Source organism: Metabacillus sp. GQ13 (assembly GCF_059758525.1).
Map to the genome: position 1 here is coordinate 1 of NZ_JCAXET010000015.1, position 57,671 is coordinate 57,671.

The 57,671-nt window shown below is 34.4% G+C and carries 48 protein-coding genes and 2 pseudogenes; 16 read left to right on the forward strand and 34 right to left on the reverse strand.

The features are described from left to right. Nucleotides 1–760: 760 nt before the first annotated feature. Together AC6CHR_RS18000 and AC6CHR_RS18005 are read right to left on the reverse strand one after the other, a co-directional pair. Complete coding sequence (locus tag AC6CHR_RS18000; RefSeq protein WP_498250395.1) at nt 761–1,672, reverse strand: DMT family transporter; 912 nt, start codon at nt 1,670–1,672, stop codon at nt 761–763. 193 nt (nt 1,673–1,865) lie between these two features. Continuing rightward, nucleotides 1,866–2,984 carry an NAD(P)/FAD-dependent oxidoreductase gene (locus AC6CHR_RS18005; protein WP_498250396.1) on the reverse strand — a complete coding sequence of 373 codons (1,119 nt, stop codon included), beginning with the start codon at nt 2,982–2,984 and terminating at the stop codon, nt 1,866–1,868. Between the two features lie 278 nt (nt 2,985–3,262). On the opposite strand from AC6CHR_RS18005, the gene AC6CHR_RS18010 reads away from it, so the two are divergent. Further along, the gene (locus tag AC6CHR_RS18010) at nt 3,263–5,551 is read left to right on the forward strand and encodes a sensor domain-containing protein (RefSeq protein WP_498250397.1); all 2,289 of its coding nucleotides are present in this window, start codon (nt 3,263–3,265) and stop codon (nt 5,549–5,551) included. Between the two features lie 96 nt (nt 5,552–5,647). Here AC6CHR_RS18010 and AC6CHR_RS18015 read toward each other — a convergent pair whose 3' ends face one another. The 3 genes from AC6CHR_RS18015 to AC6CHR_RS18025 all read right to left on the reverse strand — a co-directional run bounded on the left by AC6CHR_RS18015 (nt 5,648) and on the right by AC6CHR_RS18025 (nt 9,480). Continuing rightward, entirely contained in the window at nt 5,648–7,246 is a 1,599-nt protein-coding gene (locus tag AC6CHR_RS18015) for a PAS domain S-box protein (RefSeq protein WP_498250398.1), read from the reverse strand. An 816-nt stretch (nt 7,247–8,062) separates the two neighbouring features. Beyond that, nucleotides 8,063–9,049 carry a ketoacyl-ACP synthase III gene (locus AC6CHR_RS18020; protein WP_498250399.1) on the reverse strand — a complete coding sequence of 329 codons (987 nt, stop codon included), beginning with the start codon at nt 9,047–9,049 and terminating at the stop codon, nt 8,063–8,065. Between the two features lie 86 nt (nt 9,050–9,135). Then, nucleotides 9,136–9,480 carry a hypothetical protein gene (locus tag AC6CHR_RS18025; protein ID WP_498250400.1) on the reverse strand — a complete coding sequence of 115 codons (345 nt, stop codon included), beginning with the start codon at nt 9,478–9,480 and terminating at the stop codon, nt 9,136–9,138. 460 nt (nt 9,481–9,940) lie between these two features. Between AC6CHR_RS18025 and AC6CHR_RS18030 the strand changes: the two genes are divergently transcribed. The 3 genes from AC6CHR_RS18030 (at nt 9,941) to AC6CHR_RS18040 (ending at nt 13,049) form a co-directional block, all read left to right on the forward strand. Beyond that, nucleotides 9,941–11,455 carry a glycine betaine uptake BCCT transporter gene (locus AC6CHR_RS18030; protein WP_498250401.1) on the forward strand — a complete coding sequence of 505 codons (1,515 nt, stop codon included), beginning with the start codon at nt 9,941–9,943 and terminating at the stop codon, nt 11,453–11,455. A gap of 452 nt (nt 11,456–11,907) precedes the next feature. Continuing rightward, the gene (locus tag AC6CHR_RS18035; RefSeq protein ID WP_498250402.1) at nt 11,908–12,387 is read left to right on the forward strand and encodes a glutathione peroxidase; all 480 of its coding nucleotides are present in this window, start codon (nt 11,908–11,910) and stop codon (nt 12,385–12,387) included. Nucleotides 12,388–12,614: 227 nt separating this feature from the next. Continuing rightward, nucleotides 12,615–13,049, forward strand: a complete 435-nt coding sequence (locus AC6CHR_RS18040; protein WP_498250403.1) for a MarR family winged helix-turn-helix transcriptional regulator — start codon at nt 12,615–12,617, stop codon at nt 13,047–13,049. Between the two features lie 96 nt (nt 13,050–13,145). On the opposite strand, the gene AC6CHR_RS18045 is transcribed toward AC6CHR_RS18040, so the two are convergent. From AC6CHR_RS18045 to AC6CHR_RS18055, 3 genes are all read right to left on the reverse strand, one after another. Continuing rightward, entirely contained in the window at nt 13,146–14,003 is an 858-nt protein-coding gene (locus tag AC6CHR_RS18045) for a Cof-type HAD-IIB family hydrolase (RefSeq protein WP_498250404.1), read from the reverse strand. Nucleotides 14,004–14,359: 356 nt separating this feature from the next. Then, on the reverse strand, nt 14,360–16,741 hold the full coding sequence (locus tag AC6CHR_RS18050; RefSeq protein WP_498250405.1) for a polyprenyl synthetase family protein: 2,382 nt from the start codon (nt 16,739–16,741) through the stop codon (nt 14,360–14,362). A 443-nt stretch (nt 16,742–17,184) separates the two neighbouring features. After that, the gene (locus AC6CHR_RS18055; protein ID WP_498250406.1) at nt 17,185–18,276 is read right to left on the reverse strand and encodes a GGDEF domain-containing protein; all 1,092 of its coding nucleotides are present in this window, start codon (nt 18,274–18,276) and stop codon (nt 17,185–17,187) included. 945 nt (nt 18,277–19,221) lie between these two features. Here AC6CHR_RS18055 and AC6CHR_RS18060 point away from each other — a divergent pair. Continuing rightward, nucleotides 19,222–20,226 (forward strand): DUF3231 family protein, encoded by a 1,005-nt coding sequence (locus tag AC6CHR_RS18060; RefSeq protein ID WP_498250407.1) that lies wholly within the window; start codon nt 19,222–19,224, stop codon nt 20,224–20,226. 851 nt (nt 20,227–21,077) lie between these two features. Next, nucleotides 21,078–22,319 (forward strand): DUF5068 domain-containing protein, encoded by a 1,242-nt coding sequence (locus AC6CHR_RS18065; protein ID WP_498250408.1) that lies wholly within the window; start codon nt 21,078–21,080, stop codon nt 22,317–22,319. Between the two features lie 287 nt (nt 22,320–22,606). Here AC6CHR_RS18065 and AC6CHR_RS18070 read toward each other — a convergent pair whose 3' ends face one another. From AC6CHR_RS18070 to AC6CHR_RS18100, 7 genes and pseudogenes are all read right to left on the reverse strand, one after another. Beyond that, nucleotides 22,607–23,140 carry a GNAT family N-acetyltransferase gene (locus AC6CHR_RS18070; protein ID WP_214713356.1) on the reverse strand — a complete coding sequence of 178 codons (534 nt, stop codon included), beginning with the start codon at nt 23,138–23,140 and terminating at the stop codon, nt 22,607–22,609. A gap of 196 nt (nt 23,141–23,336) precedes the next feature. Next, a complete protein-coding gene (locus AC6CHR_RS18075; RefSeq protein ID WP_498250409.1) occupies nt 23,337–23,480 on the reverse strand; it encodes a hypothetical protein in 144 nt (47 codons plus the stop codon). A 422-nt stretch (nt 23,481–23,902) separates the two neighbouring features. Beyond that, nucleotides 23,903–24,208, reverse strand: a complete 306-nt coding sequence (locus AC6CHR_RS18080) for a group II intron maturase-specific domain-containing protein (protein WP_498250497.1) — start codon at nt 24,206–24,208, stop codon at nt 23,903–23,905. A 9-nt stretch (nt 24,209–24,217) separates the two neighbouring features. Then, nucleotides 24,218–24,937: pseudogene (ltrA, locus tag AC6CHR_RS18085) on the reverse strand (group II intron reverse transcriptase/maturase); the annotation flags it as partial. A gap of 958 nt (nt 24,938–25,895) precedes the next feature. Continuing rightward, nucleotides 25,896–27,230, reverse strand: a complete 1,335-nt coding sequence (locus AC6CHR_RS18090; RefSeq protein ID WP_498250410.1) for an FtsW/RodA/SpoVE family cell cycle protein — start codon at nt 27,228–27,230, stop codon at nt 25,896–25,898. Further along, the gene (locus AC6CHR_RS18095) at nt 27,227–27,649 is read right to left on the reverse strand and encodes a PadR family transcriptional regulator (protein ID WP_498250411.1); all 423 of its coding nucleotides are present in this window, start codon (nt 27,647–27,649) and stop codon (nt 27,227–27,229) included. Before AC6CHR_RS18095 ends, AC6CHR_RS18090 begins: the two co-directional genes overlap by 4 nt. Nucleotides 27,650–27,652: 3 nt before the next feature. Next, on the reverse strand, nt 27,653–28,204 hold the full coding sequence (locus AC6CHR_RS18100; RefSeq protein WP_498250412.1) for a sigma-70 family RNA polymerase sigma factor: 552 nt from the start codon (nt 28,202–28,204) through the stop codon (nt 27,653–27,655). A 564-nt stretch (nt 28,205–28,768) separates the two neighbouring features. Between AC6CHR_RS18100 and AC6CHR_RS18105 the strand changes: the two genes are divergently transcribed. Continuing rightward, nucleotides 28,769–29,902 (forward strand): Shedu immune nuclease family protein, encoded by a 1,134-nt coding sequence (locus AC6CHR_RS18105; RefSeq protein WP_498250413.1) that lies wholly within the window; start codon nt 28,769–28,771, stop codon nt 29,900–29,902. A gap of 454 nt (nt 29,903–30,356) precedes the next feature. Here AC6CHR_RS18105 and AC6CHR_RS18110 read toward each other — a convergent pair whose 3' ends face one another. Together AC6CHR_RS18110 and AC6CHR_RS18115 are read right to left on the reverse strand one after the other, a co-directional pair. After that, nucleotides 30,357–30,938, reverse strand: coding sequence for a GNAT family N-acetyltransferase (locus AC6CHR_RS18110; RefSeq protein WP_498250414.1), 582 nt, complete (start codon nt 30,936–30,938; stop codon nt 30,357–30,359). A gap of 436 nt (nt 30,939–31,374) precedes the next feature. Beyond that, nucleotides 31,375–32,226 (reverse strand): helix-turn-helix transcriptional regulator, encoded by an 852-nt coding sequence (locus AC6CHR_RS18115; RefSeq protein WP_498250415.1) that lies wholly within the window; start codon nt 32,224–32,226, stop codon nt 31,375–31,377. 124 nt (nt 32,227–32,350) lie between these two features. Here AC6CHR_RS18115 and fabF point away from each other — a divergent pair, with 124 nt between their 5' ends. Together fabF and AC6CHR_RS18125 are read left to right on the forward strand one after the other, a co-directional pair. After that, nucleotides 32,351–33,586 carry a beta-ketoacyl-ACP synthase II gene (gene fabF / locus AC6CHR_RS18120; RefSeq protein ID WP_498250416.1) on the forward strand — a complete coding sequence of 412 codons (1,236 nt, stop codon included), beginning with the start codon at nt 32,351–32,353 and terminating at the stop codon, nt 33,584–33,586. Nucleotides 33,587–33,811: 225 nt separating this feature from the next. Beyond that, nucleotides 33,812–35,062 carry a glutamate-5-semialdehyde dehydrogenase gene (locus tag AC6CHR_RS18125; RefSeq protein ID WP_498250417.1) on the forward strand — a complete coding sequence of 417 codons (1,251 nt, stop codon included), beginning with the start codon at nt 33,812–33,814 and terminating at the stop codon, nt 35,060–35,062. A gap of 360 nt (nt 35,063–35,422) precedes the next feature. Here the strand turns inward: AC6CHR_RS18125 and AC6CHR_RS18130 are convergent, their stop codons facing one another. Further along, entirely contained in the window at nt 35,423–35,959 is a 537-nt protein-coding gene (locus AC6CHR_RS18130; RefSeq protein WP_498250418.1) for a sugar O-acetyltransferase, read from the reverse strand. Between the two features lie 210 nt (nt 35,960–36,169). Then, complete coding sequence (locus AC6CHR_RS18135; RefSeq protein ID WP_498250419.1) at nt 36,170–36,508, reverse strand: winged helix-turn-helix transcriptional regulator; 339 nt, start codon at nt 36,506–36,508, stop codon at nt 36,170–36,172. Between the two features lie 105 nt (nt 36,509–36,613). Between AC6CHR_RS18135 and AC6CHR_RS18140 the strand changes: the two genes are divergently transcribed. After that, complete coding sequence (locus AC6CHR_RS18140; protein ID WP_498250420.1) at nt 36,614–36,997, forward strand: RidA family protein; 384 nt, start codon at nt 36,614–36,616, stop codon at nt 36,995–36,997. Nucleotides 36,998–38,398: 1,401 nt separating this feature from the next. Here AC6CHR_RS18140 and AC6CHR_RS18145 read toward each other — a convergent pair. Further along, a complete protein-coding gene (locus AC6CHR_RS18145; protein WP_498250421.1) occupies nt 38,399–38,929 on the reverse strand; it encodes a PadR family transcriptional regulator in 531 nt (176 codons plus the stop codon). Nucleotides 38,930–39,329: 400 nt separating this feature from the next. Here AC6CHR_RS18145 and AC6CHR_RS18150 point away from each other — a divergent pair, with 400 nt between their 5' ends. The 3 genes and pseudogenes from AC6CHR_RS18150 to AC6CHR_RS18160 all read left to right on the forward strand — a co-directional run. Beyond that, nucleotides 39,330–40,088 (forward strand): alpha/beta fold hydrolase, encoded by a 759-nt coding sequence (locus AC6CHR_RS18150; protein WP_498250422.1) that lies wholly within the window; start codon nt 39,330–39,332, stop codon nt 40,086–40,088. Beyond that, nucleotides 40,085–40,975: a COX15/CtaA family protein gene (locus tag AC6CHR_RS18155; RefSeq protein WP_498250423.1), complete on the forward strand. Its 891-nt coding sequence runs from the start codon at nt 40,085–40,087 to the stop codon at nt 40,973–40,975. Before AC6CHR_RS18150 ends, AC6CHR_RS18155 begins: the two co-directional genes overlap by 4 nt. Nucleotides 40,976–41,018: 43 nt before the next feature. Continuing rightward, nucleotides 41,019–41,159: pseudogene (locus AC6CHR_RS18160) on the forward strand (tyrosine-type recombinase/integrase); the annotation flags it as partial. A gap of 822 nt (nt 41,160–41,981) precedes the next feature. Here AC6CHR_RS18160 and AC6CHR_RS18165 read toward each other — a convergent pair. The 3 genes from AC6CHR_RS18165 to AC6CHR_RS18175 all read right to left on the reverse strand — a co-directional run bounded on the left by AC6CHR_RS18165 (nt 41,982) and on the right by AC6CHR_RS18175 (nt 44,589). Next, nucleotides 41,982–43,073, reverse strand: coding sequence for an ABC transporter permease (locus tag AC6CHR_RS18165; RefSeq protein ID WP_498250424.1), 1,092 nt, complete (start codon nt 43,071–43,073; stop codon nt 41,982–41,984). Then, nucleotides 43,070–43,996 (reverse strand): ABC transporter ATP-binding protein, encoded by a 927-nt coding sequence (locus AC6CHR_RS18170; RefSeq protein WP_498250425.1) that lies wholly within the window; start codon nt 43,994–43,996, stop codon nt 43,070–43,072. The genes AC6CHR_RS18165 and AC6CHR_RS18170 overlap by 4 nt, the downstream gene beginning before the upstream one ends. Nucleotides 43,997–44,154: 158 nt before the next feature. Then, entirely contained in the window at nt 44,155–44,589 is a 435-nt protein-coding gene (locus tag AC6CHR_RS18175) for a DUF6526 family protein (protein ID WP_498250426.1), read from the reverse strand. A gap of 566 nt (nt 44,590–45,155) precedes the next feature. Between AC6CHR_RS18175 and AC6CHR_RS18180 the strand changes: the two genes are divergently transcribed. Continuing rightward, the gene (locus AC6CHR_RS18180; protein WP_498250427.1) at nt 45,156–45,341 is read left to right on the forward strand and encodes a hypothetical protein; all 186 of its coding nucleotides are present in this window, start codon (nt 45,156–45,158) and stop codon (nt 45,339–45,341) included. Nucleotides 45,342–45,486: 145 nt separating this feature from the next. On the opposite strand, the gene AC6CHR_RS18185 is transcribed toward AC6CHR_RS18180, so the two are convergent. Beyond that, entirely contained in the window at nt 45,487–46,839 is a 1,353-nt protein-coding gene (locus AC6CHR_RS18185) for a glycosyltransferase family 2 protein (RefSeq protein WP_498250428.1), read from the reverse strand. 387 nt (nt 46,840–47,226) lie between these two features. Here AC6CHR_RS18185 and AC6CHR_RS18190 point away from each other — a divergent pair, with 387 nt between their 5' ends. Further along, nucleotides 47,227–47,298 (forward strand): DUF6877 family protein, encoded by a 72-nt coding sequence (locus AC6CHR_RS18190; RefSeq protein ID WP_498250498.1) that lies wholly within the window; start codon nt 47,227–47,229, stop codon nt 47,296–47,298. 35 nt (nt 47,299–47,333) lie between these two features. On the opposite strand, the gene AC6CHR_RS18195 is transcribed toward AC6CHR_RS18190, so the two are convergent. The 6 genes from AC6CHR_RS18195 to AC6CHR_RS18220 form a co-directional block, all read right to left on the reverse strand. Beyond that, nucleotides 47,334–47,696 carry a DUF1801 domain-containing protein gene (locus AC6CHR_RS18195; protein ID WP_498250429.1) on the reverse strand — a complete coding sequence of 121 codons (363 nt, stop codon included), beginning with the start codon at nt 47,694–47,696 and terminating at the stop codon, nt 47,334–47,336. 189 nt (nt 47,697–47,885) lie between these two features. Further along, the gene (locus AC6CHR_RS18200; RefSeq protein WP_498250430.1) at nt 47,886–49,283 is read right to left on the reverse strand and encodes a right-handed parallel beta-helix repeat-containing protein; all 1,398 of its coding nucleotides are present in this window, start codon (nt 49,281–49,283) and stop codon (nt 47,886–47,888) included. 152 nt (nt 49,284–49,435) lie between these two features. Continuing rightward, nucleotides 49,436–49,774: a YrdB family protein gene (locus AC6CHR_RS18205; RefSeq protein WP_498250431.1), complete on the reverse strand. Its 339-nt coding sequence runs from the start codon at nt 49,772–49,774 to the stop codon at nt 49,436–49,438. 114 nt (nt 49,775–49,888) lie between these two features. Further along, nucleotides 49,889–50,995 (reverse strand): D-TA family PLP-dependent enzyme, encoded by a 1,107-nt coding sequence (locus AC6CHR_RS18210; RefSeq protein WP_498250432.1) that lies wholly within the window; start codon nt 50,993–50,995, stop codon nt 49,889–49,891. Nucleotides 50,996–51,313: 318 nt separating this feature from the next. Next, a complete protein-coding gene (locus AC6CHR_RS18215) occupies nt 51,314–51,844 on the reverse strand; it encodes a DinB family protein (RefSeq protein WP_498250433.1) in 531 nt (176 codons plus the stop codon). A 109-nt stretch (nt 51,845–51,953) separates the two neighbouring features. Then, nucleotides 51,954–52,484: a GrpB family protein gene (locus AC6CHR_RS18220; RefSeq protein WP_498250434.1), complete on the reverse strand. Its 531-nt coding sequence runs from the start codon at nt 52,482–52,484 to the stop codon at nt 51,954–51,956. A gap of 388 nt (nt 52,485–52,872) precedes the next feature. Here AC6CHR_RS18220 and AC6CHR_RS18225 point away from each other — a divergent pair, with 388 nt between their 5' ends. Then, a complete protein-coding gene (locus AC6CHR_RS18225) occupies nt 52,873–53,310 on the forward strand; it encodes a cell wall hydrolase (RefSeq protein ID WP_498250435.1) in 438 nt (145 codons plus the stop codon). 297 nt (nt 53,311–53,607) lie between these two features. Here AC6CHR_RS18225 and AC6CHR_RS18230 read toward each other — a convergent pair whose 3' ends face one another. From AC6CHR_RS18230 to AC6CHR_RS18245, 4 genes are all read right to left on the reverse strand, one after another. Beyond that, the gene (locus AC6CHR_RS18230; protein ID WP_498250436.1) at nt 53,608–54,234 is read right to left on the reverse strand and encodes a YesL family protein; all 627 of its coding nucleotides are present in this window, start codon (nt 54,232–54,234) and stop codon (nt 53,608–53,610) included. Nucleotides 54,235–54,260: 26 nt separating this feature from the next. Beyond that, nucleotides 54,261–55,136 carry a carbohydrate ABC transporter permease gene (locus AC6CHR_RS18235; protein WP_498250437.1) on the reverse strand — a complete coding sequence of 292 codons (876 nt, stop codon included), beginning with the start codon at nt 55,134–55,136 and terminating at the stop codon, nt 54,261–54,263. Nucleotides 55,137–55,149: 13 nt separating this feature from the next. Then, the gene (locus AC6CHR_RS18240; RefSeq protein ID WP_498250438.1) at nt 55,150–56,049 is read right to left on the reverse strand and encodes a carbohydrate ABC transporter permease; all 900 of its coding nucleotides are present in this window, start codon (nt 56,047–56,049) and stop codon (nt 55,150–55,152) included. Between the two features lie 143 nt (nt 56,050–56,192). Then, nucleotides 56,193–57,464 carry an ABC transporter substrate-binding protein gene (locus tag AC6CHR_RS18245; RefSeq protein ID WP_498250439.1) on the reverse strand — a complete coding sequence of 424 codons (1,272 nt, stop codon included), beginning with the start codon at nt 57,462–57,464 and terminating at the stop codon, nt 56,193–56,195. Nucleotides 57,465–57,671: the final 207 nt, after the last annotated feature.

The following is a 57,671-nucleotide window of genomic DNA, read 5'->3' on the forward strand; positions in this document are numbered from 1 at the left end:
GTTCAATGTACTTGGTGTGAAATGAGTTTTACTCATTTCGTTGATTACATTGTCTGTTTTTTTGAAAATGGATTCCTTTAATAGGTAAAAATCCTAGTGCCGCTTGTACAGTGAACTTGATTTTGAAATAAGTTAACTCATTTCGTGGATTACATTGTCTGTTTTTTTGAAAATGGATTCCTTTAATAGGTAAAAATCCTAGTGCCGATTTTTACTTGTTTGATTCAACGTACTTGGTTTTGAAATGAGTTTTAATAAGTAAATACAATTTTCACCGTTAATATTAAAAATGTTAGGATCCCTACGTCTGAGTTTTTCATTTTGACAACCCCTTTATTTTTGATACTTTAACAATACAACACTTTAAAGTGGCTGTAAGGTATCTGGTGAGGTTATCTAACGTTCTTTTTCAAACATTTTACATTCGTGTTATAAACACTGACATAGGTACTTATTATCCATTGCTTTCCTTAATTGATTTCAACGAGTATAAACATCTGGGTATTGGTAATACTAAAGTTATAAATATAATAGATTGTGAGGTTATTATAATGAGAAATGTATTGCCTGCGACATGTTTAGTGTTTTTTACTCTTGTTGGATTTAGTGTGTATTTCCTTTACCAACTTAGCCTTTTTACTGTAAAAGTTATGGTTTATTCACTATAAAAACTGACTAATTCTTTCATTTTCAAACGTTATCAATCTAAGATCTATGGGGTGAGGCAGCGCATGTTCACTGCCCCCTCTATCTTTTGATCTCAGCCGGTCAATTCAATAGAATTTTGTTTTCTTTCCATCGCAATCCAAGCTAAACCTAAAATAATAATAAGACCACCGATTATTTGCGTAAGTAGAATTTGCTCATTGAAAAAGAAAACACCGGTAACTGCTGCGGAAGCTGGTACAAAGTATCTGTAAAAATTAGCTTTTGCTGCACCGACTTTATTCATTGATATATTCCAAATAACAAAGGCTGCGACCGTACAGAGGATGACGTTATATGCAATTGCTGCCCAAACCCCGATTGTCATATCAATCCATTGTATACTTTGCCAGCCCCCTAGTGTGATAGGGAATAAAAAGAGCGTGCCAAAAAGGATATACCAAGTTGAAACGCGTAGAGCTGAATACTTTTTCATTAATGGCATACAAGATAAGTTAAACAATGCTCCAATTAAACTGATTGAAAGAGCCAACATATTTCCCACCATATATTGAGAACTAAAATCAAAGCCTTCCTTACCACCTACAATAATCAACACCACTCCTACCAAGGCAACAAATCCACCAATAGCTAATCTCTTCGTCATCTTTTCTTTAGTGAAAAGCGGGGCAAAAAGCGCTGCGAAAATTGGCCATGGTGCTACGTTAAGTAAGGAAGCGTTTGCCAGTGTTGTATATTTTATTGAATACATGACGAGTATTTCTAGCACGGTTACGCCAAATAATCCGATAATCGCTAGCTTAATAAGATCGCGTTTATCTACCTTTACGCTTCCCTCCGTAAATTTCAGTATTGCAAATAAAATCGGTAAAGCTAGTCCAAATCTCAGAAACACAAAAACCTCTGGAGCGAACACTTCCATTGCAAAGCGAGAAATACCAAAATTCACACCCCAAATGATGGCAACAAGGATCAGGCCTAAATAATACGTTTGAATCGATTTCACATTCTTCCATCCTATTCCTCTAAACTAGCTGTAATTGACCTTACATTGTACGATCATGCTTTTCATTCAATAGTCTACAGTTTTTTATCTACAATCCTTTTTGTAACATATTCACAAACAGATTAAGAGTGGTTTTAAAGACTTGCGAATTTCCACTTCGAAATTCAATAATCTAAAACAATATGCTTGACGATTAACATTCAATCGCCCCCGCTACGTCATAGGAACTTAAATCAATTTCAGTCTCTTGTCCAAGCGCAAGCTTTGCGAGCTCCGAGCCGACATATGGCCCACTTGTTAATCCAGAGGCACCTAATCCGTTAGCAAGAAATACACCGTCATAATGAGGCAATGCTCCAATAATAGGAAGAAAACCGGGGGTAAACGGTCTGAAGCCTACTCTTGTTTCAACAAATGTACTATTCACTAAACCTGGTGCAACTCCAAGTGCTTTTTCAAGGATTTCTAGTATTCCTCCTGCCGTTACTCTGTAATCAAAGTCTACTTGATCTTCATGTGTTGCTCCAATAACAATCCTGCCGTTTTCAAAAGTGAGAATATATTGATCATTTGAGGGCATGACTACAGGCCATTCACCTGTATCCATATCTGAGATATCTAGGTGGATAATTTGTGCCTTTTGTGCTGTTACAACTAATTTAATACCTAGCGGCTCTACTAATTCACTTGACCAGGCCCCTCCAGTCATAATCACTTGATCGGCAAGTATTCTACGGTCCTTGATCTTAATGCCTGTGACCCGGTTACCTGTATGTATAAGGCTTGCATCTCCATTAAGATAGGTGGCACCATTTTTTATAGCAGCACTAACTAAGGCATTTCGGAGAGCTCTACCATTTACACGAGCCCCACCACTTACATGTATTGAACTATATTCATCAGATAGTAAAGGAAATAGTTTCTTTGTTTCCGTTGGCGATAATCTGGTAATTTCCCCTATCTCTGGAGCCTCTTCACGTCTTTTTATTGCTCGCTTGGCCATTTTCTCTAATTTATCCTCATCTGTATGTAAACTGATGACACCTACACGCTTATAGCCTGTTTCTATTTCACCCTCTTCTTCTAATTGTTGAATCAATGTCGGATAATACCTTGCCCCACCCTTCACTAACTGATACCAAGCCTTATTTCGTCGTTGTGAAAGCCATGGGCATACGATTCCTGCCGCAGCATCTGTTGCCTGTCCCTGATCATGACGATCAACTAATGTAACATTGACACCTGCTTTAGCTAGATGGTAAGCCGTTGAAGCCCCAAGTATCCCTGCTCCAATTACGATATATGTTTGCATTCGAAACACCCTTCAATTTTCGTATAGTAATATACTTTCATTTTACATAAGTAAAACAGTATGTCCATCGCTTTCATAGATATGTATACACAAGTTTGTTTTTAACTTTGGCTTATTTAGCAAAAGTTCCCCCACTACATGTCTACTCCGCTATCTATTACTATTGACTTATTTATGGTAAAATGACAACACTATATAATGTTCTATAATTATCTAAGTTCTTGTAATGCATATAAAAACGATTTTAGTAACTATGTCTAAGGGATTGAACGTTTAAAATGATAGATAAAAACAATAAAATAGCGAATAATGCCCCATTTAGAGATTGGGTCTTGCCCCTTATTCTCATTCCACTTATCTTTTTAATTGAGACTATGAATATAAGTAACCTTCTTCAAGCAGCAACTATTATCATATTACTTATAATCGGCACAATAATAAACGGACTTACACTCACGAAGAGACAACACCATAATGAAAGATCCCTCCCCCTCCAACTAGAATCAGAGTCTATAAATAAATGCGACCAATATCACTCAATACTTGAATCAATTCCTGATCTTGTTATTATTCATCAAGCTGGAAAGATTAAATTCGTAAACTCCTCAGGTGCGAATGGGCTTGGATCTAATAACCCTGATACCTATATTGGAAAACCCATAATTGACTATATCCATCCTGACAGCCGAAAACAAGTTTCAGAGAGGATTCATACACTTAAGGAATTTAGCAAGTTGAACTCGAATGGACTTAAAGTAATAAATGGGAATGGAGATTTGATCGACATTGAATCAACATCCACAACTATTCATTATAATAATCAACAGGCTGTTTTAACCATTGTTAAAAATATCTCTACAAACAAAAAGGCAGAGTTAGAACGAATGAATAATGAAGTAAAGTATCGGACGTTATTTGAATATGCAAACGATGCGATCTACCTTTTTAAACTTGATACAAATGGAATGCCTCTAAAGTTCATTGAATTAAATCAAGTTGCTTGTATACGATTTGAATATAGTAAAGAAGAGCTCTTAAAATTGACCCCTTTGGATATAACATCAGAAGTCCGATACGAAAAAGTCTATGAAACACAGCAAAAACTTCTCGACCAAGGTCATATTACTTTTGAAGGTGAATATATCAGTAAATCTGGTAAGAAAATACCTAGTGAAATAAATGTTCGAATCCTAACTTTAAATGGTGAAAAACTTGCATTAGCGATATCGAGGGATATAAGCGAAAGAAAGAGAGCAGAAGAGAAGATCAAGCATTTAGCTTATTATGATCGTTTAACGAATATAGCAAACCGTAGCTACTTTCGTATACTTTTATCTCAGACCACCGATGATGCTCTCGCAAAAGATCACCATAAGGCAATACTATTAATTGATTTAGACCGTTTTAAAGTCTTAAATGATATATATGGACATCATATCGGTGACCTCTTGTTAATAGAAGTTTCTAAAAGACTATCAAACCTTATAACAAATAAAGATCTTGTTGCGAGGCAAGGCAGTGATGAGTTTATTATTCTGCTTCACACCAGTGAACAACGACTGGTTAATCATTTGTCTGAAAAAATTTCAGAGGGGCTATCTCAGCCTTTCCTGATTGAAGAATATCAGATATTTATCACAGCAAGTATCGGGATTAGCATCTATCCTTTCGATGGGAAGGATGCGGAAACGTTAATTAAAAATGCTACTATAGCTATGCGTGTTGCTAAAGAAACAAACGAGTATACCTACAAATACTTTTCACTTGCTATGAACCAAAAAATGCAGAGAAAGATGTTGATTGAAACTGAATTAAGAAACGTATTGGAGCGTAATGAACTTCAATTGTATTATCAACCTAAAATCAATATCCATACTAAACAATTAGTTGGCGTAGAAGCTTTACTTCGTTGGAATTCAATCAAATTCGGAATGGTTTCTCCTGCTGAATTTATACCTATTGCAGAGGAATCTGGTTTGATTACTCCTATAGGAGAATGGGTACTGAAAACTGCTTGTAAACAATGTAAGACATGGCATGATACAGGGTATCCGGCCATTATTATGTCTATTAATCTATCGGCTCGCCAATTTCAACAAAATAAATTGATTCAATTCATATCAGAGACATTAAACGAAACAAAATTAGATCCAAAATACGTCAATTTAGAAATTACTGAAACCATGGCAATGATGAATATCGAAGAATCTATTATGAAGTTAAATAGTATAAAAAAACTAGGTGTTAGTATCTCATTAGACGATTTCGGCACAGGTTATTCATCGTTAAGTTACTTAAATAAATTTCCAGTTGATATTTTAAAAATTGATCAGTCATTTATCCGCAATATTACATATGATGATCAAAGTGCAGCAATTGTAAAAGCCATTATATCGGTATCTAAAAGTCTTAACCTAACAGTAATCGCTGAAGGTGTTGAAACGATAGAAGAACTTAACTTCCTGAGGTCAAACAATTGTGATGAAGTACAAGGATATTACTGCAGTCCCCCATTAACGCCATTAGAATTGGAAGAGATTTTAAGAGGGAAACCTTTTAACATCTAACTATACAGTCTGAGCTAAAAATGCTTTGACTTCTCATTAGAGAAATTAAAGCATTTTTAAATAGGCTCTTTTTTATAGGTTATTGTTTTGATCCACTTATAATGTACGATCTCCATCTGTTATTTCTTGTTTAGTAGAAAATCGAATAACGAAGGTGGTTCCTTCATTCCCTGTTTCAATAGCAATCTCTGCATTGTTACGTTCAGCCACACTATAACAAATCGCTAACCCTAGTCCAGTTCCATTCTCTTTTGTAGTAAAAAAGGGAGTACCTAATTTCCCCATTATATCTGGGCTTATTCCCTTACCCTGATCTTTTATTTCTAATATGACTGCTTGTTTGTCTGTAAACGTTCTCAATATGAGGTTTCCGTAGTTCCCCATTGCATCTAGGCCATTAAGTGCGATATTTAAGATCAGCTGACGTATTTCTTTTTGGTCTAAATATATATCAGGACATAAATTCAAATCAAGCTTTATACTCTTACTTGACCTTATTGCCTCTGCTTGTAATAGTGGATATATTGTCTCAATAATTGTATTTAAATTTTGCTTAATCTTAACACTCACTTTATTTTTAGCTAAATTAAGAAATTCGGTAATAATTGAATTCGCTCTATTTAACTCTTCTATCATCAATTCTACGATTTCGAGTGGTAACTGTTTTTTATCATTCCTTGTTAATTGCAAAAATCCATGAACCGTTGTCATCGGGTTTCGAATCTCATGAGCAATACCTGCTGCCATTTCTCCAATCAAGTTTAGTCGATCTAACCTGTACATCTCTTTTTCTAGGTTAACTCTTTCCGTTATATCGTTTAATACAACAAGTATACAAGGCTCACTATCAATGTCGATCTTTTCAGTAGAGAGTAAACCAACACGGTCTTGACCGTTTTTAGTTTTATATGTAATCTTTCTATTGTGAAACTTTTCATTAAGATTAAGGTGACTACCATCCGTTTCATCAACAAATTTCTCTAAATTAATTTTTCTATTTTCTAGATCTGCGAAGCTGTATCCAGTAAAGGTAACCCAGCTTGTATTAACATCTAAAATGGTCGATTCTTTCAAGGAAAGAATTGCCATTAAACAAGGGCTCGATTCAAAAATTTTCCGAAATCTCTCCTGAGAAAGAAAGAGATGTTGAGCTATTCTATTTTTTTCCTCAATTTCATTTTGAAGCTTTTCATTTGCTCGTAATAACTCCAATGTTCTTTCTTCAACAATATACTCCATACAATTTAACTTTTGCTTTTTGTCTTCCTCTAATTGTTTTCTTTCTGTTACATCGCGAATTGTACAAACAAAAATCTGCTGACCTTCGACTGTCGTTTTTCCCATTTGAATATCAGCAGGAAAGTAACTCTCTTCTTTATGTAATGCGACAGATTCAATCACTTTTCCCACCATTAGTTTCATAGAAGTTAGAAAAGTTTCATCTGAATTCTCTTTGTCAATTTTCTGAAAGAGGATCACAATATGACGTCCAATTAATTCTTCAGGTTCATAGCCAAATATTGCTTTTACAGCTGGATTCACCGATAAAATACATCCTTGGTCATCAAAGATTACAACGGTATCGATTAATGTTTCACCAATAATCTTTGCTAGTGCCTCAGACTTCCGATAATTTATAGTTGTTCTACTTAATTTGTCATTTTCTATGTTAAGTTGAACTCCATTCCAATTCACAACAATTCCTACTTTCTGCTAACTTCTCTTTAAGGTTACAAACTTAAACGGATTAAATACAATCATTTACTAACTTATTTTACAAAGTTTATTAAGTTTTACAGTTTCATAGATAATTTTACCCTCTTATTATGTAAAATAACTGTTCGATTTTTTAGGTTAATTAATTATCCAAATATCTACAATATCAAGCTTTAACGACTATTAATAAACTAATTTTATCTAAATTAATATTATTTTGAGAAAGAAATAGACAAAAGAGTACGTAGATATTTTTATGTTGGCTGTTTTCGCAAGGATTGTTGTTTTTCGTAATAAGTAAATCTTTAGGAATTCAGCCTATCTTCGTGCTCTTTTCGTTAAATTACTCTGATATCCCATTGGAGATCGCTTCAATTTACACAATAAAAATCCAAAACCCGATTTTTATTAGTACTAGAGCAACAAACTTTTAGAAAAGAGCCTTATGAATGAAACTCAAATGATCTCTTTTTGACTCACAATAGCAAGTCTGCTCCTTTTTATTAACATTTTTTAATCTATTATAGCACTTTAGTATGTAAATTTAGAGGGGAACATGCAAACTTCCCGTAGCTTCTTTTAGACAAATTCCTTGTAAATCGGACAAATTCAACCAATTAATTTAGTATTTTACTTTAAATATGAATGAGGTTATGTATTTGATTGGGAAAATCACACCGTGATAAATTGCATAAAAAAATGTTAGGTACCCATCAATTATGAACCAATGGGTACCTAACACGAAACTAACTAAATAATAAGCTATTAATTAAACTTTCCTCTCAAAATAGAAAGCTAATATTTAACTAACATCGCAATAAGTTGATAGCCTGCTCCTATCGTCCAAAATACTACATAATCTCCACGACAGATTCGGTCAGTTTCAATCCCTTCATACATCGCAATAAATGGGCTGCTCGTGCCAGTATATCCAAAACGATCACCTACATAAATAATCTGTTGATCATCTAAATTAAATTGCTCTTGAACTTTTTTAATATTACTTAAGGCAAACTGTGATAAACAGTAGGCTTTGATGTCTTTTGGTGTCAAATTGTTTCTCTCTAGTAATGTATCAAGCATTTCATATGTTGGAGCTAAAGCTATATCACCATTAAATGGAAGCCACTCTATGTATTTATTATCTGAGTTACCACGAAGGACATTCGATAATCCTTTCTCTGGAAAATTAATCTTTTCCCTATTTACGGAATCTGTAAAATAAATAGAATCAATAAAACCTGTTTCTTCTTCCGTTCTCTCTAAAATAACAGCTGCTGCTGCATCACCATAATTAGCGAATGTGATTGCATCTGCTGGATTACTAATTAATGTATTATAATCTGACCCTACAACTAATGCTGTCTTTACATGTTGATTTGACTTCATGTAATGGGAAGCTTGTTCAACTGCGACTGTCATCCCAGCGCAATTAGCATTAGAATCCATGATAATCGTATGCTGGTTTGCTTGAATTGCATCATGTATATACATTGCGTTAGCAGGAAAAGTAGTTTCAGGTACTTGGGTTGAGAATACGATCATATCTATCTCCTGACCAGACATCTTCGCCTTTTTAAGAACACGTTTACTTGCTTCGATGCCCATTGTTAAGCCATTCTCTTTATCATCATTTATAACATAACGGTCCTTTCTTCCCATATGTGTGAGGAATTTTTTTATATCCTCTCCCTGTTCCTCAAAATGTTTATAGTAGAAGTCATTATTGACAGCATGTTGCGGATGATACATTTCTACCTGTTTAATTTTTATGTTTGTCATGTTTCTAGATTGCTCCTTCTTCAGTTACACTTAATTCATGCATGATAAAAACAAGACTACATGAGTAGTCTTGTTTTGGCTTATTCCTAGATTTCAACAACTACTGCGTTATTTAATCCACTATTTTTAGCAATACGATTTAATTGCATTTTTAAAACTGGGTTTTTTTTAATTGTAAAAATCACCTTATTGAACCCTGATTCTTGATACATTTTATAAGAATTTTCTAGCGATGGTACCATTTCCTGTTTCAAAATATCCATTGTTGTACAGTCCACATCCAAGTTATATGTAGAAGCATCAATTTTACGGACAGTATTTTGATAGTCCGCTACAAACTTTTGTACATCCTCTGAAGTAAATGAACCACTCACATTCATATCGATTACTTTTTTAATTGAATTTACTTTAATGCTATACTTCTCTGCCATTTTACTCTCCCTTAATCATCTACTGTGTATTTTTGTTTAGGAAAATAGATCTTATAGGACTTATTACATAAAAGTAAATCGTTTATATGATCTATTTTTAGGTATATTATGCTAATATATCGACATTTCTCAATAATGTCTATAGTTAGGAGGAAATGTGTTTATTTGAATCATTCAAAATATTATATCTATTAAATCGTAAGTAAGTAACTACCTTTTACCAGGCTAATCGTCTTAAACTTAAATCCGTTCTCTCGTTCACTCAATAGGTGTATATTCTATTTTTATGGAAAGTCTGTCTGATTTTACATAATATTCTAGTTCATAATTATTAGAAGTTATGTGTAAATTTCCGTTTACAAGTAATACTAACGGTAATGTTATTCGTTAGTTAAAATGACCAAACCATTACAATTAAAAATATTTAAAATCTACGCTAGATGGAGGTTCATTACATATTATGAAAAAAGTATCATCTGTATTTATTTACTCCGCGGCTATCATGGTACTTCTTGTTATTATTGGCATTATTGCTCCGGACAAACTCGAAACTATCTCCGGAAATATGCAGTCATTCATTTCAAACTCTTTCGGATGGTACTATTTGATTATTGTTACGATATTTTTGGTTGTCTGTTTGTATTTATTCATCACTCCAGCCGGTCGAATTAAATTGGGAAAACAGGACGAAAAACCTGAGTTCTCTCGAGGAACTTGGATTGCGATGCTTTTTAGTGCTGGTATGGGAATTGGCCTAGTTTTTTATGGCTCAGCAGAACCTATTAGTCACTATGCCATAAGTTCTCCCACTGGTGAGACTGGAACTTCCCAAGCTATAAAGGATTCGCTTAGGTTTACTTACTTTCATTGGGGGCTCCATGCTTGGGCTATTTATGGAATCATCGCATTAGTGCTCGCATATTTTAGTTTTAGAAAAAATGAACCTGTGCTAATCAGCGCAACTTTAAGACCTATTATTGGTCATCGAGCAGATGGAAAAACAGGGAAATTGATTGATATTCTTGCGATACTTTCAACAGTGATAGGAGTTGCCACTACCCTAGGCTTTGGAGCTGCACAAATTAATGGTGGTTTATCTTTTCTTTTTGATATACCTTCTGGCTTTTTTGTTCAAATGATTATCATTGTTATTGTTACTGTGCTCTTTATTGTTTCTGCTTTAAGTGGACTAGGAAAAGGTATCAAAATTTTAAGTAATGCCAATATGATTCTGGCCTTCCTCCTTCTGGCAATCATGTTCATTGTTGGACCAACTTTATTCATCTTAAATTTATTTACAGACTCAATCGGGACATACCTTCAGTTTTTACCGAATATGAGTTTTAGACTAGCTCCTCTTAATGTAGAGAATCGTAATTGGATCAATAGCTGGACTGTTTTTTATTGGGCATGGTGGATTGCTTGGTCCCCATTTGTCGGGATTTTTATTGCTAGGATATCAAAAGGAAGAAGTATAAGAGAATTTGTTTTCTGTGTGTTACTTATTCCATCTACAATAAGTTTTTTTTGGTTCTCAACCTTTGGGGGCTCAGCCATATCACTTGAATCTAAAGGGATAGCCACTATATCTGAATTGAAATTAGAAGAATCATTATTTGGAGTTTTTGCCAATTATCCAATGGGTATGGTCATGTCAATAATCGCTCTAATCTTGATTGTTACCTTCTTTATAACATCTGCAGACTCCGGCACTTTTGTATTAGGAATGATGTCAATGAACGGCACTCCTAATCCACCTAATAAAATTAAAATCATGTGGGGAATTTTACTGACTGCGACAGCCTTGGTGCTATTATACAGTGGCGGTCTTATGGCCCTACAAAACACAATGATTGTCGCTGCATTACCCTTTTCATTGATCATGATCCTCATGACAATTAGTTTACTCAAATCGGTAAACAAGGAAGTAAAGGAAATGAACCGTATACACCCAAGACTCAAGGAAAAACGCTGAAAAACACCGAAAAGCGTAAGGCGCCCGTTCATCCGCGAAAAGCATAAGACGAGCCAGCTAGAAGGTTGCCCTTTAACCTTCTGGATGGATTGGCTTATGTCTCGAGCTGATGGCGCCTGGAGCTAGACAACACCAAAAAGCGTAAGGCGCCCGTTCATCCGCGAAAAGCATAAGACGAGCCAGCTAGAAGGTTGCTCTTTAACCTTCTGGATGGATTGGCTTATGCCTCGAGCTGATGGCGCCTGCTTTAACTCCGTAGAAACTGAGTAATCCGCAAATGAGAGAAAGGAAATTTGAAGAAAAGGTATATTTGCCATCACTTGTTGGCGATATATCTTTTTTCAATACTATCTTAAGAATTGATACCTCCATCATTTTATGTTACTATAAATCGCACAAGATTAAATCGCGTACGATTTAATCTTACAAATATTTGTAGGAGGAACTAAATAATGAAAACTGTGTATGATTTTACTGTAAAAATGACCAACGGTGAGCAAAAGTCATTGAAGGAATACGAGGGTAAGCCATTAATCATTGTTAATACAGCTAGTAAATGTGGTCTGACTCCTCAATTCAAAGGACTTCAAGAACTATATGACCAATACAATGAACGTGGATTAGAGATACTCGGCTTTCCATGCGATCAATTTAACAACCAAGAATTTGAAAACATTGAGGAAACAACAGAGTTTTGTCAATTGAATTATGGAGTAACATTCCCTATCTTTGCAAAAATTGATGTGAATGGAGAAAACACTGATCCTTTATTCGCATACTTAAAAGAACAGAAAAAAGGTGCTCTTTCAAAAACGATTAAATGGAATTTCAGTAAATTCCTTGTTGATCGTAATGGACAAGTTGTAGAGCGCTACGCACCAACAACTGACCCTCTTAAAATTGAAAAAGATTTATTAAAAGTATTGTCATAATTTATTTTTCCTGATGGCTTTTTTCTAAAAGTTTGTTGCTCTAGTACGAATAAAAATCAGATTTTGGATTTTTATGATATAAATTGAAGCTATCTCCAGAGGGATATTAAAGTAATTGAGCGAAAAGAGCACGAAGATATTGTTAAAACGTGTACATTAGTACTCTGTACGAAAAACAACAACCTTTGCGAAAACAGCCTTCCTGAATGGATGAAAGGTGAAAATGTATGAACGACTTCATGACATTAAAAAAACAACTATGCTTTGCCATCTATGAAACATCAAGTGAATTCACTAAGTTATATACGAATGTGCTTCAGCCATTTGGTTTAACTTATCCCCAATACCTTGTCCTATTAGCACTTTGGGAAAAAGACGGTGTAACGGTAAAAGGGCTTGGGGAAACATTGAACTTAGGTACAGGAACACTAACACCCATGATCACCCGAATGGAAACAAATGGTTGGCTCAGAAAAGAAAGATCAAAAGAGGATGAAAGAAAAGTATTTATTCACTTACAAAGTAAAGCCAATTCTGAAAAACAAACGATCACCCAAAAGGTAAGTGAAAAAATTCTAGCTTGTAAGATCGAACTCGAAGAATATGATCAGCTATTGAGACAATTGAATCAATTAAAACTTAGATTAACTGAGAGTAAGTGATTTTTAAAAGTCTCTTTTTAAGTTAAAAAACGGCAATAAACAAGTCCAGCTACTACTTGTTTATTGCCGTTTTTTCTTTCAATATAATAAAGCTTATTACGACAAACTAAATTTAGTTTTAAGGTAATGGTAGACTCCATCTTCATCACAAGTAAATTCAGTGACTTCATCTACTACTTCTTTAATGTGATTTGGTGCATTTTTCATAGCTACAGCACAACCAACAAAATCTAACATTTGCAAATCATTATCACTATCGCCAATAGCCATTGTTTCATCTTCAGCTAAATCAAACCGTTTTAACATCTGCTTAATCCCTGTTGCTTTGTTTACGTTTGCCACCATCACTTCGACATTGTGATTAGAAGATATAGAAGTGGAAAAGTCTATTTCTTGCTTTAATTTATCAAGTTCATTCTTCCAGCTATTTATATGATCCTTTGATCTAGAAAAGAAATAAAACTTCGAGAATTCATTACCCTCTATTTCTTCCTTCCATGTAATTTTTTCACTAATAGCTTGCTTACGTGAAAGCCATTCATTAATTCCAACACTGTCTGGTTTTGGATCTCTCATTTCTTCTACAACAAACTGTTTATCTTGTTTCAATGTAACTCGAGAAGTTTCATATGGAAAAAGTTCATAGTATACCTTGTTTTTTCTTGCCTTTTCAATAATGGTTTCCACCAACTTACGCGAAAGTGAATGTTTAAATATAACTTCATTACCTACATAACCAGCCATACCGTTTGAAGTAATGTACCCATCCACCTGAAAACCATTAGGGACTACTGCTGCAATTTCACCCATAGCTCTACCCGTTGCAATAAAAACGAATATTCCTTGGCTTCGTAAGTCATCAATGATTTCTTTTGTATGAGTACTTACCTTATTTTGGTGATTTAATATTGTCCCATCCATGTCTAAGAAAATTGCCTTATATTTGTTTAGCACTACTCTTCCCCCAATTTTGTAAAAACAACCTATTAACCAAGTATACCGTTTGCTACTTCCAACCTCAATGAATGCAACTTTATTTCAACTGTAATCAATTTTTAAAAAAGGACATAGCTAAAGACTGTTTTCGAAATGATTGTTGCTTTTCGTAATAAGTAAATCTTTATGAATTCAGCCTATCTTCATGCTCTTTTCATTAAATGACTCTGATATCCCTCTAGAGAACGCTTCAATTTTGAACATTAAAATCCAAAAGCCGATTTTTATAAGTACTAGAGCAACAAAATTTTAGAAAAGAGCCTACATAAAAGACCTCCCAAAAGGAAGGTCTAAGCATACTGACAAACTAACTCTTAATGATCCCTGTTCACCATATAATTCAATAAATGCTTCAGAAAATTGGTTTTGTGTGGCACACCTTGCAACGATTCAATGGCAAGACAGTAATGTTCCCACATCTCATTTTTTGCACCAACAGAACCTAAGATAGAAACAAAATTTGAATTGTTATTTTCCGCATCTTTGCCAATTGGTTTTCCGAGTAAATTTAGGTCGCCTTCAACATCAAGCAGATCATCTTTAATCTGGAACGCAATACCGGCATGATAAGCGAACTTTTTTAAAGCTTTCATTTCTACTTCGTTTGCATCGGCGAGAATAGCTGGCATGATAAGAGCAGCCTCGAACCCTATCCCTGTCTTATAAAAGCACATCATATTCAATTGTTCTAGTGTCAATTGTTTTGCTTTAGAATCTAAGTCCATCGCCTGTCCTTTACACATCTCCGCCGTCTTATTGGCTGAATATTGAATCAAGTTAAGCACAGTCTTCGGATCAAATTGATCAAGAGATGCTTGTTCCTCTATAGCCTTTTGGGTCAGAAAAAGACCCGTTAATTCTGCTATCGCACTGTTATACACCTCATGTAGGGTTGGACGTCCCCTACGAATGGATGCATTATCCTGGGATGGCAAATCATCGAAGATTAACGAGGCTGTATGCATATATTCTAATGATCTTAGCAGTGGCACAAGTGCAGTCTTATCTAATCCATATTCATTAACACCCATAACCCAGGAAACGATGGGCCTCAATCGTTTTCCATCACCCTCTAAACTGTAATTTGCAGCATCAATGATTGGATCTTTCATCAACATAACAGAATCGGTTGTTGGAATAGGTAAGATGTTGTTGATGTGATTGCGGACATCCTCAACCATATCTTTAAAATCTTCCTTTTCTTTTCGTTCAGTTCTCAGCATCGTCAATATATGGTCCCGAAGCAATTTGTCAAAGAAATCGACATCATCCGCTTTCCTAACTATCTTTTGGATGACATGATTAAATGTTGGATCACCTGAAGCAAATAGTTCCATCACTTCGTTGTATATTTTACTTCCCTTTCGTTCTTTAAATCGTTTCAAACCATTTATCGCACGATCTAAAATCACTTCACAAGTCTTGGTGTCTGAGTGATACACAGTATGGATCAAGTTGGAGATGACAGTCCAGTATAATTCAAAAGGATTTATCAGTTCCGGACGTTTCTCATGATATGTCAAATAATAGGTATAGGGTGTTACCGCACCATCCTCTAGATCATCAAACATATCTGCAAAATCATCAGCCAGCTGATTGTAAATGCCATAAAAAAAGGTACGGTTATCAATACCTTCATCCTCAGGCGCATTGATTAGCGAACGGACAATCATTCGAGAGGATGAAGATTTTAAAATGACCGGTATATAAAGCTCTTCATTGGTGTAATCTCCATTGGAAAGATCCTTTTTACGGTCTACTTCCTGAGAATGAAAAAACACATATGACTGCTCGAAAAATGATTGCATAACCTCTGGTTGCTGATGGGCTTTAATATACTCAAAGGCTTCTCGCAGTTCAGAATGAATATAGCGGATCAGTTCGATGTTATCTCCAGTCCACACGCCCAATTCAGGCACAGAACCTGTGATAAGGGTGGTACGTATCAACTCGGAATATTGTTTTTCCTCTTTTTCGGATAAAATTTTTGCATCCAACAGATCATCAATGAAAGGATAAGTCAGTCCATATGAAAAGCCTAGTCTGATAGCTATATCAAGTTTCTGAGACCGTTCTTCCGATGAAATCTCATCACCCATCTCTTCAAACTCATTCATTACGACCCCTGCAATGATTTTAATCAGTTTTCGCTGGGCTTGCTCAGCATCCATCCCCTCTGGAATTTTAGAGGATACAATCTTTAGTTTGTTAATTAGCCAGAAAAATGCTGTTTCGACACCTTCCTTCTGTGCCCACCGATACAACCCGGCCATACTAAACGTCTCAGTTGTATCTCCTGAATCAGTAAGATGACTTTTTAAACTTTCAACTACGCTCTGAATTCGAACCAGTGTATCAGGTGAGTCCAGGGCTTTGCCTAGATCGCGCATATAGATATACGAAATACTTCTGTCTAGGTAATTATCCAGCTTTCCTGTGTATTCCAACCATTGGATATAATTGTGATACTTCTTAGCATCAGCCCTTTTTCTCTTTCCACGCGAAAAAAGGGAAAATAATGAAGGATGTTGAATATGATTGTGTTTCCAGGATTGGATATCCTTCGTTAGGATAGGGACATAGCTCTTTTGCTCGACTTGTACATAAAGTGATTTTAAATAATGAACAGCCTTCTGCTCAGCCAACCGATAGCATGTACCGGCATTTTTTATTAACTCCTCATTCATACGATACATTCCCTCTATTTAATGATTTCTTATCTAACATTTTCAAAATGATTTTAATTTACTATTGAACAGCTTCCATATAAATGAACAAAGTATAATTTAATATAATCTAAAAATAACATCTTTATAACCAGAAAACCTTCATAATAGACTTAAAATAACAACAATTTTCAAAACTTATCTTCAAAGCCATTTTACACATTCAATTCAACGGTAAATTGCTCTATTTAACATTCTGCGTTAGAGGCTCCCGGACTACCCGCGGAAAGCGAATCTCTGGAACAGAAAATCAATCTTCAATATTAACAAGCCTTATCTTAAATGAAAATTCCCTCAAAACTATTTGTCTGAGGGAATCTTAGAAACTCTTCTATTTATCATTTATACCTTTAAGCAATTGGATTATATCTATTAAACAACTCTACTTTATAAGCTTATCGATATTCTGTAAATTATTGATGAGCAACACATACTTTGTTTCGACCAGCTCTTTTAGCTTGATATAATGCCTTATCTGCATCGTCAATTAACATTGTTGGGTCATACGTGGTATCTTGATAAGAGGCTACCCCAATGGATATTGTTAGTGTAATCTCCTCACCTGTATTTAAAGGAAAGTGGTTATCTTCTACACACTTCCTAATCGACTCAGCTATTTCAACAGCTCTATTTACAGGACAATCAAGTAGTAAAACTGTAAACTCTTCTCCACCATTTCTACTAACAATATCAAAAGTTCTTGTACACTTCTTTAGAATTAATCCTAATTCCTTAAGCACAACATCACCTTCTGAATGACCATAAGTATCGTTTATCTTTTTGAAATAATCGATATCAATATACAGTATACTTAACTTTTGTCCATTTTGTTTCAAATCATCTAGTAAGTTGTTAAAAACCTGACTGAATTTCCTGACATTATTCAAACCTGTTAAATCATCTGTTGCAGATTCAGTTTCGTATTTAGTAAATAGCTTTTGACTACCTCGTAGAAAAGTAATGATATAAAAAGCTAAATATCCCGAAACATAGGAAATTAACCAATAAATTGGCAATATCTGTATAAGTACCGTATAATCCCGTACAATATTACCTAGTACAACCGAAAATACTATGTTGTTAAAAGTTAGCATTAAAAGTATTTTTATATTTTTTTTAAGTCCTTTACTTGAAATATAAATTGAAAATAAAGTAACAGGAATACTAATTAATATCGCAAAATAAGAGGACAGGTTTATCCCAATAAGGAATCTTCCGATGATCGTTAATACCATTGAAATCAAAGCTGGTAAAGCTCCGCCATAGTAAGTCAACAATATAGTTGGAACATGCCTTAAATCAATGATTGATGTGCCAATTGGAATACTATACTGCATAAGAATGTTGCTTAATAGTCCACCCAATATCCCGACAGTGATCTTAATTTTAAAGGAAGATTGAGGATGCAACGGAATGTTATTTGAAACATGCGAATAGAAAAACAAAAGAGAAACAAGTATTGCAAAATTCGCAAAAAGCTCTTTAATGATCATTTTTATCACCATAAGTAAGATAGCATAATATGAGGTCAGATGAAACTACTTTAATTTACCGTGCCTGTCACGTCTGAAAAATTTATCCTTCAAAACGTTCTTCATCTTCTAAATCGGATAAAACATGCACGTCAAACACACTTTATTGTCTTATGTTACCCGTTTGTTGCATTAAAGGAGGTTACCGCAACAATCTATAACTCTCAACTCTCGAACCTTTATCGGAAGCATATTTTTTTGATTATGTAACAATATAATGGATAAGAAAGAATAATTTCATCCGTGTCGTATTTGGAAAACATAATAAAAAGAGCAAATTATACGCAATGACAAATTTGATTCGAATCGAAATGTTTGTTATATCTTGGTCATCAGTCGTCTTTTTACCGAAAAAGTCTTTTAAAGGGTATTTGCCAGTTGCAAATTCCGCAGTAACTTTTATTCTAATAACAAGTATGATTGCTGTCCCTTATAAACTGTGGGAGGTGGAGGGCGGAGGGGAAAAAACAAAATTTATTTGGACCCTTTTTTATAGGTACGATATGGATATTCCATTTTACCTTTTTTGCTTGCTTTTCCTATGAGCTATATTTTTCAAAAGTTAAAACTTTTTAAATTGGTTAATTTTAAACCTACTTATATTTTTATTACACATATTACTTATTCGATTTTTCTTTACGGTTACCAGTTATTTGTAGACAAAACCAAACGTTAAGTTAATGATTAGTAGTTAAACTTTTTTGTTACTTGTTACTAACCTGCTTAAGTTAGTTCAACAAGATCATCCAATACTATATGTATACTTCATACAAATCTAGTTTACATATAGCGATCTATATCGAAAAAGGGATCTTCTAATCGAAGGATCCTTTAGCTACTTAATTCAACTTAGCTACCAGGTATTCAGGAATTCATATCTATTGATGAATTGGAAAATAATATCCATGAGGTGATAATTTGGAAAATAATAAATTAAAACTCACATCTTCTGAAATAGGAACACTGTGGGGACAGTATATAAACGGAACAATGACAGATGTAGTAAATAGATATATGTTTTCTATTATTGAGGACGATTCAATAAAGACTATTTTTGAGGATGCTATCAGGGTCTTTGAAAGACAAAAAAAACAACTCATAGTTTTTTTTGAAAACGAGGGGTTTCCAGTTCCAATTGGATTTACTGAATTTGACCTCAATAAAGGTGCCGAGAGATTGTTTACTGATATATTTTGTTTGAATTATTTACATACCATGACTTTACATGGTTTATTAGGTCACTCAACTTCATTAGCTGTTTCTGTTAGAAAAGACTTAAGAGATTTTTACGATTCCTGCGATAACGATGCAAAAAAGATGTATCATCAAACAATTGAGTTATTGCTGGAGAAAGGAAATTTTCAAAGAGACCCATTATTCTATCCGGCTAAAAACCCTGAATTTGTTTCCAGCCAAGATTTCACAGATGGATTTTTCGGAAAGGGTAGAAAATTAGCAGCAACAGAAATAATTAGTATTTCTTTAAACCTTAAAAAAAGCATTATGGCTAAAACGCTTTCTATTGCATTTAGTCAAGTCACTCAAACAAGTGAAGTAAGGAAGTTTTTAACGGATTCTGAGAAAACGGCTGATGGGCAAATAAAATCACTTTCAAAAATTATGCAATATGATAATTTGCCAGTTCCGAAATCTTTGGAAACAGAAGTGACAATTTCAACGGATTCTCCTTTTTCTGATAAGCTAATGTTGTATCATATTGGTTTCTTGTTCCAAGCCGCACAAAACTATCATGGGGCAGGATTGGCCTCAGCTATGCGAACAGACCTTGTGGCCACTTATGAGGGGACTATTCTAAAAAATCTCATGGTTACTAAAAAATGGTATAACCTTATGGTACAAAATAAATGGTTAGAACAACCTCCACTTGCTCCTAATCGAAAAGAAAATGCTAAAGAAATATAATAGGATATACATGAGTGAATAAGAATGCATTTGAAAAACTAATGTGGAGCATTGCACTTCCTGGATTCGGACAGTTTTTGAACAGAAACTATTTTAAAGGCACAGTTTTCTTGATACTTGAATTTTTTATTAATGTACAAGCTAATTTTAATCAAGTCATACTTCTAAGTTTTCATGGGGAAATTGGTAATGCCATAAACCATGCTAATTATCAGTGGTTTATGTTTTATCCTTGTTTATACTTTTTTTCTATGTGAGAAGCGGACAGAGGAAAAACCTCTTATTCCTTCCGTATGTGTTTACTGCATTTTTTGTAACTGTTGGATTGATATTTCCCTCAAAATTAATGATATTCGGGGTATTATTAGGTCCTGTTTGGCTTCCGATATTGTTTGTTTTCCCTGGGGCATTAATTGGGTTGATTATTAGAAAAATCAAACATAACATTTCTACATATTAGATAAACAAGATCACTAAGCATCAGATGAATACTCTGTAGAAAACTAGTTAACATAATAGGTTGTTATCGGAACTGAGGGAGGATCTTCTATTGAAGATCCTTTTTGCTACTTGTTAAAGTAAGCACCCGTTACTAAAGCTTTCCAAGAGTTAAACAATGCCTATAAGGCAAAGCTTTGATAACGTATGATGATTACAACGATGATATGGAGTAAACTTCAATGGAAATTGTTATCTATCTTACTTTATATATGAGACTATTTACTTAGATTTTATGATTTTTTTTAATTCCTTTTGCTCATTTTTCGTCGATGATTGTAAAATTAAGGGTATTTTGATAGATATCCTTTATAATTATGAGGTATCAAAAACATAAAGAAGGTTGTGAAGACGTGCGGAAAACAAAAATTCTATGGCCAACTATGATTTCTTCTATGCTATTACTATCAGCATGTGGAAATGAAGAACAAACTTCAGGATCGCCAGAAGAAGATAATGCAAAAACTCAAGAAATAACAGAAGTTGAAGAAACAACTGCAAAGGAGAATGAAACAGAAGAACAAACTTCTGGATCATCCAATGAAGTATTAAATCCAAATATTGCTGAAGAAACTGAAGGTAATGTAGAAGTTGTTTACACAAATAAAGAACCTAATTATGCTCACGATATGGATGGTTTTAAAGTTAGTGTTGATGAGTATCAAATTGTAAAAGTAACAGATATGAATACAGATTTTTATATTCAGTTTGACGATCAAACGGAGGGATATGTTGTAACAGCTAAAGTCACGATTGATAATACTACCGAAAAAGCAATGTATTATTCTCCGAATCTTACAATACAACTAAGCAACGAACTTGATTACTTACATACAGACCTAGCATTTGTCCGAGAAGAACAACCAAAATCGAAGGTTGAAACAGAAGTATCTAAATGGGGTGCTGGTGAAAAGGTTACTGGATTAGTGTCATTTACTTTAACTAATGCTCAATTTGATTCTTTAAAAACTGTTAAACCTAAATTTATAATTGGTGGAGGCGTTGCTGATAATAATCAGTACTCCGGTAGCAATCAAGAAAAGGGAATTTTTGATTTTGTATATAGTAGTGAAAATCAAGAGGAAACAGCGAACGCTACAGCGTTTTATCCGGATCAGCTAACGACAACTAATATGGCCAATAAAAAAATGATTTTTGAGAAAACAGGAATGAATGAAACTCAACAATTAGAGGACGTAAAAGTAACTCTAGAAGGTGTTCAATATGCAGAAGTAATTCCTACAGAAGCAAATAAAGAACGTTTTAGCAATTTTGGAGATAATGGAATTGTGGCTTTAACTGTTAAATTAAAGCTTGATAATCAATCAGATGTGCCAATTAGTATATGGAATCTAGGTTCAAAGGTGATTATTGATAAAGATCGTGGAAATGTATTTGCACAGGGAATGGTTGAACCTTCTGAACCAAAAGAGATTAATGCAGGAGAACTGGGAGAAAAATATCATGTTTTCATGTTTAGTAAAGATGAATTCGAATTATTTAAAACGTTTGATTTAGAATTTGGGCCATTTGTTGGTGATGATGGAAAAGACTTATTTAAGGGTAGTACTGTTACATTTACTTTACCTAGATAAAAACTAACAGATAAAGAAAGTCAACATCTACAAGTTTTATTAAAAGTCAAGATACTCATTAAAATGCTTAATGACATTATATTATTATCTAATGTCAGACATTACTAAAGTTAAACTTTAAAGGATAGTTGAGCAGAATAAAATATGCTCTATCTATCCTTTTCTTGAACTAAAAATGACCCTATTTACTTCAACAAAAAATTGTACTGTTGTTGTACTAACGCTACCCGTTAGTTGAACAAGAAAAGCTGTCATAGCCGCAACCTTCTTTTATTGGACTCTTACTACTAAAGGGCGTTGGCAGCCATGTTGAAATATTTATCTGATGTCAAACTATATTTGTTTACCAAACCTTGTTCTTTCCATTCAATTTGTCCATCGTATTGCATACCGATTTTTTGTAAAATTCTTTCGGATGCAATGTTCTTAGGATTTACCGCAGAAACAAGTGTTTTAAGTTTCAGTTTCTCAAAGGCATATGGTAAAGTAGCCCTTGCTGCTTCTTGCCCATAACCTTTTCCCCACGCACTTTGGTTATATCCGTAACAAATTTCAGTGCCATTGAGTATTTCACAATACTTAAATCCACAATACCCAATATACTTCCCTGTTGACTTCTCAATGACAGAAAAAACTTTATTATCACTCGATTCAAACTTGCCGCACGCTTGTTTATGAATAACTAATGTTTCATCGTAACTTAATGTAATAACACCTCCTGTATATTTCTTTGCCTCTGGATTGTTATTCATCTCCCAATACTCGTCAAAATCCTCTATACTTGGAGGTCTTATTATTAATCTTGCTGTTTCTATTTCCAAGGTCATTTCACCCCTAAATTATTAATAATCTTCACATCACCATTATAAACTTTCTACTTTCTACTTCCTACTTTTTATTGAACTAACCTGCCCCTTTAGTAGAATAACGATTAAGAAAAAAGGCTGCCGCAGCAACCTATTGTATTTCTTCAACTCTTGCACTTCGTTAGTTGAAGAGATCTTTATTACAATCACTCTATTTATCAATTTCTTCATAAGGCATTTCATTTCTTGACACTATCTTTTGAGGTTCATTTGTGTTATTTCTAACAAATCCATTATTGATGTCATCAATAGGTGTATATTGATTACTTGGCGTAGTCTTATTCTTCCTAAACATCCTAAAAAGACTAAAAATAATTACCCCAATAATTAGTGCAAGTACAAAGTATTGCATATTATCACCTCACCTATATTTTACCACAAAACCCCAAATCCTTGTTGGACTATCCTGCCACTTTAGTTGAAGAACGATAATCGAGTAGAGGGAAAATAATGTGTTTATTCTCGCCCCTCTCACAACACCGTACGTACGGATCTCGTATACGGCGTTTCAATTTATAATACAGTGTGAACTTTTAGATAATGTTCTAAAGCAGAGGGGAGTCCCCTCTGCTTTAGTCTTTTATTTGAGATTGCTCTTTGGACTACTTTCGATAATCCTATGTAACGATAACCTTTTCGACAGAACGTTAATCCTTTGGCTTCTTCCTTCGGAATTCCTAGGTGAATTAGCGATTTGATTCGTTTCTTCGATACCTTTCATTGTTTCCAGATGATTACCCTAATTCTGGAGCGAAGCTTCTTATCTATTCGAATCATCGCTTCTTTCATATTTGCGACCCTAAAGTAATTTACCCAACCGAATATTACTTGTCTCAGCTTCAATATACGGAAGTCTAGCGGAACACCCCAGTTTCGTTTAGTCAGTTTTCGAAGTTTTCTCTGAAACTTCTGAATCGAATTTAAGTGAGGTTTTACTTTGAATTTCTGGTTTTTAGTATCGTAATAATACCCAAATCCTAAGAATTTTAATTTTTTTGGGCGAGAGTTTTTGCTCTTCTCCACGTTAACTATCAATCCTAATTTGTCTTCTATAAGTCTCACGATTGACTTCATCACTCTGTTTGCTGCTTTCTCGCTCTTCACAAAGATGAGAGAGTCGTCGGCGTATCTCACAAATCACAACCCTCTATTTTCTAGTTCCTTATCAAGTTCATTCAACATAATATTACTTAATAGTGGACTGAGGTTAGCTCCTTGCGGAGTCCCAACTGGTGTTTCTTCATATTTCCCATTCACCAAAACTCCACTGACTAGGTATTTTCTGATTAGCGAGATGACATCTCCGTCATTTATTGTATTGGAAATAATTCGCATGAGTTTATCGTGATGAACTGTATCGAAGAATCTTTCAAGGTCAATGTCGACTACCCATTCGTGCTCATCATTCAAAAATTCCAAACTTTGTATTATAGCCATCTCACAACTTCTCTTTGGTCTAAAGCCGTAACTGAATTCACTGAACTTTTCTTCAAATATCGGACTGAGAACTTGATGAATGGCTTGTTGAACTACTCTATCCACTACTGTTGGTATTCCCAATTTGCGCATCTTTCCATTTTCTTTTGGGATCTCCACTCTTAAGGCAGCTTGTGGTTGGTATTTTCTTGTTCTGATGCGCTGACGAAGCTCATCCTTATTCTCTTTTAGATATTGTTTTAATTCATCGACAGTTACTCCATCGACCCCACTTGCACCTTTATTTTTATAGACACGTAAGTATGCCTCATTCATATTTTGATTACTTAGAATCTGTTCTAAAAGTTCCACACTCGTTTCTCCTTCCCTCTCACGTAGTAAGTGATAGCTCCATTTTGGTTATCCTTTGAGATACGCCCATACTTTCACCATTAACACATTCGGAGTACGTCACTTACGCATTCGTGGTGTTGAAACACTATAAATTGTTCAGCCCTTCATGAAATATTTCACTACTATGGCTTCTGCTGACTTCTTGCGACTAACCTTTTTCGACTGTACCACTGTACATCCGCAAGACCTCCCAGGGTAAGACAACTACCTTTCCTCTTTTACTCACCTGATTTACTCCATAAAGTTACGCACATCTTTTTGGACTTTGACTTGTCTTGGAGTCTCATCCCTTTATAAAGCCTTAGTATCAGATTTCTGTACGTCGAGCCAAGATTTTATTCCACGCTTCCTCTAGCCCCTATCTCACGATAAGTACCTTGCGCTTCCTTAGTGGTTGGTCGATGTGTACCCCCACAGTGGACTTTCACCACCTAGATAGTTGCCATGCCTGGCACACAAGAAAAAAGGCTGCCGTAGAAACCCATAATATTATTCAACTCTTGCACCCGTTAGCCATTCATGCAGCACAAAATCAGTGATGCACCACAGAGAATGAAAATATACTATGTTGTCTATACTGGTTCTTAATCCAGTTAACCAATTCATAGTTAAATGTATTGCGGCTCTCTTTTTTTTAAAACGAATTAGAAGGGTCTTCTTTGTTATTGTCTTTTTTTGTAATTAGAGAAGTTTATTTTCATGGTAGTTGAATAAGAAAAGGGACTCTTATTAAACAATAGCGCCCTTTTATGGAATAACTAAATTTGTCTCATTAATAAAACCAATTATTTCATCAAATTACCGGTACTTCGAGATTAAGAAAAAGGCGACAACTATTATTTAGCTGTCGCCCTTTTTATCATCATTCAGATTTTTGACTTTAAATGTTTATATCATCTGCTATCGTGGGTTCTACAATATCCTTTCTTCGATAAACATTTAAAATGAACCCTAAAACAGCAGCGTAAAAGAGGATTGCACTTCCTCCATAACTAATAAACGGCAGGGAAACTTCCATGATGGGCACGATTCCAAAGGCCATCAATATATTCCAAGTAGTAGGAACGGCAAATAATACAGCACCACCGATTACGATTAATCTCCCATAAAGAACTTTTGTTTTAAATGCATTTTTTGAGATTCTTAAAATAAAAATCAGCAGAACCAAACAAAGACCGATTCCGAATGTCCAACCAAGAGAATAGACGAGGAAGGGGAAAGCAAAATCTGTATGTGATTCTGGCAACAATTGAAATTTCAAATCATTATTTAGTCCGTTACCGAACCATCCCGCTTCTGCAAGGACATTCCTAACGACCATATACATATATCCGGCTCCATTTGGATCGGCATTTGGGTTTATATAAGTAGATAATCTAGAAAGAAAATAACTTTGGTGTGAGGTCGTAGTAATAATCATAATGATGAAGATGATACCAGCCACTAGATTTGATACGACTAGGTTGATAGCTACTATCTTATGAACACGTGCAAATGTAAACATTCCTAGTAAACAGAAAAAGTAAATGACCCCAACCATAAAGTTTGGCACTATCATGTAGAGCAATATGGGAATCCAAAATAAAACAAGAAGAAATCCTTGTTTTTTCCAACTGCGAAACTCATTTATTTTGTTAAAAATACCGGCCCAAGCCAGGAAAAAGAAAAATAAACTCAATATAGTGCCATCGACCGTTAGGCCTGGAAGTGAAATCCATCTTTTTGCTCCGTTGACCGTATATCCAAATAAATAGAGATATACGTGAATGAACAAGCCGATAGCATAAAAGTGCATCCACCAATTCTTTGATTTTTGATAATTAAAGAAAAGAAACCCAATAATCACAAGAGCAGCTAAGGAGTACCAGATAGCTTGTCTCCCCATAATATGGGTGATTGATGATGAAATTCCAGGAATTCCACCAACTAACGGGAGAAAACTGATACTAGCAAAAATAACAAATAAAACAATTAGAATCCAATCCATTTTTGGCTTATGAAGGTGATTTAATTTCTCTCCAATAATATATGGATTTCCCATTTCTTGAATGGCCTTTTCATCTGAATCTTCTTCAGAAAATCCTCTTTTTTTGTAAGATTGACTTAACTCTTGCAGATGATGAGTAAGCTCTTTTTTTATCCTGTTGTGGGCCTCCGTAGATTTGACTTTGGAAGTGACTTTGCTTAAAAATTCTTCAAATTTGGGAGAACTCATAAAGATGCCTCCATTATGAAGGGATTAAGGGATAATCCTTGTTTAGTGGTATCTTGTTTATAAGTAGCTAAGTATTTTTTACCTTTGGAGTTTAAAGAATAATATTTCTTGTTATTTATCCAATTTGAAGTAAGCATTTCTTTATTTTCTAATAGATGTAGCAGTGTATAAAGCTGCCCTTCATTTTTTTGGAAAGCACGTTCATTTTTTTGAAAAAGTTGGACGGAAATACTGTAGCCATCCTTTGATTCATGCTGAACAGATTCTAATATAGCTATAATGGTTTCTGTATGAAATTGTGATTGCTGATTCGTACGAATGGCTTCACGCACGGCATTTTTTCTTTCATTAGAAAAAGAAAAATCCTTGAATATTGATTTTTCCATCGAACTCTTCAGGTTCTTAAATGGATCATTCATCTCCTAAACCTCCTCTATCATCTTGTCTTTTAATAATTCCTTCGCACGCTTTAATCTCGTTTTTAATGTATTTATATTTACTGAAGTAATCTTGCTTATCTCTTTTAAAGACAGTTCTTCATAATAATGTAGAAATACGACTTCTCTGTACTTTAGAGGCAAATTCATGACGGCATTCGTTAAGCTGTTTTCTTCACTATGCTTGATAACCTCCTCTTCCACCTGTTTTGACTTAGAAGGGATATGGTCAAATACTTTATTGCTAAGCGTTATTTTGCGATAATGCCAGCTTCTTAAATAGTCCTTGCAATGATTACTTGCAATGCGATATAGCCAAGTTTTTATTGTTGACTGCTGATTAAATTGTTTTAATTTTTCATAACACTTTATAAATATCTCTTGTGCTAAATCTTCTGCTATGGTTCGGTTTTTTACATATGTATATACAAGATGCAGGATATCATCGCTGTATTCACGCATTAATTGATCAATGATCTGCTCACGCTCATCCAGCATCATTTCATCTGTCACCGCCAATTGGTTTAGTTCATTCATCTAGTTGTCACCCCCTCATATATCTTAGACGAAGCTACCCTTCATTCGGTTTGAAAAAATATAATTTTTTTTATGACTGTCTGTATTCTAGAGTATAAGTGGAAAAAGGAACAACCTCTTATCAGATTGTTCCAAAATGTTGTAGGTAGGTTAGGTCGCTTTTAAGACTACTTATTCGACTAATGATCCCTTATTTCTCAGAAGGAACTGTAATTACAACAGTTCTAACCAGAATTGCATATTGTTGTAAATCTGCATTTACCGTTACCAAATAGTTTAAGTGTAAACCTCCACAATATCTACTTTACATAATAATTGTTATTAAACAATCTGGCCCGTTTGTGGAACAAGAAAAAATCCTGCAATACAGGATTTTTAATCAAACTTTATTTTAAACTTCGCATCTTTTTTATAAACATCGTGACTTTATTTCAAATCTACACCATGTATTGTAGAAAATCCCTTAATTGATTTCAGAATTTTGAATCAAATCTAATCTTCTTAATTGTATAGGCATAATGGTATAATTTATCAATAGTAGCAATGTAAAAAGGGGGAAATAAGATGACCATATCAATTCAAACAACTTCAATAAATTCTGGGGCAGGAGAGGACATCATTCTCAGACAAACAAATTCAACAAAACTTGTGTTTAGACCAGAGATAGTCAATAACATACATAATTCTAATGCAGCTGTAAAAGGGTGTTTTATTTTTCAAAAGAAGAAAGGCAAGGATCAGTGGGAAGACCACAAGGAATTAGAATTAAATAAACTAAAAGCAGATGAGTGGATTAAACTTGCAATCGGCTCAGAAGAAATGCTCACTCTCTTTACTGAATTAAAAAAATATTACACAATCCATGAAGAATATGGAGTAAAGTTTGGAACCTACACTTTCTTCAAGGCAAATACTGATTTTGAAAAAGTAATTGATTTGTTTGAAGATAACGATGAGCTATTCATTCAATTATTAAATGATAATAAAGGGGAGCTTTTGGAGCAAACATTGGATTGGGTTGTAAACACTGATAACTCCGAAAAAATAGTAAAAAAATTTCTCGAGTTAGGAGAAAAGGATTTAGACCAATTAAATTCTTTAGTTGGTATTGCAAATCTAAAAAAAGTACTATCTGTTTGGGAAGAAAATAAAGACAACAGCTCTGAAAAGTTTTGGCAGGACGTACTTAAAGAAAATACTTGGATTTTAAGTCAAATATTCTCTAACCCAACAGTACTTATTGATAATGAGGCTTTTGTCGGGGGAAAAACTACACATAATGATAAAGGTAAGGTTGTGGACTTCCTGTACACTAATCCATTTTCAAAAGATGCAGTTTTAATAGAAATTAAAACCCCTTCCACTACCTTGTTAAATACAACTGAATATAGAGCAGGGGTACATTCTGTACACAAAGATTTGGCTGGTGCAGTTAGTCAGGTACTGACATATAAAGGATCTCTTCAAAGTGAATATACACAAATATTAGTTAACAACATCAGAAGTCAGAAACCCATTGATTTTGATGTAATTAATCCAAGCTGTGTAGTAATCTCGGGAAGATTTGATACATTGGATAAACCTGCCCTAAAACATTCATTTGAACTATATAGAAAAGAATTAAAAAATGTCATAGTTATTACTTTTGATGAATTGTTTATGAAAATTAAACACTTAATAGATTTATTATCAAAGTAAGTTTAACGGAGGTTAACCTCCTTTTTTCTATGCCATTTTTATAACTATCCCATTAATTGATATAAATCTTTATCAATGTAAAAAAAAACTTGTCCAAACACAAACTTTAAAGGAGAAAACGTTTCAATAAAGTAAACCCTATTGATACAAAAAAGAGTCATTGATATAATTGGCTGTCACTTTGACCGATAATTTGCGTATATTTCGAGTGTTATTTTGCACATCCAACTTTAAAAACCCAGCTACCTTCACATTAGAAGATTAGCTGGGTTTCTTAATTATTTACATTCAATCATTTATAGAACTATTCGAGTAAAAAAGCTACTGCTCATTGTTCAGCAATCGCGCCTGTTTGTTGCAGATATAATCGATAGGAATTAGGTACTAAAAGGCAACTAGCTCTTGCGCTAACGCACCCAGTTAGTTTAATAAGCAACACTTCGAAAATACTGGATTATCGTAGCATACTCTCCAAATTGTCCTTCACTAGCACCCATTCTTGGTCGATTATACTGTAAAAAACAGAGTCTCTTAGATAACCGTCAGGCATAACCACATGATTTCGAAGCACTCCTTCTTTTACCGCACCCAGCCGTTCCATTGCCTGCTGAGACCGCACATTTCGACTATCTGTTTTCAATTGAACACGAATCGTCCCAAGTGTCTCAAAGCAGTGTTTCAAAAGAAGATACTTACATTCCGTATTTATTCTAGTTCGCCAAACAGTTCGAGACAGCCATGTCCAACCAATTTCCAAGTTACGGTTTGGTATGGATATATTAAGAAAACGAGTGCTTCCCACAATTTTCCCCGAATCCTTATCGAAGATAACAAAAGGAAATTCGCTTCCTTGCTCTCTCGCTAGAAGTGCTCCATTCACAAGGTACTTCATATCTTCAATCGATTGAACCTTCATTGGCATGTATGCCCATATATCTGGATTGTTTCCCGCATCAAATAATTCCTGTACGTGATAATCCTCCATAGGTTGTATCTTTACTCTATCTCCTATTAATACTACTGGTGTTATCTCCATAATTCTTCTCTCCTTTTCTTCTTTGGTAGAATTATATAAACGAACTGTCCTGTATCCAAGTGTCAGTTGTTTATTTTTTATAAGGGTCAGATAAAATATGGAGGTTAAGCAACTCTTTTTCCACTAATCTGCCTCGTTACTTTAAGTACAATCTTTCACAAACTCATTTGTACTTTAACATAAATATCCATTTTATTCTTCATTTTTTTTGCAACAATCTGGCCCTATTCACAAAGAAAGGGCGCAATCCTTATTACAGAATTGCGCCTGATTGTTGAAGAACTTAACTACTTTTTCTTAATCAGCTAAGGCCCGTTAGCCATCCATGAAATAAAACTTCACCACAGAGAATGAAAGATAATTACGTTCTTTCATGGTATTTTAAATGTATTCCTTCACAAACTGTATTTATCGCTAAGGTAATGAAATTACTTTATTATTTATCAAAGGAATCCCTCTTCATTAATCTCTTTAATTTATGTTCTGTATCTGTTTCCTCTACTGGTGTATAGATACTGCACCGTAAATCCATATCACCTTGAACTTGAAGAGAAGTTAAATTAAACAACATTTTGCCTACTTTAGCATGTCTGAACTCAATTATCATTTCTGGGGCCTTACTTACTTGACTTTCTTGCCATAAATCGGCGAATTCTGGATGTGAATGACTCATTTCATCAATAAATTGGTTGTACCATTCGTCACCGAAATAGTGACCATAATAGGTACGGAAAATAGCAAGAAATCCTTTTGCGAAATGTTCCCAATTGACAGCCAGTGCTTTTAATTCTTTTCTAGTGAACACTAAACGAATCAAATTTCTTTGATTATTTGGTACTTGTTCAAAATCTAAAAAAACATGAGCAGCTGCAGGATTCCAGCCGACAATATGGCAATGCCTATCCGTAACAATGGTCGGACAATAGGTTAATTCAGATAGTATTCGTTTTAAAGAAGGGATGAGGTCTGATTGTTCCCTTTTTGGTTTTGTCACTTCCGATTTTCCTTCTATTGCCAAATTATATAAGTAGTCTCTTTCATCATGATTTAATTGCAAAGCTGTAGAAATACAATCAAGTACGGTTGAAGAAACCCTTATATCCCTTCCTTGCTCTAGCCATGTATACCAAGTAGTACTTACACCCGCTAACTGTGCAACCTCTTCTCTTCGTAAACCAGGGGTCCTTCTTCGGGTTCCAATAGGTAATCCAATGGACTCTGGCTTAATTTGGGCGCGCTTCGCTTTTAAGAATGTCGACAAAGCTTCAAGCCGTGTTTTATCATTCATTTTTATAACTCCTCGTCAAAGTAAATTAACATAGTAGTAATTATACCAGTATAAACAACCACTTGTAATAGGATGCGATGGTTGTAAAATACAAATAGATAGTATTTTTTTGGAGGGATGGAAGATGGAAAGAGTAGTGATTACGGGTATGGGAGTAGTTTCTCCAATAGGCAACAACGTCCAAACATTTTGGAACAACCTCGTTAACGGGAAATCTGGTATATCCACTATTGATACATTTGATGTTACTGATCATAAGTCAAAAATAGCAGGTATCGTTCAGGATTTTGATGCAGTTAACGTTTTAGGAGTGAAAGAAGGAAAACGGTTAGATCGCTTTGCTCAATTTGCTTTGGCTGCAGCTGAACAAGCTTGGACAGATTCTAATTTAGACCATGATCATATAGATTTAGAAAGGTTAGGGGTATACGTAGGTTCTGGTATAGGAGGAATTGAAACATTCATTGAAAATATTGATGCGCTTCGGCAGAAGGGGCCAAGAAGAGTCAGCCCAACTCTAGTACCTGCCATGATCTCTAATGCTGCTGCTGCACAAATTAGTATCAAGTGGAAAGCTATGGGACCTTCTATGTCGCCTGTATCTGCTTGTGCAATTGGGAATACAGCTATCGGAGAAGCATTTAGATTAATTCGTTCTGGAGAAACTGACGTTATGTTTGCGGGTGGAACAGAGGCAGCTATAACAGACTTATCAATAGCAAGCTTTGGTAATGCTACAGCACTATCAACAAGAAACAGTGAACCCACTAAAGCTAGTCGGCCATTTGATGAAAATCGAGATGGATTTGTCATGTCAGAAGGAGCAGGAATTCTAATCATAGAATCTTTATCTCATGCTTTACGAAGAGAGGCAAAGATTTATGCAGAAGTTGTTGGATATGGTGCAAGTTCAGACGCACACCATATGGTATCTACACATCCAGAAGGTAAAGGCGCCTATCTTGCTATGAAATCAGCTTTAAAAAGTGCCAATATATCCCCCGAAAAAATTGATGTAATTAGTGCTCATGCAACAAGTACAAAAGTGGGGGACATCTCTGAAACGATGGCTATTAAGCAGCTGTTTGGAAAACTAGCTTATCAGATTCCAGTAACAGCTAATAAATCTATGATTGGTCATATGTTAGGGGCAGCTGGTGGAGTTGAAGCAATTGCTTTAGCAATGAGTTTAAAGGAAGAAACAGTTCCTCCAACAATAAACTTAGAAAATCCTGATCCTTTATGTAATTTAGACTATGTACCATCTGTTGCTCGCAAAGTGAAAATAAATACGGGTCTATCTAATTCATTTGGTTTCGGCGGTCATAATGCAGCTATTGTTTTAAAGAAATACGAGTGAATAAAATTTCTCTTTTAAAAAAAGGCACATTACCTTTTCTAGAAGTAAAGCACCCGTTAGTTGAAATTTATGAACGATTAAAATGCAGATTTACAACGTTAATAAATTGTCTATATACAGGTTTTTATTCAGATAATACACCTACAGTGTTTTATGGAAAATATTGGAAAGTCTTTTTGTAGCTATGTTTTTTTAAATAGAGATAACAAGAAGGAGGAAAAGTAATTGAACAACGAAGTGATTCAAAAAGCAAAGTTGGTAAAAGAAGCTAGTGTTAGTCTACAAGGTAAAACAACTCAACAAAAGAATCAAGCACTACAAGCCATTTCAGAACAACTATTAATAGATCAAGCTTATATTTTAAATGAAAATGAAAAGGATATACAAGAAGCGAAAGAAACGAATATATCAGCTTCGATGCTGGATCGTTTAACCTTGAATGCAGAGCGTATTCAAGCGATGTGTGATCAAATTGAGTTAGTAGTATCATTATCAGATCCAATCGGAGAACAGCTAGAACAATTTAAGAAAGAAAACGGTCTAGTTATTAGCAAGCGACGTGTACCGCTTGGTGCATTAGGGATGATTTATGAGGCTCGTCCTAACGTAACAATTGATGCAGCAGCTTTATCTTTAAAAACAAGCAATGCCGTATTATTACGAGGTTCAGCTTCAGCTAAATTTTCAAATCGTGCATTAGTAGATTCTATTCACAAAGCTTTACAACGAGTATCTTTCCCAGAAAACGCCGTGTTATTAATTGAAGACACATCTCGTGAAAGTGTGAAAGAATTGTTCCATTTAACTGAATATTTAGACCTTTTAATTCCACGAGGCGGGAAAAATTTAATTGATTTAGTCGTAAATGAAGCAACTGTACCTGTTATTCAAACTGGCGCTGGCAATTGCCATGTATATGTAGATGCAACAGCTCTATATGAGATGGTTGTACCCATTATTTTAAATGCGAAAACGCAGCGTCCGTCTGTATGTAACTCGATTGAAAATTTACTATTACATCAAGATTTCTTTAATGAGTATGGGAAAGAAATGTTAGGGGCATTAGCAGATGCGAATGTGGGCATTTACGGAGACGAAAAGGTGTGCGAAGTTTTCCCGAAAGCGATCCTAGCTACAAAAGAACATTACGCAGAAGAATTTTCAGATTTATTGATCAGCATAAAAGTTGTAGATACTGTAGAGGAAGCTATTGCTCACATCAATCAATTTGGTACACAGCATTCTGAAAGCATTATTTCCGAGGATGCTACAAATGTAGAGCGATTTTTAAATGATGTGGATGCAGCCGTTGTCTATCATAATGCATCAACGCGATTTACAGATGGATTTGAATTTGGATTTGGTGCTGAAATTGGCATTTCTACACAAAAATTGCATGTAAGAGGACCAATGGGATTACCTGCATTAACAACAACAAAATTTTATGTGCAGGGCAATGGTCAAATCCGTGAATAATTAGTTTAAGTTATGTGGTTTTAGCATTATCAATATGTAATAGAAGTTTTTAACATACAATTTCCTTTCGTTTAGATTTTTCTGATGTTCTAATTAAAGTTCAAAAGTAAGTTCGCTCTTATCATTCTAATGAGTGAGCTTTTTCATTCTATATGCTACTGAAAATACTTTTATTTAACAAGCTTACCTCTTTAATAAAAACAAAAACGCACCTAAAGTGGTGTTTGGTAACATTGCATAAAATGCTTTTATTCAATAATATGGCCCGATTGCTGAACAACAGTTAAACAACACTCTTCAACTAAACTGCCGCTTTAGTGTAAGTAGATTATTTCACATTCTTTTTTATTTAATAGGATTTTAAATGTATTTCAATATCTTTGCTGGGTTTCCAGCAAAGATTGTATTAGCAGGAACATCTTTTGTAACATCAGAACCAGCAGCAACAATTGAATTATCACCAATAGTGACTCCAGCCAAGATTACGCAACTTCCACCAATCCATACGTCGTTACCAATTGTAATTGGTATTCCATATCCACTCTTATTCCTATCTTTAGGTTCGATTGAATGACCAGCAGTATATATTCCTACGTTAGGACCAATCATACAATTGTGACCAACTCTAACTTCAGCCATATCTAATATAGTACAGTTATAACCAGCATAGAAGTTATCACCAACGTGAATATTGTAACCTAAGTCACAATGGAAATTGTGTTCAATACTAGGACTTACACCTGCACTTCCAAACAACTCCTTAGTAATTTCCTCTCGCTTTGTTGAATCTTCAATATTGCTATCATTAAATTCTCGAACCAGTTTATGGGCTCGTATATTTTTTAATTTTAGTTCTTCTGTACCTCGTTCGTAATAGATTTTCTTATTATCATTCATACCTAATTTCCTCCTTTCAACTAACTATGAATGATATCATAATTTTTAAATTAACTTAATTCACTAACCTGCCCCGTTTGTTATTTAAGCAGAACTCTTTACTTTTACTACAGGATTGCGGGCGCGACTGTTTTCTGTTCTCTAATGTAAGAGACTAAATTAGTCTCACTCTGTTTCCAAATGGGTTCTTATTATCTATACAAAAAGAAGTTAATTATTGCGGTTTTTTTCTCCCCATTCACATAACTGTTCTAAAACAGGTAATAGCGTTTCTGCTTTATGTGTAAGACTGTATTCCACTTTAGGAGGGATTTGAGGATATTCCTTTCGTCTAACCATCCCATCTGCTTCCAAATCTTTAAGTTGTGAACTCAGTGTTTTAAAAGTGATAGTTCCTATTCTTCTTTTCATATCATTAAAGCGAACGGGTTGATTTTCCGAAAGGAGATACAGAATTAGCATTTTCCATTTACCTCCAACAACTGACAATGTATATCCAAAAGGTGTCTCTTGGATATTACCCTTTTCTTTATAATCAGCCATACTCATATTGACACTATCCTTTCTGGTAGTAACTATCTAAATAGTGCGTACTATTTTTTTCTTTGTATTCATTTTATACTTACCTTACTTTGAAATAAGGGAGAGAAAAAAATGACTAATATTAAAACCTACAATCACGACCTATGGGATCACGGCATTACCCAAGGATACAGCGTCAATGGTACTATCTATATTTCAGGTCAATTTTCACACGATAAGGATGGTATGTTCGTTGGCAAGGAGAATATTGAAGCTCAGACTCGACAAACATTTGAGAACCTCGATCGAGTATTGGAGGAATTTGGTGTCACCAAGTCCAACCTCGCTTATGTGGAACTCTTTCTAACAAATCCGCAAGAGCACTCCGAGCTAGTCATCAATCTGTTCAAGGAATACCTAGAAAAACACAGACCGGCCGGCAGCCTCATCGGCGTGACTTACCTGGCGTTCCCAGAGCAATTGATTGAAGTAAAGGCTGTCGCACACACTGATTAAGTAAACTACATTTTAAAAGAAAAGTAATTATATCAAGCCTATTTAGGTCATATTATAACAACTTAATCTGTAATGATATTGAACAAAATATAAGCAAATATCATTACAGATAATGTTATCTTAAATTCCCTATTGATTAAGTCACTAATCCTCCACTTTAGCACAATAATAAATAAACTGTCAGTCATTATAAATCTTTATCGTTTATTTTTTTGGCACTGTTAAATTTTAATGTTGAAATTTCTTAAAAAATATGGGAAATAGTCCCCCTTATAGGTAGTTACTTTACGGTCTATATCCTAAAGTCATACTAAAGAAAAAGGAATATACAAAAAGCAAAACCAATACACCAATAAAGAAAAGGAGTATAAGAAGTCTTTTCTTTATTTCTTTCTTTCTTTTGAACCAAGAGTAGAACAAGATTAGAAATATAATTGCTGTTGGCACTAAATAGAGAAACATTGCTAGCTCAGCCCAATTTGAATTCTTATCCCAATAAACAGGAATTAAAGGGTTTTCATAAAGGTAACTGATTCTTTCTCTTACTATGATGAAGACCATTGACAGTACAAGGAAGTACCCGTAACCAATATATCTAACAATCTTAGAAAATACCTTCGAACGATATAGCACAGCAATAACTATAACTAATAAGGGTATTAAGAGATTATAATCACCCACTTCTCGTCACCTCTTTATTTGGGGCTTAACTATAAAATTTCAAGTTTTAAAATTTGTGTGGTTTTTTGACTTTTATAGAGACTACTTCACCACAGCTTTTACAAAAAGGAAATACAAGAGGTGAGCCAGTAGAAATAAGGTTCTCTGTAGGCATTAAACTTGTATAAGCATTACCTATTTGTCATTCAGTGAAATTTTGACTACCAGATGTCTTACAAAATTTTTTTGTGTCCATTAATGACCACTCCCAACAAAAGAGATTTACTAACTTATACGAAGGGAACTTCAAAAAGTTCTAGAAAATGTAAATTTTCAGAAGAACTTACGTCAAAATTCGCATAAACTCTGTCGCTATGCTTATTCCTATCCTGGCCCGTTAGCTGAATAAGAAACGTTATATAAAATGACCATTTCAATACTTTTGCAACGAATTATTAGTGATGTATCTGAAGCAAGTATTATGACACTGGATTGAAAGGAGATTCAAACGTTTTCTACTAAAATTGTATTCCCTTTTAAGTTGGTTGACTGGATTAAACCACATAAACTGTACTCATGTTGCTATGGAGAGTACAGTTTTTACTGGAAGCAAAATGTGAATTTACTAGTAGATAAGATGAGGATATTGAGTTTTGTATTGTCTTGTCCCTTAAATTTCAGATGTTTATTTTCATAGTAGTGAAATAAAGAAAATGTAATGGATAAAAATCGTATTGCTTGTTACTTAGTTTCATTGATATATTGTTTTGCCCACTTACACCATTCCAAGTACATTTCAGAATACCTTATTCCATATTCAACTGTTAATATAGTGCCTACGTCTCGTTCCTCTTGACTGTTAAAGTGTTCTTTCCACTTTTTTGTCATACTTAAAATGTTATCTTCTCTCTCTATAACTTCATCTAACAATTTACTAATTTCAACAAAAGATAAAAAAGGAAAAATAGTCGTTTTAATTAAAAAATCATCTTTAATTTTTGCTGGTTTTAAAGGTTCTTCAATTGACCACCGTATTAATTCCTTCTTACCTGTATCTGTAAGAGAGTATACTTTTTTATTTGGTAAGATTCCTTGAATAACTAATTCGTGATCTATCAAATTATCATTTTCCATTTTATGTAATTCTGTATAAATTTGGCTATGAGTAGAACTCCAAAAATAAATCATCTGTTGCTTAAATATTCTCACCACATCATAACCTGTTACTGGTTTTTTAGAAATTATCCCTAACAAAGCATAACGTAAGCTCATAAAACATCAATTCCTTAATATTTGTCCATATAAAGAAATTATAGCATATTAACTTGACCAAAGTATTAATCATTGTTTAATATAACCATAGTTTCATATGTCTAAAAAGACATAGGGAAATAAGGAGGGGTTATATGATTTCCTTTACCAAGTTCATATCGGCACATGAGAAATCCTACTTTTATTGGTTGTGATTTATCTATCTTTAGACTTGATGTTGAAGCATTTCACCTGTCATTTCCCTTTTTGGTTATAGTCAGTTGTTTGAGCTTTACTTTAATTCGGATTAAATGAGATACTCCTAAAAAATTCAAGAAAGGAAAATTATTCTTTAATTTTAATTAGTCGAATGTCAATACTTCTCTGCTTAATTGAATTTGGAATAATTCGGTAATTAAGGATGAAAAAAATTCTCACCAAAAAAGCGTTATTTATTTCGTTTATCAGTTTAGGTATAGTAGTAATCTTGGGCTTGTCTTTATTTTTTATATGGACTCAAAATACATATAGTGCGATAGATGCTCATCAAATTGAAATAGAGGATGTCAAAAAATCAGAGGATGGATGGTATATCTATAAAGCGGTAAATGCTGATAAAGGTTTAATACTCTATCCTGGTGCAAAAGTTGAACCTGAAGCATATGCCTATTTAGCACAAGAGTTATCAAAGCAACATATTACAGTAGCTATACCTTCAGTTAGATTAAATTTGTCAATTCTAGATGTTTCAAAAGCAAATGAAATAATAGAGAATGATAATAGCATTGAATGGTATATTGCTGGTCATTCAATGGGAGGAGCAGCAGCGGCAATGTATGCAGATCAATATTTAGACAGAATAAACGGGCTAATATTACTTGGTGCATATGCAGCAAACAATGATTTTTTAAGTGAATCCAACTTACCCGTTTTATCCATAAGCGGGTCAGAGGATGGATTAAGTACTCCTGAAAAAATTAAAGAAAACAGCTCGAACTTACCACAAAGAACGAATTTCATTGAAATTCCAGGCGGTAACCATGCTTATTTTGGTGTATATGGTAGTCAGTCCGGCGACAATGAAGCTCAGATAACAGTTAGTGAACAACAAGCAACCATCATAGATTCAATTGTTAATTGGTTGGAAAGTGATCATGTCACTAGCCAAGGTGAAACATGAAAAAGTTAAAACTTTATTCAATTTCAACAACAATTATCGTGCTATTTGTCCTTTTGCAAGGTTCGGTTGTCACCAAAACAGGATCTGGTCAAGGATGTGGAACGACATGGCCGCTCTGTTTTGGGGATGTCATTCCATATAATCCAACGCTAGAAACTATTATTGAGTACACCCATAGAGTAATCTCCAGCGTTGCAGGGATGTTGGTTTTAATATTATCGTTCTGGTCATGGCGGAAATTGAATTATATTAAAGAAATAAAATTCTTTGCTATTCTTGCTTCGGCTGCCATTATTATTCAAGGTTTAATGGGAGCTGGACAAGTTGTATTTGGACAACCTCCATTAATTATGGCATTACATTTTGGTTTTTCAGCAATCTCTTTAGCAGCTGTTTTAGCGATTACCTTTTTTACATTTGAAAAACAATTTAATAACATCACAGTACAGGTTGGAATACATTTTAAGCGTTTTATCATTTTTATTACTATTTATGCCTATGCTGCTATCTATACAGGTGCATTTGTAAAGCATATGGGAGCTGCTACAGCTTGTACTGGTTTTCCTTTATGTAGTGGAGAATTTGTCTTATTTAGCCAAGGAACCATTGTTTTTGCTCAGATGTTTCATCGTTTAGCAGGCATGTTGTTAACCGTTTTTGTTATAGTGTTTGTTTTATGGGTATTAAAACTATATAAACATCAACGCCTATTATTAAGACTCAGTTTTGTTAGTTTATCACTAATATTTTTACAGCTTTTAAGTGGTGTAGGAATGGTATTAACTAATAATCAAAACTTAACGATTGGAATTATCCATGCACTAGTCATCTCTATTTTGTTTTCTCTATTCACCTATATCGCTGTCATAACAAGAAGAACTAAGTGATGTTTTTTAATGATAATTATAAAGAGGATAAAGATACAGCTATTCAACTAATTTATTAAATAATGGTGCCCCCATTGAAGTGATACCAATTTTAATGGGACATGAGAAAAGTGAAACAACTCGTATATATGCTGAATTAAGTGGTAAGCAAAGGAAGGAACTTTATCAGAGGTATTTCTACTAAACTAAATAGGAGCAACATGTTTAGATTACGACGTTGCTCCATTCAACTCTTACACCCAGTACTTAAATAGGTATTATTCGTCTATATTATTCTTCTTCGTTTTAAATTCGTCATATTCTCCCTAAATAATAATCATCTTATTGTACTAAACCACCCCGTTAGCCATCCATGCAGCAGAAATATCGTCGCTACATCACAGAGAATGAAAATGTGTCAACTGTCCATACTGATTCTTAATCCAGTCAATTCAATCCATAGTTCCATTAATTGCGGCCCACTCTATTTTTTAAAACGAATGAGATGGGTTTCTTTGATATTCTCCTTTTTCGGAGTTATAGGAGTTTATTTTCATAGTAGTTCTACAAGTCTCATCGCAGAGTTGACACAAACTGTGAATAAAATATTTAAAGAAAACAGGAGAATCAACAGCCTTTTTTGAATATAATCTTTGAACTAAACTAAGTAGGGAGACGGTGTAGTGAACGATATAGACAAACGAAACAGATTAAGTAAAGAACCATTTACTTTTTCGCTATCTTCACGCATGATTTCTATTTTCGAAAATATTCGGATTTAAGATGCGACTGTGTTTGAGCTACCTTATTCCTTCGTTGTTGATATATATTCGGTATTAATTAATCCTTATATACGAACGCAAAGCCGGTCAACAATTTTCATTGGTTCCTTGCTTATTTCATTCATAAAGGATTTAACTGTGCTCCGTATTTCTTCAACATATGAGAAAAAAACATTTACTTACTTTTTTAACCAGCCCAAAAGTTCTTCAATTTCGGTTAGTCACCTTTCCCCGGTTTCTATGAACTATTCCCACTTAAACACATAACTAGCCAATACAAATCCCCCAACTAACCACCCACCTAGAATAAGAGTTTCTGTACCTAACTCAAGGAATGGAGTACCAATATTCATAGTCTCTCTTAAGGCTGAGCTTAAATGTGCTATTGGCAGGATGTTAACAATAGGCTGAATGAAGTCTGGCATATTGCTTATTGGGAAAAAGACTCCGCCGAGAAATAGCATAGGAAACGTTACAAAGCCTGCGATTGGTCCAGCACTTTCTGGATTTTTGGCAATTCCGGCAATAATAAATCCAAGTGACATAAAAGCAAGTGTTCCAAGCACGATGAAAAAAATTAAAGCAAGCCATGAACCAACAACATCAATTTTAAAGATTAGGTTAGCAATTAAAACAACTAACAAGGCCTGTGATCCATTAAGAAATAGGCGAGCAGTTATTTGGGCTGAGATAAACGTTGATGCTTTTAATCTCGTTCCCTGCATTCTCCGTAATATTCCTCGTTCACGCCAAGCTGAAATTTGGCCTGCGACTCCGTTCATATTGTTACTCATAATCATCATCGCAACGATACCTGGTACTAGAAAATCAATATATCGAATGTTTAATGCCTCTATTCCAATCTTTTCTACTGTCACTACAGGATTATAGTCAACAAGATCTTTACTATATTGATCAATAATACCATTCACAACTGTTAAACCAAGCTCTGAGGACGTAAGATTTTTCTCATTATAGTAAACAGGTAGTGAGAACGGTTGACCTTCATTCCGCAAGTTTTCCTCATAGCCTTTTGGGATTTCGATCAGTAGCTGAATATCACCATTTTCAACAGCTTCTTTACCGATTTCTTGTTTTTTATAATCACTTATTTCGATTCCTTCGTTTTCATAAAATAACTCTTCTAAGTCCTTCGATGCATCTGTTTGATCAGCATCAATTATTCCTATTGTTAGTGCTAGAGAATTCCCACCGCCGATAAATGATCCAAGTGCCAGCATTAATATAATCGGGAAGAGTAAAGTGAAAAATAACACTTGTTTATTTCGAGCGAAAATCCGTAATTGCGCTAAGGTTAACTGCCAATATGCTCTCATGATTCTCTTATACTCCTTCCTGTCATATGTATGAAGACATCCTCTAGTGTTGCTAAGCGGGTTTGAAGATCTTCGATTTTTAGATTGTGTTCTGTAGATATTTGAATAAGTGAAGTTAATGCTAGCTGAAGGTCATCTGTATAAAGCTGTACAAAAGTATCTTTTATTGAAACCTTTTCTACTCCATCCATCTTCATAAACCACTCTTGTTCAGGAGGATTATTCAGATGGAATTCAACAGAACTTGTAGACTGTAACTTTTTCACTAGATTCGCTGGAGTATCAAGAGCAATAAGTTCTCCTTGATCCATAATTCCGATCCGATCACAAAGAACATGCGCTTCATCCATGTAATGAGTCGACAGAAGAATTGTTTTCCCTTGTTCCTTTAACCTGAGAACAATGTCCCATAAGGTTCTTCTTGCTTGTGGATCAAGTCCTGTTGTTGGCTCATCAAGAAACACAATGTTTGGATCATGGATAAGCGCTAAAGCAATAGCTAAACGTTGCTTCTGCCCACCTGATAGACCTTTAATTCTGTCGTTCTGCTTTTCAGTTAAAAGCATATCATTAATTAATTGTTCGATATTAACGTTATTCGGATAAAAACTGGCATATAAATGTAAAATCTCTTTTACCTTTAATAATTCAAATAACGAAGTAGACTGAAGCTGCACGCCAATTACCTCTTTGACTTTATTGACTTCTTTTCGGACATCAAAGCCTGCAAGTGTTGCTGTCCCTTCATCTGGCTTTCTGAGTCCAACAAGCATTTCAATTGTTGTCGTTTTTCCAGCTCCATTTGGTCCAAGCAGGCCAAATATTTCTCCCTTTTTCACTTGAAAACTAACTTCCTTAACCGCAACAAAGGAGCCGTAGTGCTTAACAAGCCCTTTTACATCCACCATCGTTTCCTCAAGCATAAACAAACCTCCCTAATATAAGAATGTTGGTAGCATTTATTTTAAAAAAGAACCTCAAGTAAGAAGATAAAATACGTCTTCTAGAAAGTAAAGAAAGTTTCATAAAAATCACTAAAAAAAGAAACAGCCCTAAAGAGAGCTGTTAGGTTTCCAACTTATTATACGCGTTGGTGGTCTGCTCGCCAATTTTGAACGGCATTCTTAATTTCATCTGGTGAAAGATTCTCTGACAATGTTCGTTCAAGTAATTCTGGGTATTCTTCATCATCTGCAAACCGAAGAGCAATCACTTGCTTTAGAGAAAGCTTATCATCTAATAATTTTCCAGTTGAACGATAATACCTAAAGTTTTCTTCTTCACGAATAATTCGATCTTGAAGATGAAGAGCATAGAATCTTAATTTCACTGCCATCAAAACAATGATGATCGCAATGAGTAAAACGATAGAACCTAATAACCACTCATTGCCAACGTTTTGAATAAAAAAAACAATTGATAAGATAAGGATTCCCAGAGCAATAAGTGTGATACCTACATGAAATAATGGATCTAATTTTTTATGATTTTGATAGTTTTGTTGTTCGATGATCATAGCCTCCTATTTTAATCGTTTACTAACAAGCCTGTATAAACCCAATTGCAACACAAAGAGTTAACAACATAAATGAGCACACCGAGTATTTTATTCTTAAGCTTACGACTTTATGAGTAATTATACTTGTTTTTTTAACAACGGAATTTTCTCAAGGACACATTTCATCATAAAAAGGACGTCACCTAACTAATTAATCTAGGAATCCCAGATAAACTTATATCGAAACGACAATGAATGATGGTCATGCTCTAAAAAAAAGTAGGTAAGTATGAATTTTCTCACATTTTGCTAATATACTCGCATTCTTTATTAATTTCTTTGATTTTAATTGTAACATGAATAGGATGAAGATTATAAACAGTCTGAGAACTCAGGGGAACCTAAGTGTAATGGGCCATGTTTTATATAAGGAAACGTAAAGTGCAACCGATCTCGCTTGACAATTAATCCATTTTGGAGGATCCAATATCTGTAAAGGCATCGTAATGATTACATTATATCTCCCCTTCATTGCCTAATATGCCCCTTATTGATTGATAATGAGATATTAGGAGAGAGGGAATTTGAAGGTTCTAGATGTGAATGATATCAATACAAAAGGAAAGGAGATACTAGAACAGCACGAATGCGTGATGTATTGGAGTAACTTATTGAAAAGTTATCAATTGTGGGAACAATTAGTTGAGTATAAAGCTCAAAATAAAAATCGAATAATTCGAAGTTGGCGTATTACGATGTTATATAAATGAATTGAATTTTAGATAGATAGTCTATATCAAAGTGGATTATGTGTAGATAAGCAAAAAGCACAAGCATACGGTATGCATTGTGCAAAATAGTGGACGACAATAGTTTAATAAAGATATTGGATTGTGATCTGAGAATATTACTAGATCACTTCCACTTTCTATCAAATTTAAAAACTTCTTGTATATAACCAAATACAGATACAGGAGACATAACCATTTGATAACCAAGAATGAACAGAAAAAAACCAATAATATTCTTACGTATTTTAATCCGTAAAGGTTTAAATACAAAATTTCTTTGATAGAAATAAAGAATACTATAACTAATAAGTGTTAAGGGCAAAACAAGCAATGTTATTGGACCTACAATCCAATAGTGTCCAAAAAACGCCAACACTAGTCCAGGAATCCAACAAAGTGTGTAGGTTATATCTAAATAAGGCATGACTAAATTGACACCAGTTAAATATTTCACATATATTTGAGGCTGTTTCCAAGGCTTTATTTCTTTTAATCCTTCTATCATTCCCCTGGCCCACCTTGCTCGTTGTCGTACCAAATGTTTAAATGTGCTAGGAACTTCGGTAAACGAAACAGCCAATGGTTCAAAGTAAACTTTCCATTCTCTTTGTAGTAAACGCCAAGTTAATACTATATCTTCACCTATAGCATCCGGCCAACCACCAACTGCTCTAATACATTCTGTCTTATACAGACTGTAAGCACCTTGGGCTACTAATGTTCCTTGATATAGGCCTTGAAGTCTTTTAATAGAAGCGATACCTAAAAAATAATCCCATTCTTGAATTTTAGTCCACATATTCTCTCTACTGTTCTTTGTTAGAACACAACCAGCAACTGCACAAACTTCGTCAGGACTAGATTTCATTCTAGCTACAAGATAACGGATAGATGAAGGATGAAGTAACGTATCTGCATCTATGGTGATAACATATGGAGTTGAAACAACTTCTAATGCATGATTTAAAGCATGGAACTTGCCTGGGTTATCTTCATGGAGCAGATTAATTTCAATTTTTAATTGTTTTTTTGCCTTTAAAATTTCTCTAACAGTTTGATCATTGGAACAATTATTTATTACAAATACCTTGATTTCACCTAGATAGTCTTGACTTTCTATATACTGTAGCGTTTGAAAGATTTTTCTTTCTTCATTATGTGCAGCGATAAGGACTGTGATCTCTTCATTCGGAAATTCAGTTTTAAAGGGAGGTTGCCTATCTAAGATAAGGCTGCATATTAAAAAAGCATTCAAGTATCCAGGGATGTATGATATACCTCCAATTATAAGTAAAGCAATTGGGAATGATACGATATGGGCTAAATCCATTAACCAGGGAAGTGCAAGGTAAATAGAAAAGCAAAACCAAAGAAAAGCAAAACAGTGACTTATCCAAAACTTCCCTTTTATCGTAATGTATAGATTTTTCCTAGCGAATTTAAATTCTGAATTAATGGGTTTTAATATAGGCTTCATATTCGTGAACCTTTCTTAATATAAAGTTACAGGAGATAGTAGCAAGGTTATTTAGACACAGAAGATAACTGATTAAAATAGCACATCTATTAAAAATTTTAATATTTAATATCCTTGACAGAACAAGATCTTAAGTACAAAAACATCTATCTGCATTAACAATTTAAATCAAAAGTACTAATACTTTATGATTATATCCACAGTTATCCCAAGTTGCAATTGGTTTTTGAAACAATTTACATTTTTTAAGTCGAATTAATTGCAATTGATAAAAATTCAGAAAATGTCACAAATAGAGTTATTTACAAGAAACGAATAAGGTTGAACATCAACTTCCATTAGAGATTCTAACAGATGTAGATAAAAGCATCGGTGATTGACTTGCGTGTGGAGGAGGGTAATGAAGACGATCCTTATATTGAGCAACAACTTAGGGTTGCAAAGCGATTGATAAAATAAAAAAAAACAGGCGGCAACCTGACTTTTAATTCTTTTTAATCCTTATTCAATGCCACTGCTGCATGAATAAGTGAGGTGAACAATTCTGGTTTAATATCTTCCATTTTTATAATTCTAATATGCCTCATTGTTTTCCCTGTACCTTGTAATAAATGGTTACTATCTTGAAGTTCATTCCCTTTATGAAAACCAAGATTGACATGTTTTTTTGCAGTTTGCAGATAACATACTAATCCTTTGTACGAATAGTTAGGCATAGACCATTTAAACTCTTCTATAAGTTCTGGAGAAGAATTAAGAATAAGCTTTCTTAAAGAATGTGTAATCTCTTGAATATCATTTGGCAAATCCATAATTATCTGATCAACCTCTTTAATTGTTCTTCCTTTATTATCCATAAAATATCTCCTTTAACATAGTTAAGTAGTTATTATCTTTAATCCTTAATTAATCATGCAGTTACTATTTACGGACTTGGCGTCATATATTGTTCAGTCTTTATAAATTAATCATTGATATCCCTTGTAGTGAATTCCATACAAAGAAAGATAAAAATATTTTATGTATCTAGTTAGTTAGAATGACAATCATTCTACAATATTTTTGACAGGTGAATTCTCTTTCAGTCTAAAATCAGATTTATTTGCATTTTCGTATCTTGGATCTAAATAACTGGTGTCCACATTACTTTTTGAAGCACTTTTGAATTCCTGAAAAGAAGTATATTCTTCCTCCATCCATACCCAAATACCAGTTTCCCCTTTTTCTTTATGAAATACATTCCAAAGTAGTTTATTATCTTTATTGCTAGTAAAATAGTTGGCAATAAATAAGCGAGATGGTCCTGCAGTCAAAATATTTCTTTCAATTACATTGTTTTTTGTATCATGCTGGATTAAAAGCTGTCCTCCATCTAGCCCTTTTGTATCATTTCGGTAAAGTATATTTTGCGAGATCGTAGAATTTATTGTACCTCCACGATTTTCATCATATCCACCAATCGATATCCCAGTGTAAAAGTTGTCATAAGTAATATTGTTTATAATGTCAATATTATCAGCATATTTTCCAGCATGCTCTGAGGTTGCTTCAATTCCGATATCGCATTTAAAAATGGTATTCTTTTCAATGGTGATATTTTTTCCACCATCAACGTAAATTCCACCAGCAGAATAATCTTCTCCATAAGCTGGATTACCATAAGAGGATATTTCATAAACCTTATTATTTTTCACTACACCATTTCGCACATAATCAGCTTTTCTATTAGCAGAGGTACCTTCATAACCGATCAGATCAATACCTATATTATCACTGCGCCGAACTAGATTATTTATCACCTTAAAGCCGTCAATATTTCCATTAAGAACAAGTGATTCACTCGAACCTAGCTTTAAATCTTCCACAGTATTATTCAAAATACTAATGTCCTTCATTGGCCCAGTTCCGTATATAGCGATCCCATGACCATTTCCATCTTCTGCATCTGTTTCAATTCGCTGAACATGGTTATTCTCCAATGTAATATGACTGCTAGTTCCTGTCACATAGATTCCCATTACTGTTTCATCTGTTAAATCAGTTGCTAAATCCTGTATCACTATTCCACTAACAGTAAGATGATTTTTATTATTTATTGTAACTAAGGATGTATCCCCTGCAATATCCTTTAAATCCTTTCCACTAAGAACAACCCTTTCCTTTTTGTAAGCTTTAAAAATAATTGGTTTTGATTTTGTTCCGCTATGTTTAACAACAAGCTTTTCATTATAGGTTCCTTTTCGAACAAAGACGGTAGTCCCTGCTTTAGCTTCTGAAGCAGCTTTACTTAGAGTTCGAAATGGTTTTAACTTTGAACCATTATTTTGATCATTTCCATTTATAGCTACGTAAATGGACTTATCCTGTTTGGCATTCGTATGATTTAAAACAAAAACAACCATTATAGAAGCTAAAGCCAAGAGAGTAAAAATATATTTTTTCATTTAATCATTCCTTAATAAAAACAATTCGTACCTTTTAATGGGTTACTCATGTCATCAGTTCTTTTTTAGCATCTTTATTTTCAAATAGTAATTTTCAATAGCCTCCCATTGCGCAACTTCTCGTTTTCTCAGAGCGAAAAGTTTGTTATGATTTATTGTTTCCAAACATAGAGAAGGGTTAGGTTGATTACGAGAATGATTCCAAAGACTCCAGCTACTGTTTTATGCCCTGTCGTGTATAAAACGACTACCGCCGATCCAAAGAAAAATAGTTCTAATAGCAAATGCAACCACCCAGTTGTTGGGAAAGAAGCTTTTGGTGAAACAAACATCCCCCACGCAACTGCTGCTAATAAGGGAGTTCCCACAGATAAAATAATTTTCAACACATAGCCCTTACCTATTTGGAACCCCCAATAACCAAGTGCTGCTAATGCACACAATTCTAATAGAAAACGTAATGCCAGATTAGCCATTTTAATGATCTCCATAAAGCACCCCTTCCCTTTTCTGCATTTTCATTATGATATCCCGGTCCGACTTCATTTTGAAGATGGGTTCGAAATGTCCGATTTCCATGATCCTCAAAGATTCATTCTCCTAGATTATTTAACCATTCCTCTAGCATCAACCTTCCACAAATCAATTATCTGTCCATTTTCATGTACGATATATTCTTCAAATAGATTGACCACGGTACAAGCATGATTTGGTATAATTTGAACCTTGTCATTCAACTTTAAAGGGGATTCCTGTAAAAAAACACCCACTCCATGTTCCTCTGATAAACGGTCTATCCTTACTTCAGAGTGTCCGATGATATGACCAAACCCACTAACTGTTTGATTGCCATGGGCACCTTTGTCTAAGCAAAGAGATTTGCTACCTGTATCAAAAACGATACGGTCTTTATAGATGCCAACTACCGAGGCTAGTAGTGATAGTGCACAGCTTTCTGTGTTTGTCACACCTAGACCTATTTGAATAGCATCAAAGAATACAGCATTACCCGGTCTAATTTCGGTAATTCCAGGTACTTTTCCTGCAATTTTATACGTCGGTGTTGAGCCTATACTTCTAACTTGAATTTGAATTCCAGCTTTCTCACATTCATTTGCACTTTCTACTACTGCCAGGCCTTCTTGGGTACCGATTGACTCGATTTCAGCAAGTGACTTAGCTGCATAAGAATGCCCAGCATGTGTAAAAATCCCACCAAGCTTTAACTTCGAATGAGTCATAACTATCTTTGCTAAGCGAACGACTTCCATACCTGGTTCTACCCCGCATCGATTTAACCCCGAATTTACTTTTATCCATACCTCTAATGAAAAAGGAGTATGTTCCAGTCCTCTTTGTAGATGTGTTAACTGTTCCCCACTATCTACAGATACTTTAAGCTGAACACCTTGTTGTAAAAGCTTTATTAATCTATTCATTTTGTCTGGACTTGAGATTGGATAGGCAATTAATAGATCATTAATCCCTCCAGCAGCCATGACCTCTGCCTCTCCAATTTTAGCAGTCGTAACTCCAACCGCCCCTAACTTTAGCTGTAATTTCGCTATTTTGACAGATTTATGCGTTTTAATATGTGGACGATATGATAGACCCTGTTCTTCGGCGAATGTAGCGATCTCGTTTATATTCTTTAATAGCTTTTGATAATCTAGTAGCAGTGTTGGGGTGTCTAGTGTTTGAAGTCGCGTCATGAATGATCCATCTCCTTTTTACTTAGTCTATTTAAGTTGAATCCTGGCTTGAAAAGCGGAATTGGAGGTTTTGACATTTCCTACTTGTTAGGAAATGTGGTATTCAACGAAAAGTTATTTCAGGACATTGTAGTTCAGTTCAAAATAAACCTTTTAAAGTAAGGGGTAGCGTTAATCCAAGAAGAATTAACGCTATTTTTAGGGTCAGATTAGTTGAGCCTCCTTTAAGTGAAACGCCCATCCTCATTTTTGCTAAATAGCTAAACTAAAATAAAATCCAGAGCCGAATCGTGCTGACCTTTTAACTATTGACCCCAATTAATTCGAGAGAGATTTTTGATTATACCACTTTCTAAGCTGATTGATGTGTGCCTGATGATAGCGATTATGGTCAGCTATATGCCAAAGACCCCATCGGATGGTAGCTTGCTTTTCATTTTCATGACCAAAAGTGACAACCTTATCTAAATCAGCATCTGTTAATTGTATACATGTATCTTTTAACATGGTTAATACACCTTCATAGTTAGACATAAGTGTGTTCAAAGACTGACCGTTGACCATGGGAAGCCTATTAGTTGCATCTAACATGGGACCATATCGCTCATTTAATGAATGGGGAATTGGTTGGCCTTTTATTCTAGAAACCCAATTAAGGTCAACATACGTGATATGTTTAATTAACTGAGCTGTACTATTAAAATTGTTATTTAAACCCTTGTAATCTACTTCTTCTTGCGACATGCCGTCAGTGATAAAGTGTAGTCGTTGGCTATTTTCCTTCACAGTGGAATATAATATCCCCACAATTGGTGACATATTTTCCTCACCATGTAAATCGTAAAACATCCCATCTTTTCCTCCCTCACTACAAACAATATCTTATTAATTATTCTTTGTTCAATTAGCTTTATAAATTACCGAATCACCATTATGTTGTAAAAGGAAAAATAAAAGTTTACTTTTTACTTTTCCATTCAATCGCTCTTCTTTCTAAGTTTTTCACAAAATCATTTTTACCATTACTATACTCTTCAATATTTTTAGGGAACTCATAAGCAAGTCGTTCCTTCAACTTTCCATATTCAATTACGTCTTCTTTATGAGATTTTAGATAATCACGAACTGCAAGATGGCGTTCAATTTCAAAATTATTATCATATTGAAACATATGTATTTGGTGTGTCCTGTTTTCACCACCTTTTCGGAAATATCTTCTGCCTTTAATCCCTAATTCTCCAAGTGGCTCATAACCTATTTCAATCATCTTTTCATTAAAATTGTTAACTTTTTCAATGTCTCTAACAATAGGCATAATATCGATGATGGGCTTTGCTTTTAAATTTGGTACTGCTGTACTACCTATATGATGAATGTCAACGAGTTCATCTATTAATATATCTTTAATTAATATTGCTTCCTTTTCAAATAAGTTAACCCAATTTTTATTATAATCTGTAACAAAAATATTCATTGCTCGATTAACCATTGTAGATTACCTCCTACTATCTCTTAAACCCATATTCTTACAATAGCACCACTCGAATTGCCAAGTCCTGTTGATTAAGCATAAAATACCTCCACGTCAGAAGTTTGTTCAAATTAATTGGTTTACCTTATTTACAAACCTTCACCTTTAGCACAATAACTTCAACATAAATAAGCGTTAATCCTTCTTAGATTAACGCATCCATTACTTAACGAAGCAATTTTACTCCCGTAAGTATGTTTATCTGTTGTACATGTAGTGCATGCCCTAAACCTCTATGGATATACCAATAGGCATGGACAGAGTGCTTGCATTTTTAGAATAAAATTATACAAAGCCTACATGTTTGTAGGCTTTTTTCATATATTTCTTTTAGAGGTGATGAAAAGTGCCAAGAGTAAAATATACAGACAAAGACGTTGATTTAGTGGCAAGGATGATGAGGGCAGAAGCCGAAGGTGAAGGAAAACAGGGAATGTTAATGGTTGGCAATGTAATTGTTAATCGTAATAAAGCAAATTGTTTAGACTTTAAAGATCTAAGAACAATTTCCCAAGTCATTTATCAAGTACAAGGAGGAAATTATTCTTTTGAAGCCGTACAAAAAGGAAATGTTTTTTATAACAGAGCAAGAAGTGTAGAAAAAAGATTAGCCAAACAAACCTTAGACTATTGGAGGGAACATCCTTCCAAGCATGCTCTTTGGTATTTTAATCCTTATGCTGCGTGTCCACCCACATGGTACGATCAACCATTTACAGGACAATATAAACAACATTGTTACTATGAACCGCAGCCTAATACATGCGAAGGTGCTTATAGCTAGAAAATAAGGGGCAGTCCAGAAAGTCGAATTTTCGACTTTTGGATGTCCCATTCATGGTTCAGGACCTTGATATCAACATTCTTGATTATTATATTTATAAAAATTCCCAATTTTCGGGTAACCCGAATTTAGGGGGTACAGACATAAGTCTCGACCTTTTTCTTTACTTTACTCCACGGTTTGTTATACGATTTTTTCCGCTTTGCCTTTTCGTCATTATTCTAAAGCACAAACCAGTCCTCTTTTAAGAATCAATAAACATCTCCTGTATTTTTTGGGGGATGTTTTTTCTAGCGGCTATTTATTCTGTTGTTCATACTCAATTTTTTTAAACGATCGATAGCCAAACCACATAATATTTAAACTAAATAAACTAACGCAAAGTAATGGAATAAGCCCAGAAAAGTACCAGTATAAACAAAACAATATGACACTGCCAAGAATCATCATGATCGTTGATGATAGCTGTGAGACACCGATGAGTAAAGCATATTTTAGGTATTTAGAAAAGGAAATATCAAAATGAACATAAACAGGAAAGAAATTTAAAAGGGTAATAAAATACAACAAACCTAAACAAAAAATCACCACAAGAAGGATTTGAAATAAGAGATGTGAAGATGTCTTTAAAAAAATGAGATCCATCCGCAGTATATAGCCAACCACCAAAAAGATAATCCCAAACATATTGGCTTTTAAAAATTCTTTGCGATAGCTATTCCAAAAAATTTTTAAAGCCGGTACTGTCTCATCCCCCATAATCCATTGACGTAAAAGCGTAAATAAACTGACCGTAGCTGGCATAATGCCAAAAATCCCTAGTCCTAAAAGGGTGAAAAGTATCCATAGCAAATTGGCATAGACTAGTCTTATTACCCACTCTCCCGCTTGATAAATAACTTTCATTAGTCCATTTAATTGCATGAATATCCCACCCTTTTACTTTTTAATTAGCCTTTCACTGCACCAATCGCAACACTTCCAATAATTTTCTTGGAAAAAATAGCAAAGACAATGATGATTGGCAATACAGAAAGTGCCACCCCTAAATATTGAACACCGTAATTAGTACCGTAATAACCTTGAAGCATTTGAACTAATAATGGAAGTGGATATTTTTCATTTGTAAAGAGCAAAACTAAAGGACCCATAAAGTTATTCCAAGATCCGATGAAAGTAAAAATACCTAAAGCCGCAAGCGCAGGTGTAAGCATCGGAAGGATAATTCGATTAAACGTCTTGAATTCTCCTGCACCATCTACCCTTGCAGACTCAATAATTTCATCAGGGATCGTTCCATCAATAAATTGCTTCACAAAGAAAACGGCAAATGCACTAGCTGCTGCCGGCAAGATAAGTGCAGCATACGTATCCAACAAATTTAAAATATACATAATCCGGAAGGTTCCAACCATTCCTAGTTGTTGTGGTACCATCATGGTCGCTAAGACAAATACAAACAGTACTTTTTTCCCTTTAAATTTATATTTTGCAAATCCATAGGCATTTAGCGCACCAAAGTAAAGTGTAAGTGCTGTAGAACAACTGGAAATGATTAAACTGTTTAAAAACCCACGCCATATATTTACATTTTCATTCATAGATTGGTAATTTTCGATAAGCGCATGACCAGGAAGGAAGATAAATTTTGAAGCAATATCAGCATTTGTATGTGTCCCATAGATAATCATAATATAGAATGGAATCATACAAATGATCGCCAAGCATATTAGAAAAACATGAATAAGAACATGGCTTAGTTTTATCCTTCGAATTTTCAGTACTGAGCTCCCAGTTGCTGTTTGAACGACAGTATTTCTCGACATCATTCAAGCCCCCTTAAATATTTTCAGTCTTTGTACTTCGTCTCATAATCGTAAAGGAAAGAATCGAAAAAATAACAATAACGATGAATAACCCAAATGCTATCGCAGAGCCATACCCATACTGATACCGGGTAAAGGCAGTCTCATATAAATACATTACACTAGTTAATGTCGCATTATTTGGATTACCGGAACCATTTGTTAAGGTATAGGGCTGGTCAAATATTTGCATACCTCCAATAATTGAAGTGATCACTTGGAAGATAATGATTGGTCTTAATAATGGAAGCGTGATGTGAATAAAAACCTTTATTTTGGAAGCGCCATCAATTTCTGCAGCTTCTAATACATCTCTTGAAATCCCTTGAAGGCCAGCAATATATATGATCATTGAATACCCAAAATATTGCCAGAAAAGAATGGATGATACTAATATTCTCATAAAGTTTGGTTTATCAGCCCAATTTATAGGATCTTGAATAAACCCGAGAGTCATTAAAAATTGATTAAAGCTGCCTGTCTGCCAACTAAAAATTAAAGCAACTAAAAGTCCCAATGATGCAGCTGTTACAATGTTTGGGAAGAAAAATACCGCTCTAAAAAGACTTTTCCCCTTGACAAATTTTTCATGTAAAATGACAGCAAGTATAAGACTAACCGTTAACTGGGGTATAACGGAAACTCCCCATATGAATAAAGTATTAAATAACGATTTATAAAAGTAAAAGTCTCCAATGAGTCTCTGATAATTCTCAAGACCGATAAGCGTTGGAGTGCCAAATCCATCCCAATTAGTGAAACTTAAATAGAAAGAGTACAGAATTGGATATAATCCGAAAATCATGAAAATGATAAAAAACGGTGCAATAAACACATATCCATAATGGTCTTTTCGAAAAGATTTTGAAAACATATACATTCCCCCTTTACATCAGTCTCATTAACTGACCTGCTTCATGGTTTAAATAGGCTCTTTTCTAGAAAGAGCACGAAGATAGGTTAAACACGTAAAGAAGTGCTTATTAGGAAAAACAACATGCTTTGCGAAAGCGGCCTTTAATTAACATCTATCTCAGGAAAATTATGACCAACCTCTGTTTTGAATGATTCTAGCATTTCTTCCTTCGTTTTTAACCTGCCATTTAAAAAGTCATTCACTTTCTCACTCCATAACTTATTAATATCATTATCATATTTCGTTTGTGGCGCTGAAGGTACTTGCTCTCCTGCTTCAACAAAAAATTCAAAGTACTTCTGACCACCTAAGAATTCAGATGTCATTTTTGGTGCCAATTCGGAATCAATTTCTTTATTACTTAGAAAATATTGTTGGCTTTCCGCTAATTCCTTTGAAAATTCCAAGTCAGTGGTATAAAACTCCATAAATTCCCATGCAAGATCTTTATTTTTACTTTTGTTATACATCGCTAAATAAGTACCACCACTACTGAAAGGTTTCGGTCCATGTGCCAGTCCCCATTTCCCAGATGTTTCTGGTGCATTTTTTTCAAAAATATATGGTAATCCCCAAGTCGGTTCGGCATAAAACATCACCGATCCTTGTTGCATTGAAGCAGTCCATGCTGGCCCCCATACTTCATATTTAGCTTCAACATTCTCGTCTCTAGCTTCTTTGACCAAATCCAATTCATTGTTCCGGACAGAATCAATCACTAACTTTCCATCAACAACCCATGGTTCATGAATATTTGAGCTTTCCACAATATCAATATCACTCCAACTTGATAATGCATGAACCTCTCCGTTACTTTCTTCAAAAACTCTTTTTCCAATTTCCATCATTTTATCCCAACTAGAGATCATTTCACTTACTTCTTCGGGATCATCAGTCCCTAAATACTTTTGCGTTAGATCACGTCGGTAATAAAAGGCACCCGGTGTCCCTTGATATCCCAGCCCCTTTACCATTCCTTCCTCGTCTTTTTCAATATCTTGGATATATGAAAATTGTTTATCAAGTATTTCCTCAGCATTGTAAGGATCTTGTGATAAATTCTCTAAGCGTGGTATTTCCTTTATTTGTGGCCAATAGGTATTTTCTACAAAAAACACATCAGGAACATTTTTCTCAACTTGTAAAACTGAAATGAGCTTCTGCACGTAATTATCATTTGTAATAAATAGTAAATTAACGTCAACATCAGGATTTCTTTCTTTGAATTTTTCAACTGCATACTTAGCTTCATCGGTAAACGTCCAAATAGTAAGTTCCTTCTTATTTTCATTTGATGTTGAAGAACAGCCAGAAAGAATAAGAACCGGAATTAAACATACAATCATCCAGAGAAACAAAACCTTTTTCCTCATTTTTACACCACCTCTTGAAATTTTCCAAATAAAAACGCTTACATTTTCCTGTGAGGATTTGTCCTACAATTACCATTATTAATTGCTGAATGAAAATATATAGTGAAAATTTATTTATTAAAATACTATTCTTCCATTCGATTTCATAGAACTCCTTTATGACTTATGGTGCCTGTCACGCTCAGAAGATTACTAGATTCCGCCGAA

Excerpts from the sequence above, each read along its gene's own strand:
- AC6CHR_RS18005 (WP_498250396.1), bottom strand. The coding sequence starts at position 2,984 with ATGCAAACATATATCGTAATTGGAGCAGGGATACTTGGGGCTTCAACG.
- AC6CHR_RS18010 (WP_498250397.1), top strand. The coding sequence starts at position 3,263 with ATGATAGATAAAAACAATAAAATAGCGAATAATGCCCCATTTAGAGAT.
- AC6CHR_RS18020 (WP_498250399.1), bottom strand. The coding sequence starts at position 9,049 with ATGACAAACATAAAAATTAAACAGGTAGAAATGTATCATCCGCAACAT.
- AC6CHR_RS18025 (WP_498250400.1), bottom strand. The coding sequence starts at position 9,480 with ATGGCAGAGAAGTATAGCATTAAAGTAAATTCAATTAAAAAAGTAATC.
- AC6CHR_RS18030 (WP_498250401.1), top strand. The coding sequence starts at position 9,941 with ATGAAAAAAGTATCATCTGTATTTATTTACTCCGCGGCTATCATGGTA.
- AC6CHR_RS18035 (WP_498250402.1), top strand. The coding sequence starts at position 11,908 with ATGAAAACTGTGTATGATTTTACTGTAAAAATGACCAACGGTGAGCAA.
- AC6CHR_RS18040 (WP_498250403.1), top strand. The coding sequence starts at position 12,615 with ATGAACGACTTCATGACATTAAAAAAACAACTATGCTTTGCCATCTAT.
- AC6CHR_RS18050 (WP_498250405.1), bottom strand. The coding sequence starts at position 16,741 with ATGTATCGTATGAATGAGGAGTTAATAAAAAATGCCGGTACATGCTAT.
- AC6CHR_RS18055 (WP_498250406.1), bottom strand. The coding sequence starts at position 18,276 with ATGGTGATAAAAATGATCATTAAAGAGCTTTTTGCGAATTTTGCAATA.
- AC6CHR_RS18075 (WP_498250409.1), bottom strand. The coding sequence starts at position 23,480 with ATGTTTAGGAAGAATAAGACTACGCCAAGTAATCAATATACACCTATT.
- AC6CHR_RS18090 (WP_498250410.1), bottom strand. The coding sequence starts at position 27,230 with ATGAGTTCTCCCAAATTTGAAGAATTTTTAAGCAAAGTCACTTCCAAA.
- AC6CHR_RS18095 (WP_498250411.1), bottom strand. The coding sequence starts at position 27,649 with ATGAATGATCCATTTAAGAACCTGAAGAGTTCGATGGAAAAATCAATA.
- AC6CHR_RS18100 (WP_498250412.1), bottom strand. The coding sequence starts at position 28,204 with ATGAATGAACTAAACCAATTGGCGGTGACAGATGAAATGATGCTGGAT.
- AC6CHR_RS18105 (WP_498250413.1), top strand. The coding sequence starts at position 28,769 with ATGACCATATCAATTCAAACAACTTCAATAAATTCTGGGGCAGGAGAG.
- AC6CHR_RS18110 (WP_498250414.1), bottom strand. The coding sequence starts at position 30,938 with ATGGAGATAACACCAGTAGTATTAATAGGAGATAGAGTAAAGATACAA.
- AC6CHR_RS18115 (WP_498250415.1), bottom strand. The coding sequence starts at position 32,226 with ATGAATGATAAAACACGGCTTGAAGCTTTGTCGACATTCTTAAAAGCG.
- fabF (WP_498250416.1), top strand. The coding sequence starts at position 32,351 with ATGGAAAGAGTAGTGATTACGGGTATGGGAGTAGTTTCTCCAATAGGC.
- AC6CHR_RS18130 (WP_498250418.1), bottom strand. The coding sequence starts at position 35,959 with ATGAATGATAATAAGAAAATCTATTACGAACGAGGTACAGAAGAACTA.
- AC6CHR_RS18135 (WP_498250419.1), bottom strand. The coding sequence starts at position 36,508 with ATGAGTATGGCTGATTATAAAGAAAAGGGTAATATCCAAGAGACACCT.
- AC6CHR_RS18140 (WP_498250420.1), top strand. The coding sequence starts at position 36,614 with ATGACTAATATTAAAACCTACAATCACGACCTATGGGATCACGGCATT.
- AC6CHR_RS18145 (WP_498250421.1), bottom strand. The coding sequence starts at position 38,929 with ATGAGCTTACGTTATGCTTTGTTAGGGATAATTTCTAAAAAACCAGTA.
- AC6CHR_RS18150 (WP_498250422.1), top strand. The coding sequence starts at position 39,330 with ATGAAAAAAATTCTCACCAAAAAAGCGTTATTTATTTCGTTTATCAGT.
- AC6CHR_RS18155 (WP_498250423.1), top strand. The coding sequence starts at position 40,085 with ATGAAAAAGTTAAAACTTTATTCAATTTCAACAACAATTATCGTGCTA.
- AC6CHR_RS18165 (WP_498250424.1), bottom strand. The coding sequence starts at position 43,073 with ATGAGAGCATATTGGCAGTTAACCTTAGCGCAATTACGGATTTTCGCT.
- AC6CHR_RS18170 (WP_498250425.1), bottom strand. The coding sequence starts at position 43,996 with ATGCTTGAGGAAACGATGGTGGATGTAAAAGGGCTTGTTAAGCACTAC.
- AC6CHR_RS18175 (WP_498250426.1), bottom strand. The coding sequence starts at position 44,589 with ATGATCATCGAACAACAAAACTATCAAAATCATAAAAAATTAGATCCA.
- AC6CHR_RS18185 (WP_498250428.1), bottom strand. The coding sequence starts at position 46,839 with ATGAAGCCTATATTAAAACCCATTAATTCAGAATTTAAATTCGCTAGG.
- AC6CHR_RS18195 (WP_498250429.1), bottom strand. The coding sequence starts at position 47,696 with ATGGATAATAAAGGAAGAACAATTAAAGAGGTTGATCAGATAATTATG.
- AC6CHR_RS18200 (WP_498250430.1), bottom strand. The coding sequence starts at position 49,283 with ATGAAAAAATATATTTTTACTCTCTTGGCTTTAGCTTCTATAATGGTT.
- AC6CHR_RS18205 (WP_498250431.1), bottom strand. The coding sequence starts at position 49,774 with ATGGAGATCATTAAAATGGCTAATCTGGCATTACGTTTTCTATTAGAA.
- AC6CHR_RS18210 (WP_498250432.1), bottom strand. The coding sequence starts at position 50,995 with ATGACGCGACTTCAAACACTAGACACCCCAACACTGCTACTAGATTAT.
- AC6CHR_RS18215 (WP_498250433.1), bottom strand. The coding sequence starts at position 51,844 with ATGTTTTACGATTTACATGGTGAGGAAAATATGTCACCAATTGTGGGG.
- AC6CHR_RS18220 (WP_498250434.1), bottom strand. The coding sequence starts at position 52,484 with ATGGTTAATCGAGCAATGAATATTTTTGTTACAGATTATAATAAAAAT.
- AC6CHR_RS18230 (WP_498250436.1), bottom strand. The coding sequence starts at position 54,234 with ATGCAATTAAATGGACTAATGAAAGTTATTTATCAAGCGGGAGAGTGG.
- AC6CHR_RS18235 (WP_498250437.1), bottom strand. The coding sequence starts at position 55,136 with ATGTCGAGAAATACTGTCGTTCAAACAGCAACTGGGAGCTCAGTACTG.
- AC6CHR_RS18240 (WP_498250438.1), bottom strand. The coding sequence starts at position 56,049 with ATGTTTTCAAAATCTTTTCGAAAAGACCATTATGGATATGTGTTTATT.
- AC6CHR_RS18245 (WP_498250439.1), bottom strand. The coding sequence starts at position 57,464 with ATGAGGAAAAAGGTTTTGTTTCTCTGGATGATTGTATGTTTAATTCCG.